Raw genomic sequence first — 57,671 nt, 5'->3', positions numbered from 1 at the left:
ATTCTGCTCAGCAGCTCTGACTGTCCTGTTGTTAAATTATCAATAAATTTTTTCTCTAATTTCTTTTCCATATCTATCACCTATCCTATTGTTCCTTCTAATTCAAGGTTAATTAAGTTGTTAAGTTCAACGGCATATTCTAAAGGCAGTTCTTTAGCAATCGGTTCAACAAATCCCCGCACAATCATTGCTTTAGCCTCTTCTTCACTTATTCCTCTGCTCATCAGATAAAATATCGATTCTTCACTTATCCTGCCCACCTTAGCCTCATGTCCAATGTCTATATCATCAGTATTGAGATCCATTATCGGCAGTGTATCAGAGTGTGATTTATTATCAAGCATAAGAGATTCACAGGAAACAGCTGCTTTTGAATGGTGGGCTTTTTCCGTAACTTTAAGCAGCCCTCTGTAGTAGGCATGACCCCCATCTTTGGCAATAGAACGTGAATTAACATTTGAAGTTGTATTTGGTGCAGCATGTATCACCTGTGCACCGGTATCTAAATACTGACCTTCTGCTGCAAATGTTATACCTGTAAATTCAGCTCTGGCTCTTTCTCCTTTAAGTATACTCATTGGATAAAGCATAGAAACTTTTGAACCAAATGAACCGGATACCCACTCAATAACTCCATCTTTTTCTACAACTGCTCTTTTGGTATTCAAATTGTACATATTCCTGGACCAGTTTTCTATAGTGCTGTACCTTAATTTTGCACCTTCCCCTACAAATAGTTCCACCGCACCTGCATGCAGGTTATTTACCGAATATTTTGGAGCAGAACATCCCTCAATGAAATGTGCCTCTGCACCTTCTTCGAGAATAATAAGTGTATGCTCAAATTGGCCGGCACCTGGAGCATTCAGCCTAAAATATGACTGCAGAGGAATCTCCACATTTACTCCGGCCGGTACATATACAAATGATCCTCCAGACCATACAGCACCATGCAGTGCAGAAAATTTGTGATCATCAGGAGTGATCAGCTTCATAAAATGTTCTTTAACAATATCTTCATGTTTTTTTACAGCATTTTCCATGTCCATGTAAATTACACCCTGATCTGTAAGCTCTTTCTTTAAATTATGGTAGACAACTTCTGAATCATACTGAGCTCCAACACCGGCCAGAGATTTTTTTCTGCCTCCGGTATTCCCAGAGAATCAAAAGTATTTTTAATATCTTCAGGTACCTGATCCCAGTCACTCTGGAGATCAGCCTCAGGACGAATATAGGTTATTATATTATCAATATCAAGATCAGAAATATCTGCTCCCCATTCAGGTATTTTTTTATCCTTATATATCTCTAGAGATTTTAATCTAAAATCAGTCATCCATTCTGGTTCATTTTTTTCACGAGAAATTTCTTTTATTACTTCAGGTGTTAAACCTTTCTGTGATTTAAACTTGTAGTTTACTTTATCTTTTTTATCAAAAATCTCTCTATTAACATCTTCTACATGAGTTTTTTTGCTCATTCTAAAACCCCTCCTAACAGCAGAGTTCTTCTTCTTTTAATTCTTTATAACCCTTTTCTTCGATTTCACGGGCCAGTTTAATATCACCAGTTTTTACTATCTTTCCATCTATAAGAACATGTACAAAATCTGGTTTCACATAATCTAATATCTGATTGTGATGGGTAATAATTATCACGGCATTATTATCAGATGACAGCGTTTTTATTCCTTCTGCTACAGTTTTTGTAGCATCAATATCAAGTCCAGAATCTGTTTCATCAAGTACTGCCAGTTTAGGTTCTAAAACAGCCATCTGCAGGATTTCATTTTTCTTTTTTTCTCCTCCAGAAAAACCTTTGTTTAAATACCTTTCCGCATATTCCTTATCTATATCAAGTAATTCCATTTTTTCTTCAAGCAGAAATTTAAATTCAAAAATACTCTGATTTTCACCGGTCACGGCCGATTTTGCAGTTCTGAGAAAATTCTCTACTGTTACACCTGGAATTTCCTGAGGGTATTGAAAAGACAAAAATATTCCTCTTTTAGCTCTTTTATCAACAGCAAGATCATTGATAACATCTCCTTCAAACTTAATTTTACCCTGAGTGATTTTATATTCAGGATGTCCCATCAATACATTTGCCAGTGTTGATTTCCCTGCACCATTAGGCCCCATTATTACATGGGTTTCCCCCTTATTTACCTCTAAATTAATTCCTTTTAAGATTTCCTGATCTTCAACTATAGCTTTCAAATTATTAATTTCGAGAAGTTTTTTATTCATAATATCGATTCCCCTTATTCATAGTTTTTTACTCAAGTTTATTACTGTGTATATCATACTATATTACTCGGGATTAGTCAAGTTTTTAGTTAACAAAAAAATAGCTATTTTGAAGTGAATGTACTCTCTCCAAAATAGCTTAATAAAACAGCGGAAAATAATGATTCCCTTCAACAAATTCAGTGTTTTCACTTTCAGCAATTTTATGCTCATTCCAAAAAACTTTGATCATTCTAAACCCTTCTTTCATTAAAATATAAACTATGGTTCTCCCACAAAAAAGGTATTTGCGTCTCTAACTCATTTTTCGATTAAACTATCATTTTATTATTTTATATTATTTATAAAAATACTTTATAAATTAACATCTTTATGTTATAATATAAATCGATGTGAAAACAATAACATAAGAGGTGATATTTGTGGAAAAAGAAAGAAAAGAAAAATTGCTTGCTGAAACAAGAAAAACAGCTGAAGATTATTTTAGGAGGGGAGATTATTTCTGTTCAGAATCAGTTATTACTACAATTAATGATGCTTTAGGACAGCCTTTTGACCCCTCAATTGTAAAAATGGCTTCAGGTTTTCCAATTGGAATTGGAAAGTCAAAATGTTTATGTGGAGCAGTAAGTGGAGGTGTTATGGCACTCGGACTTGCTTATGGCCGCGAAAACCCTGGTGATCCAATGCCAGATTCATTTCCAAATAGTGCTGATCTGCATGATTATATAATCGAAAACTATGGTTCAACCTGCTGCAGAGTTTTAACAAGAGAATTTGATGATTTTAATTCACAAGAAAGAGCCAATCACTGTATTCAAATAACCGGAGAAGTTGCTGCCTGGGTAATGAAAAATTTTATTGAAAATGAAATAATAAAATAAACGGGGTGTTTACAAAATGAAAAATATAATTAAGAATACACCTATCGCTATATCAGGATTAATGCTGGGACTTGCCGGATTGGGAAATTTAATTGCTCCTTATGGAAGTATTTATAAAACAGCTGCTGGTATTTTATCAGCAGCAATAGCTTTACTTCTCATAAGCAGATTTATTTTTTTCTATCCAGATTGTTTAAAAGACTTAGAAAACTCAATTATTGCAAGTGTTGCTTTAACTTTTCCGATGGGAATAATGATCTTATCTACATATATAAAAAATATTTCCCATCAGGCCGCACTATTCAGCTGGTATACAGCTGTAGTACTACATGCTCTATTAATTTTACTGTTTTCTTTTAAATTTATTATCAATTTTGATATCAAAAAAGTATTTCCAAGTTATTTTATAGTTTATGTGGGTATTGTAGTTGGAACTGTTACTGCTCCAGCTTTTAACAGGATTCAGCTGGGACAGATTCTTTTTTATTTTGGTTTTATATGCTATATGATTTTATTACCTGTTGTAAGTTACCGGGTTTTTAAAATAAAACAGATAGCAAAGCCAGCATTACCCACTCTAGCAATTTTCACTGCACCTGCCGGACTGTGCCTGGCTGGATATATGAGTTCTTTTTCTGAAAAAAATACATTTATTTTCAGTCTGCTTTTGGCTTTAACATTAATTTCTGCAGCAGCAGTTATATCTTATTTACCAAAAATGATTTCTATAGGATTTTATCCGAGTTTTTCTGCTTTTACATTTCCTTTTGTTATAACAGGAATAGGGCTAAAAATGAGCAGTATTTATTTGAAAGAAAAATTTAATTTCAGCTTTTTAAAATATCCAGCTTTAATTGTTGAATTGCTAGCAGTTATACTGGTTATTTATGTTTTTTTACATTATTTTAAATTTTTATTAAATAAAGCTAAATATTAATATATATTATTTCACCAGCACTGCAAAATATTTAGATACAAGCTATAATTCCATGCCAAAAAAACAAAATGTCCTTTTAACTTCTTTATTACAGCAAGGTTAAATTTTGTTGATGCCGGAAATTACGAATCCATAATTTTATCCACAATAAACAATCTGGTATAATTTCCTGATATTATATAATGTTGATAGATAAGAAAAAAGCTAAAAAATTTATGATATTATCATAAATGAATTGAAAAATAGAATTAATAATAAAAATTAACTAAAGCTTTACTGCCATATTTAATTTTCCGCAGTAGAGCTTTTTTGTTTAAATTCAATTACAATTCATCTTAAAATAATGTTATTTAACCTTGAATTTTTACAGTTCAGTTTCAGAATATTGTTTATACTTTAATAAAAGATTAAAATTAAATTAGAAAATAGACGAAAAAATTAAAGGTTGGAGGCAATTAATGTGAAAACTAAAAATTATTTTACAGCCTATGAATATCTCAATCAGCTCAAATTAATGTATAAATCCTATTTTGATTTAGAAGAAAATAAGGAAATTGCCAATAAAAAATTTGATCTATATGCATTTGCCCAGATAAAAAATGAAAAATATTTTGCCAGTAGAAAACTTAAAATTTGGGAATACACTCAATATGACCACTGTTTAATTGATATCAATAATAGAAATAAATTAATTCCAGATAAAAATTTTCTGAAAAATACCATTGAAAAAATTGTCGATCCCCATCGCAATCATATGCAGAGTTATATAACATTTGTAAATATAAGAGAAAACTCTTTTACTGAAAAAGAAATAAATGAAATCAATAACTTTTCCTATTCCAAAAGTTTTCTTTTAGGCTTTAAAGGCTGGTGTGATGTTTGCTTAATAGCAGTTGACCTTTCAAATAATAAAGTATATACAAATCAGAAAGGTAAAAAAGTAGCTGATAATTATCAGCCCGAAAGATTCATTAAAGCAAAATCTTCATAAATAACTTTATATTCCTTGAAGGGGGGTCTGAGAGTAGTTAAACTGGTTAAGTTAATAATATTCTAACATTTATACTCATAAAATATTATTAACTAAAAACAAAATTATTAAAGGGGGAAATGAAATTGAGTATTTCTATTATATTAATTTTAATTGCTCTAGTATTATTTATTTTAGCATTTTTTACTTATGGTAGTTTTCTCAAAAAAGAATGGGGATTAGATAATAGTAAGGATACTCCTGCTCATACTATGAATGATGGAGTAGATTATGTACCTGCTGAAGCTCCTGTATTATTGGGGCACCACTTTGCATCTATTGCTGGTGCAGCACCAATCATTGGACCAATAGCTGCTTCTGTATTTGGCTGGATGCCTGTACTTGCCTGGCTCGTTATTGGTGGTATCTTCTTCGGTGGAGTTCATGATATGGGTTCACTATTTACTTCAGTAAGAAATGGCGGACGTTCAATTGGAGAAGTTATAAACAAAAATATAGGTTCTACTGGCAAAAGATTATTCAGTATTTTTGCCTGGTTAACACTCATTCTTGTAATTAGTGCTTTTATGTCCATAGTTGCTGAAACTTTTACTTCTACACCTTCAGCTGCTACAGCCTCTATTCTTTTTATTGCATTAGCTATATTATTTGGTATAGTGAGAACTCGCTCCAACTTATCACTTGGTTCTTTAACATTAATTGGAGTTATCTTATTATTTATTGCTGTTGCAATTGGGCTTAATTTTCCAATTCAAATTGGCTATAATACCTGGTTAATTATCTTAAGCATTTATATATTTATTGCTTCAGTAACTCCAGTCTGGATTTTACTTCAGCCTAGAGATTATCTAAATTCATTCCTATTATATGCACTTTTAATTGGAGGATTTGTGGGAATTATAATTGGAGGTCCATCTTTTAAATTACAAGCATTTACATCTTTTCAAACTTCCAGTGGATATTTATTCCCGGTTTTATTTGTAACTGTTGCCTGTGGTGCTATTTCTGGATTCCACTCCTTAGTAGCTTCAGGTACAACTTCCAAACAGTTAAATAAGGAAACAGATTCACAAATGATTGGTTATGGTGGTATGTTAATTGAGTCCTTCCTGGCAGTTATTGCCCTTATTACCGCTGCTATGCTTACAAAAGGACAGTATTCTGAACTTCTTGCAAATGGTGGCCCGGTTAATGTATTTGCCAATGGTATTGGTAATTTAACTGCTAATTTTGGTATTCCTTTTAAAGTTGGTATGAACTTTGCTGCTCTGGGTGTATCAGCATTTGCTATGACTACTCTTGATACAGCCACAAGGTTAGCCCGCTTTATTTTTCAGGAATATTTTATAGAAGCTGAAAGTGTAGAAGAATCAGACAATCCATTAAGTAATATGTATGTTGCTACTTTAATTACAGTAGTTTTATCTGCAGCCCTTACATATTCTGGTGGCTGGTCAACAATCTGGCCAATCTTTGGCTCAGCCAACCAGCTATTAGCTGCACTGGCACTACTTTCACTATCTGTCTGGCTTGCCCAAAATGACAAGAAAAATTTCTACACAGTTATTCCAATGGTGTTTATGTTTGCTGTAACTTTAACTGCTCTTGTTTTCCTTGTTTATCAAAATCTTGCAGCTGGAAGTATGATTATAGCTGTACTTGGTGTGCTTCTTTTCGTACTTGCAATAGTACTGGTAAAACAGTCTTACAAACATCTTACAAAAGATACTGGGAAGTTGAATATTTAACCCAAAGTTAACTGGACTTTCCCCATTTTTTATATACTGCTGCAAAAAGGGGAGATGCAGGAATATTGAAATTTTTAGTCAATGAATCTTAACGAAATGAAGGAAGAAATAGGGTTGAACTGCAGGATGGAGTGAGCTAATCATGAGTCAGGAGGACTCATTGATTAGTGTGCCCTATTTCACACCCGAATTGAGTTTTAGCTAAATCTAAAAATTTCGTTGATGACTAAAGCCCCCTTTTTGCAGCTTGAAAATAAATTTTGGGGAAACTCCTAAAAGTTAAGAATTGCACCTTACAACTTGTATAATGTAAAAAGGCTGGTCTGATAATTTACTCAGATCAGCCTTTACTTTTTATTATTTTTAATATATTATTTATGAAATATTATTCTTCTATTTCTGTCAGATATTTTCTTTTAAAAATTAACCTCAATATTACATAAATAGGTACAGCAGTTAAAGCTCCAATAAAACCAAAAAGATATACTGCTGCCAGTACAACAAAAAGAACTACTAATGGATGTATTTCCAGCCGTTTCCCCTGAACAAATGGACGTATCAGATTTCCTTCTAGATATTGAGCTATTAAAAGTACAATACCTACACCAAAAATCATTACAAAACCTTTGGAAAGTGCTACAAAAAAAGCCGGTAAACTGCCTATAATTGGCCCTATAATCGGCACAAGAGAAGTTATCATTGCTATTAAAGCCAGTGTAATGGCATTAGGCAGACCAATTATTAAAAATCCAACCAACATTACAACTCCCAATAATAATGCAACAACCAGCTGTGAGCTTATAAAAGTGGATAATACCTGATCTATCTCTATTAATAAAGTTTTGGTGCTTTCTTTTTTCTCTTTAGGCATAATTCTCATTAAATTTTTATAAATTTTTTCATCATCTTTTAGAAGGTAAAAAAGGACAAATGGAATTAAAACAATTATCATTCCAACATTAGTTATAGAAGCAAATATACCCATATAATTATAAGTGGATATTTTTTGAATAATCCTGTTTGCATAATTAATTACTCTTTCCTGAAGATTTAGCTCCTGTAAGTAATCTGTTTCTGCAGTCAGAAAGCCGCGCAATTTTTCTAAATTGTTTAAAATAATTTCATAACTTGAAGAATAATATCTGCTCAGTTCTTTTACTTCATTATAAATAATACTGCCGCCAAAATAAAAAATGAGTATAAGAAGTAAAATAACCGCCAGCAGAGTTATAATAATAGATATTGCTTTGCTTTTTATCCATCTATTTAAAAATCGCACTGAAGGACGCAGAAGATAATATAAAAATCCACCAAATAATAGTGGCAGTAAAACAAAAGATAAAACCGATGTAAGCGGCTTCATCACATATGGTATCTGACCTGCTAAAAAAATAATTAAAAGCACCAGTATAACTGCATAAGCATTCCTAAAAAATTTGTTTTCTGTCATTAGAATTTCTCCTCAAAATTTTCTGTAATCTATTTTCTGCTGTCAGACAAATTTACTCTTTTGGATTATTATGATGGCAATCTTTGGCAACAACATTTATTGCCCTTGTTACAGTTGCCAGCAAATCTACAGAATTCTGCTGTTCTAATTCTGCTGTTTTTGTAAAAACCTCACCTTTTTTTGTTGCAACATATTTTGCCGGCAGCCGATTAAGAGCATAAGTTGCCATATCAATAAGACATTCCTCACAGGTACAAATATTCTGAAACTTTTCTCTTTTAAGAAGTTCAGACATGCTGTTTAAGACTATATCCTCTGTGTGATTATGCAGTTTCTTCCTTATATTTTCTATATACTTTTCTGCACTCATAAAATATATCCCTCTCCTTTTATATTTTAGTTATTGTTATTTTTATATTTCTTTATAAAACAGCAAATACCTGCTTTTAAAAAATACAGCTCCTATAATCCATTCTAACTATAATCTGCTAAAATTTATCAGAATTTATACGCTGAATTATAGTGAGATTTAGAGATTTATCATAAACTGCAGCAATTTTTAAATCAGCAAAAAAAAGAGGAGGGAAAACCCTCCTCTCATTATAAACCAGGATATTAAATTAACTGCCATATTTATTTTATATTATTTATACTATTTTATATAATCTTACAGCTGTTTAGCTTGATATTCTCCAAATTCATCTCTTAGAACATCACTTATTTCATTTAAGCTGGCATATGCTTTTACTGCTTCAATGATTGGATACATTAAATTTTCTCCATTTTGAGCTGCTTTTCTTACTTTTTCTAGGCTTTTTTCTACTGCTTTATTGTCGCGTTCTGCTTTTACTTTTTTGAGCCTTTCTAACTGTTCCTGTTCAACTTTGGGGTCAACTTTTAGTAGATCTACTTTTTCATTTTCTGTTTCGGTAAATTCGTTTACTCCTACCACAATTCTTCTTTTTTCGTCGATTTTTTTCTGTGTGTTATAGGCACTATCCTGAATTTCTTGCTGTACATAACCGGCTTCTATGGCTTTAGCCATTCCACCTAACTGATCAATTTTTTCAATATATTCTTTAGCTTCTTTAACAAATCTATCTGTCATATTTTCTATATAATATGAACCAGCAAGTGGATCAATTGTATCACTTACACCACTCTCATGTGCAATTATCTGCTGTGTTCTTAATGCCATTTTAACTGAATGTTCTGTCGGCAGACTTAAAGCTTCATCATATGAATTAGTATGCAGTGATTGTGTTCCTCCTAATGCTGCAGCAAGTGCCTGTAGAGTTACTCTTATAATATTATTCATAGGCTGCTGTGCTGTTAATGCAGCTCCTGCAGTTTGTGTATGAAATCTCAGCATTTTTGATTTATCCTTTTTGGCTTCAAAACGTTCTTCCATAATTTCAGCCCAAAGTCTTCTGGCTGCTCTAAATTTAGCAACCTCTTCCAGGATGTTCATCTGTGCATTAAAGAAGAACGATAATCTTGGTGCAAAATCATCGACATCCATTCCTATATCTACTGCAGCTTCCACATATTCTATTCCATCTGCAAGTGTAAATGCAAGCTCCTGTACTGCATCTGAACCAGCCTCGCGAATATGATATCCACTGATACTAATTGTATTCCAGCGCGGCATATTTTCAGAACAGTATTCGAAAATATCTGTAATTAATCTCAGTGAAGGTGCTGGGGGATAAATATATGTGCCTCGGGCAATATATTCTTTTAAGATATCATTCTGAATTGTTCCAGCCAGTTTTTCAGGACTTACACCCTGTTTCTCTGCAACTGCTATATACATTGCCAGCAAAACAGCAGCTGGGGCATTGATTGTCATAGAAGTACTTACTTTATCTAATGGAATTTCAGTAAACATTGTTTCCATATCTTCTAATGTATCTATTGCCACTCCAACTTTACCAACCTCTCCCTGTGCAAGAGAATTGTCAGAATCATAACCAATCTGTGTCGGCAGGTCAAAGGCAATACTTAAACCTGTCTGCCCCTGTTCTATAAGATAGTGAAACCTCTCATTTGTTTCCTTGGCAGTACCAAATCCGGAATACTGACGCATTGTCCAGAGTCTGCTTCTGTACATTGTTGGATAAACTCCACGTGTAAATGGATATTTACCCGGGAAGCCAATATCTTCTACTGGATCGATACCTCTGGTATCAAGTGGTGTATATAGTGGATCCAGCTCCACACCAGAATCAGACTTAAATTCTTCTTTTCTCTGTCCAAAACGATCTACTGTTTTTTGAAACTTTTCTTCACGCCACTTTTTATCTTCTGCTTTTAATTTTTTTTCATCCATAAATATTGACTCCTTTTTATTGTTTCAATTTTTGGCCCAGTTCAAAGGCCTTCATGTTCATTTCCACAGTCTTTTCTGGAACACGGTTTTTGATCGCTTCTTTTATATTTTTTGATGGAATTGTATTCCCAATAATTTCAGAAATTACTCCAAGTACAACAATGTTTGCTGTTAAAGTTAATCCGACATCTTCAGTTGCAGTTTTCATTATCGGCAGTGAAAGAATATTATCCTTCACTTCTTCTGCTGCTTCCGAGATATCTATTCTTTGATCTACGATCATTACTCCATCTTCTTTTAGTTCAGACCCGTATTTATCAAAGGCAGCCTGTGTCAGACATAGCAGGCAGTCTGGTGTAATTACCTTTGGATAATCAATAATCCCATTATTTAATACTACCTCTGCTCTGCTGGCACCACCTCGGGATTCTGGCCCATAAGACTGAGTTTGAGTTACATTTAAACCATCAACTTTTAATGCAGCTTCAGCCAGAATAATTCCAGCAAGGATCATACCCTGTCCACCAGCTCCACTTAATCTGATTTCATATCTGGACATTATTCATCCTCCTTTGCAAAACTGTCTATTATCTGCTGATAACGTGCAGTATATTCTGATTCAGGATCATCTTTGCGGTGAATAACACCCAGTGGAAAGATTCCTTCCTTTTCTTCTTCGGGCATTTTCTCCCATTTTGATGCAGGTACTGTATGTTCTTTCTGCCAGTCCAGCATTTCTGTCGGGCCACCAATATTATTTTTACGTCCATAATTTACAGGACACTGATCTAAAGTTTCAATAAAAGAAAATCCTTTATGTTCCAGACCTTCTTTGTACAATTTGGTCATCTGACGTGGATTATATGTTGCACCACGGGCAACAAAAGTTGCACCTGCTGATCTTGTTAAATCTACCAGATCAAAGTCCTGATCAATATTTCCATATGGTGAAGTTGTTGCAACTGCACCTGTAGGAGTCATCGGGGAATACTGACCACCTGTCATACCATAGATTTGATTGTTGAAAAGAATTACTGTCAAATCAATATTTCTCCGACAGCCGTGAATTAAATGATTACCACCTATAGCAGATCCATCGCCATCTCCGGTAAGTACAATTACATTCAGTTCAGGATTGGCAAGCTTAATACCTGTTGCAAAGGCAATTGCTCTACCGTGTGTTGTGTGTAAAGTATCAAATTTGAGATAACCTGGTGCTCTACCTGAACATCCAATTCCTGATACTACAACTGTTTTATCTGGATCTATGTCTGTCTGATCTATTGCTCTGACTAAACTGTTCAAAATAGTTCCATGACCACATCCTGGACACCAGATATGCGGCAGCTTGTCTTCTCTTAAATATTTATAGATATCTACAGCCATTATTTTACCCCCTCAATCTCGGCCAGTACGTGCTCTGGTTTAATTAATGTTCCATCATAGCGGTTAATACCGACAACTTCCGCCTGACCTTTAGCAGCTCTTTCTACTTCTCTTATAAGCTGGCCCTGATTTAATTCAGGTACAATAATTTTATTGGCTTTTTCAGCCAGTTTACTGACTTTTTCTTCAGCAAATGGCCAAATCGTTTTAAGTTTAATCCACCCGGCATTTAAACCGTTTTCTCTTGCCTCATTGACTGCACTAACTGCAGAACGAGCAGTTGAACCATAACTTAAAACCACAATATTGTCGTCTTCTCTAATATCTTCATCATAAAGAATAATTTCATCCAGATTATTTTCTATTTTTGCTGTCATACGGTCCATCAATTTTTTGGCATCTTCTGTAGTTCCTCTTGGGAATCCTGTTTTATCATGAAAAAGTCCTGTTGTATGATAGCGAAATCCTGTACCATAATCTGGCATAGGTGGAACTAAATCATCTGTCCACTCATAAGGATTGAAGTTTTCTTTATCTGCATCTGCAGGAGGTCTTTTTCTATCCCAAACCTCTATCTCATCAGCATCTGGTAGTATTACCTTTTCTCTCATATGTCCTACTATTTCGTCTAATAATAGAATAACCGGCTGACGATACTTTTCTGCAAAATTAAATGCTTTAACAGTCAAATCAAACGCTTCTTTTACCGAACTTGGAGAAAGTGCAATAATAGGGTGATCACCATGTGTACCCCACTTTGCCTGCATAACATCTCCCTGAGATGGAGAGGTTGGAAGTCCTGTTGAAGGACCGACTCTCTGAACATCTACAACTACAACCGGTGCTTCAATCATAATTCCAAGACCTAAATTTTCCTGTTTTAATGAAAATCCTGGCCCACTTGTTGCTGTAATAGATTTCTTTCCACTCAGCGACCCACCTATTGCACAGGCCATACCTGCCAGTTCATCTTCCATCTGTATAAATTTACCACCTACTTTAGGCAGTTCTCTTGCAAATCCTTCTGCTATTTCAGAGGCTGGTGTAATAGGATATCCTGCAAAAAATTCAGCACCTGCAGCCATTCCACCTTCAACTACTGCTAAATCTCCCTGAAGTAATACTGCTTCTTTTTTACTCATTAACCTTCACCACCTTTAATACAAAATCCGGACAGCTTAATTCACAATTTTCGCAGCCAATACATTTATCAATATCATCAATTTCCACTCTATCCTGACCCAGTTTTAGTACATCTGTCGGACACACATGTACACATATTCCACATCTTTTACACCAGCCAGAATTGGCAAGTGTTACTTTATCTCCCTTAGCCATCAACTCACTCCTTTTACTTAGTAAAGTTTTTTTAGATTAAATATTAATATTTTATATGTAACTTTTGGGTTATATCTGCAAATTAACTTTTTAGCTGATATTATTTTTTTAAACTTAATATCACTATATTTATTTTTTTAACCCAGTACAGAAATAAGTGTTCCTGCAGCTATTGCAGAACCAATTACTCCAGCAAAGTTAGGGCCCATTGCATGCATAAGTAAATAATTTGATGGATTTTCTTCCTTGCCCACCTTCTGAACAACTCTGGCCGCCATCGGTACAGCTGATACTCCGGCAGCTCCAATCAGCGGATTTACCTTACCTCCACTCAATTTATAAAACAGCTTACCTAAAAGAACACCTGCAGCTGTTCCAATACTAAAAGCTATCAGCCCTAAAACAAGTATTCCTATTGTCTGGGGATTTAAAAATGCTTCTGCACTTGCTGTAGCACCAACTGTTATACCTAGAAAAATAGTTACAATATTCATCAGTGAGTTCTGGGTTGTCTTTAAAAGCCTGTCAACAACTCCTACCTCACGCATTAAGTTTCCAAACATCAGACTTCCCAGCAGCGGCAGTGCGGACGGAACTAATAATCCTCCCAGAACTGTTACGCCAACTGGAAAGAAAATCTTTTCTTTTTTGCTCACCGGACGCAGCTGCTCCATTTTTACCATCCGCTCTTCTCTGGTGGTAAGCAGCCTCATTATAGGTGGCTGAATAATCGGCACCAGTGCCATATAAGAATAGGCTGCAACTGCTATCGGACCCAAAAGATGAGGTGCCAGCTGACTTGCTGAAAAAATTGCAGTAGGCCCATCGGCTCCACCTATGATTCCTATTGCACCTGATTCTGCCGGTGAAAAGCCGAGAAATAAAGCACCAAAAACTGTGGCAAATATACCAAACTGTGCTGCTGCTCCCAACAGTGCATTTTTTGGTTGAGCAATCAGTGGGCCAAAATCTGTCCAGGCACCAACCCCCATAAAGATAAGTGGTGGATATATTCCAAACTTTACTCCATAGTAGATATAATAAAGCAGACCACCTTCTTCCATCAGACCGCCTAACGGCAGATTAGCAAGCAGCATGCCAAAACTTATAGGAACCAGAAGAAGAGGTTCATATTTTTTGACAACAGCAAGATAAAGCAGAATCATGGAGATTATAACCATTATAATTTGTGCTAGAGATAAATTGTAATATCCTGTAGATTGGATGAACATCGTTATTTTATCTAACATCTTTGCTGCCCCCTACTCCAGTTTTAACAGTACTTGATCTGCTTCTACACTGTCACCTTTTTTAACAAGTATTTCTTTTACTGTTCCTGCTGATGATGCAGTAACATCGTTTTCCATCTTCATAGCTTCTAACACCATTACTGTCTGTCCTACTTCTATTTCGTCACCTTCAGCAACTAATACTTTAAATATATTGCCCGGCATCGGTGCTTCAATAACATTGGAGCCACCGCTACTGCTTTTCTTTTTTGGCTTTACAGCTGTTTTTTTCTTTGCTGCAGGTGCTGTTTTTCTAGCAGGAGCTGTATTCTGTACTGCTGGAGATGCTGCAGTAGAACTGTTTTCCTCTGCATCTAACTCTTCTACACTAACAATAAATTCTTCCCCATCTACCTCTATCTTAAATTTTCTCATTAATATACCCCCTATCTTTTCCAGGAACTATTCGCTTTTTTGATTGATATTATTCTGTATCTTTTCTCTTCATCCAGAAGCTGATAAACTGCTGCTGCAGCGGCGGCAATTTTTCTTTTTCTTGCAAGCCCGTTCTCCCCATCATCTATCTCTGATTCATCTATTTCTGCTTCAGCTGAATTGCCTATACTGCTGTCATCTTTTTTAAGAACTTTTTTATCACCAAAAAATTTACCTAGCAGGTACATAAATACTGATAAAAGATATAGTGATATAAAGACTGTCCCCATTCCTATTATCATCAGCTGAACTCCATAAACATATTTATTCATTTTTTATGTCACCCACTTTATAATGGAATATTTCCATGCCTTTTATCAGGATAATCTTCTCTTTTATTTATCAGCATTTCCAATCCATTTATTATTTTAGCTCTGGTCTCTTTCATTTCTATAACATCATTTATCATACCTCTACCTGCAGCTACATATGGATTAGCAAAATTGGAGCGGTATTCATTTATCTTATCCTGACGAACTTTTTCTGGATCATCTGCAGCAGCAATTTCTTTTCTGTAAATTATGTTTGCTGCTCCCTCTGGTCCCATTACAGCTATTTCTGCTATCGGCCATGCATATATCAAATCAGCTCTAACTGAACGGCTCCCCATGGCAATATAAGCTCCACCATATGCTTTCCTCATTATGAGAGTTATTTTTGGTACTGTTGCTTCTGAATATGCATAAAGAATTTTTGCTCCATGTCTTATTATTCCACCATATTCCTGTTCTGTTCCCGGTAAATATCCTGGTACATCAACTAGACTTATAATGGGAATATTGAAGCTGTCACAAAATCTGATAAATCTCGATATTTTATCCGAAGCATCGATATCCAGACATCCAGCCAGATGCTGAGGCTGGTTTGCAGCAATACCCACACTTCTTCCATTTAAACGTGCAAAGCCAATTACTGCATTTGGAGCATAATATGGCTGTACTTCAAAAAACGAACTTTTATCTACGATAATATCTATTACATTTCTTACATCATATGACTTTTTGTTATTATCTTTTACTAGCTCTTTCAGCTCTTCCACCGAACGTCCTGGGTCATCATCTGTCTCAAATACAGGCGGCTCTTCTTTGTAATTATCAGGTATATATGAAAGCAGCTTTCTTATTTTGGAAAGAACTTCTTCTTCAGAGTTTTCAATAAAATGTGCAACGCCACTTGTCTGGTTGTGGGTCATTGCTCCACCCAGGTCTTCAGCTGAAACTTCTTCCCCTGTAACAGATTTAATTACCCCCGGCCCAGTTATAAACATATGGCTTGTCTGGTCTACCATAAAGATAAAATCTGTGATGGCTGGAGAATATACTGCTCCACCTGCACATGGACCTAAAATAGCAGAAATCTGTGGAATACGTCCTGAAGCCTGTGTGTTGCGGTAAAACACCTCTCCATATCCGTCCAGGGCATCTACACCTTCATTGATTCTGGCTCCACCTGAATCATTTAATCCTATTACTGGTGCACCATTTTTCATGGCCAGGTCCATAACAGTCTGAATTTTTTTGGAATGAGCTTCACCCAGCGAACCACCCATTACAGTAAAATCCTGGGCAAAAACATAAACAAGGCGCTCATCGATTGTACCATATCCTACTACAACACCCTCACCTGGCACATCTTTTTCGTCCATTCCCAGGGAAGTACTTCTGTTTTCTATAAACATATCAAGCTCATTAAAACTGCCGTCATCAAGCAGATATTCTATTCTTTCTCTGGCGGTTTTTTTACCTTTTTTGTGCTGTTTTTCTATTCTTTTTTCACCACCACCAAGTTTTATTTTTTCTTTTTTCTGCCTCAGCTCTTTTTCTTTCTCATTAACTGACATTACTTGTCCTCCTCATCCAGTGGTTCACATAATTCAAGCAAAACTCCATTTGTTGTTTTGGGATGAACAAAAATGATTTTCATATTATCTGCACCTTTGGTAGGTTTATCACCAATAAATCTGGCCCCTTTTTCTTTCATATCTCCAATTTTAGCTTCAATATCTTCCACTAAAACGGCCATATGATGAATACCTTCACTTCTTTTATCAATGAATTTTGCAATTGGGCTTTCACTATTTAGAGGTTCAAGTAATTCTATTTTTGTTTCTCCCAGCTGAAAGAAAGCAATATTAACTCCCTGGTCTTCAACTGTTTCTACAGCCATTTTTTTAAGACCAAGTATATTTTCATAAAAATTCATTGTTTTTTCCAGATCTTTCACAGCAATACCAATGTGTTCTATTTTTTTGGTATTCAATTTAATACCTCCTTTTTATTCGGGAAGTCTATTTTTTAAAAGCTCTTCAGCCGCCGTATAAGGATCTTCAGACAGGTCTCTAATTGCCTTTAATTTTTCACTGAAGTGTTCGGAATTTTCGATAGGTTTAATGATCTTAGCCAGAACCCTCTCTTCCATTAAGTTGATCAATTGGCGCCTCATAACTTCATGACGATTTTCTTTTAACTGTCCATCATTTTGAAGATATTCTTTATGATCATTAATCTTTTCAACAAGTTCAGCTATCCCTTTATTTTCAGTAGCAGTTGTTTTTACAATTGGAATCGTCCATTTTTCTCCCTCTTTATGAGTTAATCTCACCATCTGTTCTAAAGTAAGCTCCATTTTTATGACAGAAGGGCGGTCAGATTTATTAAGCACAAAAATATCTCCTACTTCCATTAATCCGGCCTTAAATGTCTGAATATCATCTCCTGCTTCAGGAACTGTCACAACTAAAGTAGTATCTGCAAGATCAACAATATCTACCTCATTCTGACCTACCCCAACTGTTTCTATCAATATGTAATCATAACCTGCATAAGACAGAAGCAGTACTGTATCATATATAGCTGGATTTAATCCCCCAAGAGTTCCTCGTGTACCCATACTTCTTATAAAAACTCCTTTATCTGCAGCTACATTATCCATACGGATTCTGTCACCTAAAAGAGCTCCACCACTAAATTGGCTTGTAGGATCTATAGCTATAATGGCAACTTTTAATCCCTGTTTCCGCCAGTGTAAAACTATTTTATCTGTCAGTGTGCTCTTTCCAGAACCTGGAGGTCCGGTAATACCAACAAGATAGGAGATTTCTGCACTTCCATAAAGTTCCTTGAGAAGGGCAAAACCTTTATCTCTATCATTTTCTATAAGAGAGATGGCACGTGCAATATGTTTTTCTTCTCCAGCTTTTATACCTTCAATCATCTCCTGTAAAGACTGCATCATATTATCCTCCAATTATTTTGCTCTTTCTTCAATAAAGTCAACAATTTTCTGAATAGGGGTTCCTGGTGTAAAGATACCATCAATACCCAGTTCTGTAAGATATTCATGATCTTCTTCTGGAATAATGCCGCCAGCAATAACAAGTACATCTTCAAAATTTTCTTTTTTGAGAAGCTCCATTACACTCTTAAATAGATGGTTATGTGCTCCAGAGAGAATACTCATTCCAATTACATCCACATCTTCCTGAATCGCAGCTCTAACAATATCTTCAGGAGTGTTTCTGAGTCCGGTATAAACAACTTCCATACCAGCTTCAATCAGCCCCCGGGCAATTACTTTTGCACCTCTGTCATGTCCATCCAGACCTGGTTTTGCAATAAGTACTTTAATCTTTTCTTTAGCCATAATGATCCTCCTTTCCCTCTTTGAATAATTGTATACAATGATATTTATAAAAAAACACAGCTAAGGAGTAAAATCAGCTTCTGCCAAATTCACTCCCTTTAAACTATTTTATCCTGTAACTTCCTCAATCTTATTATAAGGAAAAAACTTCTGAAATGCAATAACTCCTGCAAAAATAGCAAATCCCAGTAAATCAGTTGGCCCACCTGGTTTAATAAGAAGCAGAGCAGAACCCAGCATAAATATCCTCTGGAGTATATTGCTTTTTCGCAAAAACCAGCCTTCATTTGCAGATGCAAGTGCAATAACTCCAACAAGTGCTGTTAAAGTAACAGTAATTATTCCCATTGGTGTGCTGTTTAATCCCAATAAAGCAGGACTTAAAACAAACATATATGGAATTAAAAAACCTGCTGAAGCCATTTTAAATGCCTGATAACCAGTTTTGTTAATATCTCCTCCGGAAATACCTGCCGCAGCAAAAGCAGCCAGTGCAACTGGAGGTGTAACATTAGCCATCATAGCGAAATAGAAAACAAAGAAGTGTGCAACCATTGGTTGAATCCCAAGTTCTCCCAGGGCTGGTGCAGCCATTGTAGCCGTGAGTATATATGCTGGAATTGAAGGCATACCAAGTCCAAGTATAATACAGGCAATCATTGTAAAGAAGAGAGTTAATAATAAGTTTCCACCTGACCAGCTAATTATAGCTCCAGCAAGTTTGGAACCAAAACCTGTTCTGGTAGAAACACCAACAATAATACCAACCACAGCTGTTGCGATAGCAACTCCAAGAGCATTTAAAACACCTATTTTTAATGCTTCCATAATTTTCATTGGTGTCATTCTGGTTTCTTTTTTAAACCAGCTTACTACTATAGTAGAAACAATAGCAAAGAAAGCTGAATAAGTAGGAGTATAGCCATTAACAAGAAAATAAACAAGTATAATTAAAGGAATAAATAAATAACTTTTTTCAACAAGCAATTTCTTTAGATTTGGAACCTCATCTGCATCCATCCCTCTTAAATTCTTTTTAGATGCTCTAAAATAAACCATTGTTACTGCAGCAATATAATAAAGCAGTGCCGGAATAATAGCAGCATAAACAATATTTATGTACTTTATCCCAAGTGTCTCTGCCATAATAAATGCAGCTGCACCCATAACCGGCGGCAAAAATTGCCCTCCACAGGAAGCTGCAGCTTCAACACCACCAGCAAATTCAGAAGAATATCCTATTCTCTTCATAAGTGGGATTGTAAAAGCTCCAGTAGTTACAACATTTGCAACTGCTGCTCCATTGATAGATCCCATAAGACCACTGGAAATAACAGCAACCTGAGCAGGACCCCCTTTACTCTTACCAGCAATCGCAATCGCAAGGTCATTAAAAAAGTCTCCCACACCAGACTTAAGCAAAAATGCTCCAAAGATAATAAATAAAATCAAATACTGTGCTGAAACACCAACAGCAATACCATAAATACCTTCAGTTGTAAGGTACATATACTCCATGATTTCACGGAAGGCAAAACCTCTATGTGCCAGTCTCCCTGTCAGCAAATTTCCATACATAGAATAAATCAAAAAAACCACGGCAATAGATGGCAGTACATTACCCATTACTCTTCTGGCACCTTCAATTACCAAAAGCAGTGTGATTGTTGCTACAACAATATCTGTGTCCGTCGGCATCCCGGCACGCCAGACAAGTTCCATATAATTACTAGAAATATAATATATTGAATAAAAACTAAGCCCTACTAAAACAATATCAATTATTTTTACATATAATTTTTTGCTTTTATTAAATGGATATAATATAAAAATCAAAATTAAAACTACACCAACATGAATTGCCCTGTGTTTTAAAGCCACAGGTGTTCCAAATCTTGAGGTGTATAGATGATAAAGAGCCAATCCAACAGCAATAACTGTAACTAAAATATTGGTATATTTATTTAAGTCTCTTTTTTTGGAATCTTTATCAATTTGTTTCTGTCTTTTATCTTTTTTAATATCAGACATATTTCCCCTCCTTAATTATCGCAAAACTTATTTACTTAATTCAAATTTTATTTTAGCCCAGTTTTCGCTTAGTTCAACTAAATTTATTTTTTCATCATTTATAATTAAATAATGAGGAGATATAGACGAAACTATATAATCTAATGTTTTATATTTAATATCTACACTATCATAGATAAAATAACCATCTTTTATCTCAAATTCCCAGTCATCTGGCAAAACTGATGGAACACCAGGGCCAGTTGATGGCACTCTTATTTCTCTCAAGATCATTTCCCCATCTTCACTTACTTCAAATAAGTCATCCCAGGGTTCTAATTCACTTGAATGTATAAAAGTAACAATAAATTCAGAACCTACTTTAACTGGTATATTCATTAAGACTTCCCCTGAACCTTCAGTTAATCTAAGATGATAATCTGACTCAGCAGAAATATTTAAGCTAAATAGTACTGTTATAATAATTGCTATAAAGATAATATTACGTTTTTTAAACATATTAATTTAAAGTGGGACGGCACTGCCATCCCACCTGTATCCTCCTTTTTATTCTAATAAACCTTTTTCTTTATAGAATTTCTCTACACCTGGGTGTAGGTCAAGGGTCATTCCTTCTAATGCACCTTCTAATGTAATCATTTTGGCAGCATTGTGATATCCATAAAGTTTATCCAGGTTATTGAACATAACAGATACTAAATCATATACAACATCTTTGTCAAGATCTTTATTAACTAACATATAGTTTTTAAGACCTAGAGTTTTTACATCTCTATTGACACCTTTATATGTTCCAGCAGGAATAGCTGTAGAAACATAAACAGGGAAACTCTCTCTCATCTTATTTACTGTTTCTTCACTAATTGTAACAATATCGATATCCTGAGTTGTTGCTAATTCTGTAATAGAAGCAATTGGAAGTCCACCAGTCAGGAATGCAGCATCGATATTTCTATTAGAAAGCTGTTCACATGATTCTGCATAACTTAAAAAGTCAGCTTTACCTAAATCATCATAATCCATACCCCGAGCAGCAAGAATTCTTCTTGCATTCAGTTCAGTACCACTACCAGGAGCACCAACTCCTACACGCTTACCTTTCAGATCAGCAATTGTTTTAATACCACTACCTTTTGTAGTAATTACCTGAACAAAGTTAGTATGTGCGGAAGCAAAACCTCTTACATTTTTAAGCGGCTGACCTTCAAACATAAGAAGACCTTCTTTACCATAGTAACAAACATCACTCATGGCAAAAGCCAATTCAGCTTTATTTTCGTTGACCATTCTATTATTAATTACTGAAGCACCTGTAGAAGCAACTGATACATTAATACCATCAATATTGCTGTTCCAGATTTCAGAAAGACCAGTAGCAATTGTGTGATATGGTCCACCTGTACCACCAGTAGCAATTGTTAACTGAAGATCCTGAGCCTGTGCTGTAAGAGCAAATAGCAAAATAAAAAGTGTCATTGAAAGTACGATAACTTTAAAATTAGTATTTTTAAACATTTTTTTCCTCCTTAGGATTATTGTATATTCATTTTGCCTTTTACGTTAAAAACCTCACCCCTCTCCTTGTTTTGTAATTTTAGTTTTTCAACTTCATTATAAAGATAATGAAAAGATTTTGTACAATGATATTATAACATCACAGCTATAAAATTGAAATAGCATTTGACACCGAGCAGCAAAACAAATATACTTCAAACAGTATATTTATTGGAAAATTAATACAATCTTAAATTTTTTAAATATTATAATAATTACACCCGTCAGTCAAATAAAAGTTTAAATTCATCATTCTAATTCAAAAAATCCTTTAAATTAGCTGTTATAATTTTTTCTGCGCGAATTTTGTGATTGAAAGCCAGTTCTGCCGCTTTTTCTGCCTCACGTTTTTTTATTAGATTAAATATATTCACATGTTCTTCAGAAGCATTTAAAAATCTATCTTTATCTTTAGAAAAAGATATATGAGCATATCTCAAATGCTTACCTTCAATATTTTGCAGTGTACGCAGAAAAAGAGTGTTCCCATAAAGTCTAACAATTTCCATATGAAATTCAACATTAAGTTCATTATAGCGGTACAGATACTGTTCTGATATGTAGTCATCTCTGCTTCTCTTTTCGCGCTCCAGTCCACTCCTTATTTCACTTACAATTTGCTCCATCCTGCTCAGCTGACCCTTTTTCCATTTTTTTGCAACATCTATAATCGCTTTTGCTTCTAAAACTCTTTCTATTTCGTAAATATCCTTTAATTCACTTATAGAAAGTTCGCTCACCTTTACTCCACCACTCATATTTCTAGTAACAAACCCCTCAAATTCAAGCATTTTTATTGCTTCTCTCAGAGGTGTTCGACTCACCTGAAGTTTTTCCGAAATATCCTGTTCTATTAACCTTTCACCAGGCGGCAGATCCATCTTTATAATCGCATACTTTAAAGTCTCATAAACAATATCTGTAGTTGATCTTCTCTTTTGCTGAATAGGTTCCATCATAAGCCGCCACCTCTCACTATTTTTCTTGTTTTAAAAATATAGGATGATTGAATTCTTGTATTGTTGTATACAATTAAATGCTATCACAAATATTTTTAATTGTCAAATAACTTACAGATTTTACTGCTAATTTAAGAAAAATTTCTACTTAATAAAATTGATGTAATATATTTTCTAAAAATTTTATAAAAATTTATGATTTTCAATATAGGTTATCTATTTATATCTATTTTTTCTATTTCACCAGTTAAAACATTGATTAACAGCAGTTTATTTATTAATATATCTGGTTTTTCAAGTACAATTTTTACGGCCTCAACAACCTGATAATTTGCAGTAATAGATACTGCCGGAGATATTACTGCAGGTTTTTTATCATTTTCAGCACCTGCAAATACATCTTTTAAAAGTGCAGTTTTACCTGGAATAATGTTCATCACCTGGCCAAACCAGCCTTCTATGCCGCCGTGGATCATCGGAATATTGTTTTCTACTGCAAGCTCTTCTAATATGAAACGGGAAGTAAAATTATCAAACGCATCCATTATTATATCAATATCCTGTAATAAATCCAAATTTTTTTTAATTTTTTTCCGGCAGGGTATAATTTCTGTGTCAAGCTCAAAATTATTTAAGAACTCTGCAGCCACATCTACCTTGTATCTGCCAATATCATTTCTACCATAACAAATCTGACGGTTAAGATTGGAAAGTTCTACCTGGTCATAGTCATATAAATATATTTTATTGATACCCAAACGCTGAAACTGAACTGCCTGATTGGTACCAAGTCCACCTGCTCCTGCAATCATTATATTTAAATTTTCAAGCCTTTTTTCTTCTGTTTCTGATAGAATATCTTTCTGTCTTGCTAGATAATTTTTCATTTAACCACCTGCTGCTGGAGGAAATAATGTAACTATATCTCCATCGTTAATTTTAGAATTGAGTTTATCAATATGAAAAATATTCTGCCCATTGATTAAGATTATGGAGCCGGGAGTAATAGTTCCTCCCTCCAGCAATTTTTCACTAAAATACCCATCAAAATCCTCGTCGAGCTTCTTAAGAAGATCTGACACTGTAATGGACGAATTTATTTCATACTCTATTCCAGATGTTTTTAAGTTTAATTTAAATAAAGAGTAAAACTTAACTTTTACAGACATTTTATTTCAGTCCTAACTCCTTTTATTTTTATCAGTTATATAGTTAACTTTTCTCCAAACACATATTTTTAATATTTAAACCTTCTATATAAGTATTTCTCTAATTTACCACCAAATCCTTCTCAATATCCCATTTTTTTATATAATAATCTTTTACTTTAAATGTACTAAAATTATGTGCAGGTTTATTTTCTGATTTTTAATCTTTTAAATATCAGTTTTTAAAATTTCATTACAGCACTCTACCAGTACTGTGAATTATTAATTAAAAATTTCAAAATATCCTCTCCTCTCCACTGTATATATTCATCCTCTGTCCTCTACAAAATCCCACCAGAGTTAAATTTCTGTCTTCTGCCATCTCAACAGCCGATAAAGTTGGTGCAGAGCGCGAAATAAGAAAGGATATTCTGCTCCTTAAAATTTTCAAAACCATTTCTGAAGATATCCGGCCACTTGTAAATACTAATTTATTGCTCAAATCAATTTTATTTTTAAATGCTCTGCCAATAATTTTATCAAGAGTATTATGTCTGCCAATATCTTCTGCTGTAAAAACGATTTTCCCATGATCTGCCAGTGCGGATATATGAGTTCCTCCTGTTTTAGAAAAATAATCTGCTTTTTTATGCATATCTGCCATTAGAGCAGCAATTTTTTCTGCTTTAACTCTAAAATCATTATTTATTTTTTCAGCTTCTGCACAATCTTTTAAACTGCTGAAAGTTGCTCCACCCCCACAGCCAGATGTTAGGGTTCTTTTTTTAAATAAATTAAAGTTAACTTCTTTTTTCAGCCTAACCTGTGCAGCTGTTCTATTCATCTTAAACGAAATATCTTCTATTTCATCAGCATTATTAATTAATGATTCTGATATTAAAAATCCAATAATCAGCTCTTCTAAATTTTCCGGAAGGCACATCAGTGTTAAAAGTTCATAATTATTGACAAAAATTGTTAGTGGTCTTTCCATTATAATATCGTCTTCTATTTTTTCGAATTTTTCTGACTTATATTTTAAAATTTTTTTCTTTTTCATCAAATTAAAATGAAGGGGTTTACTGTTCATAAAATCTCTCCTAAATATCATATTTCATTTGACATTATCAATTTATTTATTTTAAAATTATCGTAAACTAATTTTTCTGGTTTATTATTTATTCTATAAAAATACACAAATCCCTCCTACACCGGTTTGAGAAATAGAAGGGATAAAATTAAATATTATAAATCAAATATAATTTTTTAAACTTAGTTTTCTTCTCTTAATATACTGATTAATTTACTTTATTTATTATATTACCTTTCAGCCAGCTGTCTATATTATTAAATACTATTTCAGCTCTATTTAAAAATGCTTCTTCGGTTGCAAAGGCGACATGTGGTGTTAAAAGTGTATTTTTAGCATTTTGCAGTGGATGTTCTAATGGTATAGGAGGCTCCATTTCAAAGACATCTATCCCAGCTCCAGCAATTCTTCCTTCGTTTAAAGCATCTGCCAGTGCCTTACTATCAATTATAGGACCTCTGGCTGTATTTATAAAATAGGCACTTTCTTTCATTAAGTCAATTAATTTTTTATCTATTAAACCTTCAGTTTCACTGGTATGAGGTATATGTATAGAAATAATATCGCTTTTTTTAAATAATTCTTCCAGCTCAGTATATTTAAGACCCAATTTTTTAGCCTCTTCCTTCTCACTTCTATTATATCCCAGCAGATTCATACCCAGAACCTCTGCAATTTCAGCTACTCTGAGCCCTATACTTCCTGTTCCCACTATCCCCAGTGTCTTACCCTTTAATTCATTACCGATAAGCCCTTCTCTTGTCTCAGCTGCTTTAACAGCACTGTGGCACTGGTTCATCTTTCGACTTAAATTTATCATCATCCCCAGGGCCAGCTCTGCCACTGAATCAGTCGAATAACCAGGAGCATTGGAAACAGCAACCCCATTTTCTGCACAGGCATCAAGATCCACATGATCAACACCGGTAAAAGCTACTGATATATACTTTAACTCAGGCAGAGAATTGATTACTTCTGCAGGAAAAGGCAAATTTGTTATTATAACAGCATCTGCCCCTTCAGCTCTTTCAATGATCTTCTCTTTATCTTCAACCCGGCTGTCATATTTTACAAATTTATGACCTTCAGCTTCAAGCTTTTTCCTGTATTCAGCAAGCACTTCATCTCCAACAGCCAGCGGTTCTAATAAAACTATCTTCATAATATTATTCACCTCTGATAATTGATTTTAATTTTTCAAATAATATACTGTACTCATTACTAATATCAATATTAGAAACTGCAGTATTATCAGTATTAATAGTTATCGGAATATTATTATTAAAACATTCAACAGAATGTTTTTCCAGGTCTTTTTTCTACATATTATTTTCAAAACATACGAGTTATTACAACTCCAATAAGACCGGGGCCAGCATGAACAATCATAGCCGGACTTATTTCTCCCAGTATGCTTTCTTTTACATTCGACAGTTCAGCAAACTTATTATACAATTTTTCAGCTTCCTTTTCAGCCGCTGCATGCATTACATCAACAAAATAACTGCCTTCTTTTAACCGGTTTTTAGCTATTTCGAACATTTTCTTTAGAGCCCGTTTTTTTCTTCTAACTTTATCAAAGTTAAAATATTCTCCATCTTCATCAATTGAAATTATAGGTTTTATATTAAACAGCTCCGCCAGTGTACCCTGTACTTTGCCAATACGTCCACCCTCTTTGAGATACTTAAGTGTATCAACAATAAAGAAAAGATCTATTTCCTCTTTTTTAGCTTCGACCATTTCAACAATTTCAGCAAAACTTTTTTCACCTTCAGAAATCAGCTTCTGTGCATAAAGAACAAGTCTCCCCAGTCCCATAGAAAGCATTTTAGAATCAATAACCGCAATTTCCATATCTTTCATCTGCTCTGCAACCATTCTACAGTTGCTGTAAGTTGCACTAAGTCCACTGGAAATATGAATAGAAATTATTTTTTTATAACCTTCAGCCTTCAGCTTCCTGTAAAGTTCTTCTATTTCTCCAGGGCTGGGCATTGAAGTAGTTGGAATCTCTTCATCCATTTTTCGGCAGACTTCCTCTGGTTCAATATCTATTCTATCCTGATACTGTTCTTCTTTATATATAATTTTCAGTGGAAGAAACTTAATATTTAGTTCATCCAGCATTTCCCGGGAAAGATCGGCAGTGCTGTCAGTTACCAAAGCAATTTTTTTCTCCATTATTTTCTCCTTTTTAGTTAGATTTTATAAATTCTATTATGCAGCTGTCCAACAGCAGATTTAGCAGATATTTTTAAGACACAAACTCAATTATTCATCTGCAAGATTATCGAAATATCCAGATATAAGTATAATCGGTGTTCCCTTATCTCCACTTCCGCTCACAAGATCACATAAACTCCCCAGTAAATCTGTCAGCCTCCTGGGAGTTGTACCCTGAGATTTAATGTTTGCCCTTAAATCATCTTCTTTGCCTTTTATTTCCTCTTTCATCGCTTCCAAAAGTTTTTCCCCTTCAAGATCTTTTAAATCATTATCTGCCAGATATTTTAATTTCACTTCAGATGGAGTTCCTTCCAGACCTTCTGTATAAGCCGGAGAAACAACCGGATCAGCCAGCTCCCATATCTTAGCAGCTGGATCTTTAAAAGCTCCATCCCCATAAATCATAACTTCCACATCTTTACCGGTAATATCTTTCAATCTTGCCTGTACATCATCCACAAATTTCTGCCCCTCACGAGGAAATAATTTCAGTTCAACATCTGATGCTTTGTTTGATCCTAAAAGCCCATATTCTTCATTATAACCTTTTCCTTTATCTTCAGTACAGATGTCATCAAGGCCAAGTACAGTTTCTGCTCCCTTTTTTTTCAAAATTTCTTTTGTTCTCTTTCTTGTATGTATATCAGCTGCCAGAACATCTTTAGTATAATCCAGTATTTTTTCTGCTCTATTTGACAGAATTATTTCTATTTCTGTCTCAGATGCTATTTCTTTATATAAATCTATATAATTAACACCTGTAAAGGGGTGTTCATAATCTGAAAAGTATTTATAAAATTCGTCTTCAGTAATTGTATCAGAATAAGGATTAATCCCTCTCCTGTAAATTTCATTTTTATCAACAAGCGGATTTCCAACTTCATCATTTGGGTAGCTCAACTGAAGATATATCTTTTTATGACTTCCTGCAATCCCCTTTAAAATCATTGAAAATCTGTTGCGGCTTAAGATGGGAAAGACAACGCCAATACTGTCAGAAGAAAAATGTTCGTTTATTTCTGCAGCAATATCATCAATATTAATATAGTTACCCTGAGCCCTTGCAACTAAAGACTCTGTAATACCAACAACATCTTTATCTTTAATTTTATAACCCTCTTCCTGCCATGATTTCTGCAGAGATGAAACAACTATCTCTGCCAAATTATCACCTGATTTAATTATCGGTGCTCTTATACCTCTAACCTGTGTACCAATAGTTCTCATTTAATTTTCACCTCTTAAATTTTTGCATTTTATTAAAGATGGTACGGATTTATTATAGCAAACTTTAGGCCGAGAGGCAATTATATAGAAAAAGGAGTTCCCCAAAAATTATTTTTAAAGTTGCAAAAAAGTGATTTCGTCATAAACAAAATTTTCCTAAATCTTCCTTTTTTACAATTTAATTTAAAAATGAGGAAACTCCTTTAAAATTAATTATTACGCAGTGTTCTCAAAATTTCTTCTAATTCTTCTCTGCTTATTTCTCCATCTGCATATCTTTCTCTGGCTATTTCTTCAGCTCTATCATTTTTTCTAGGCTCAATATATTTATCTTCTCTATACTGCTGACTTCTATAGTCGTCACGTTTATCATCATAGCCATTACGATTATCTTTGCTATTTTGAACCAGAAAATATACTACAGCTCCAATAAGCACAACCCATATTATCATCATAAAACTTCCTCCCCACGGCATATAGCCCATATGACCAAATCTATACATAATAATCACAACCCTTTAAATTTAATTTGAGTATTTTACTGTGCTTTTATTATAATAGGAAATTGTGAAGAAAATATGAATTTTAGGAATTTATTTATCTCAATTGATTTTTTGTAACTATTTGATTTGTGCAAATTATATTTCCATTATTTTTTTAAGGTTTTCTGTGTTAAACTCTTTAATTACAATATCTGCTGAATCCAGATTCTGAAAACTGCTGTTTCTCTGGCTAAATGCCACACACTTCATTCCAGCACTTCTGGCTGCTTTAACTCCATGTTCAGAATCTTCTATAACAAGGCAGTTTTCCGGTTCAACTCCGAGTCTATCGGCTGCTTTTAAAAATATATCAGGTGCTGGCTTACCATTTTTAACCGCATTTCCGTCTATATAATCTTTAATATATTTGTCTAAAGCAAATTTTTTATATACAAGCTCTATTATTTTTGCATGTGAGGAAGATGCAATTATCATTTTAAAATCATTTTTTTTAAAAAACTCAAACCAGTCTTTTACACCAGACATTAATTCCAGGTCACTTTCTTTTAAGCCTTTATAAAACATCTCTACATGGTTTTCCATAATTTCTTCTATTTTATGTTCTTCATGTAGGTCATATTTTTCCATAAGATCAGTCCACATTTCAAAAAGTGGAACACCAACATAATTTTCGATTTCAGATTCACTTAAATAAATATCATATTCCGCAAAGACTTTTTTGTCCATTTCTTTATAAAGTGGTTCTGAATCAATAATTACTCCATCCATATCAAAAATAACTGCTCTTGTCATTTTTTATCACCTTAAAATTTATTTATTTCTATCTCTTTGATGAGATTTTTTAGATTTTCTAAATTTATTCTTGCTGTATCTTTTTCTAAAGCATTTGCAACACCACAGGCATTTGCAAATTTAAGCATTTCTCTAATATCTAAATTTCTTATAATTGAAGATGCAAAACCAGCTACAACACTATCACCTGAACCTGTAGCATTTTCAACTTTAATCCTAGGAACTTTAATCTGAAAATTACCTTCTTTAGAAAAATAATACATACCTGCCTTACCCAGAGAAATTGCTACATTATTTGCTCCCATCTGACGCAATTTATCTACTGCTTTTAATATATCATCTCTATCTATCAATTTTATTTTAGTAATGTTTTCTATTTCTTCCTGATTTGGTTTTATTAAATAAGGACCTGCATTTATAGCTTCTATAAATGCATCACCGCTTGTATCGAGTATTACTTTTTTATCTGCTTTATTAGCTATTTTTATTAATCTGGCATAAAAATCCGACTCTATACCTGATGGCAGACTGCCTGAAATAGTTATTAAGTTAAATTTATTTAACTCTGATTTGAAATTATCGAGAAAAAGTTTTTTCTCTTCTTGAGAAATAACCGGGCCAGCTTCCAGAATCTCCATAGTATTATTTTTTTGATCTATAATATTAAGACAGGTTCTTGTTGCCCCTTTAATTTTAGTACATTTATTATTTATATGCAAGGACTTCAGCCTTTCGGAAATAAAGTTTCCTTCTGCACCTCCCAGAAATCCAAATGCTTTTACTGATTCACCAAGAATTTTGAGTACTCTGGATACATTTATTCCTTTCCCACCTGCAGTTACTCCATAATTTGAGCTTCTTTTTACTGAATTTATAGATATTATATCGATATTATATCTCCTATCTACAGCTGGATTTAAAGTAACTGTAGCAATCATTTCAATACTTCCGCCTTATTCTTGCTGCCACATAAAATTATTTTTTCTTTAACTAATTCTTTCATTTTCTCTTTACCTGGTTTAAGATATCTGCGGGGATCATTTGCATCTGGTTTTTTTGCAAAATAAGTTTTTACCCCTTCCGAAAAAGCAATTTTTAGTTCTGTAGCTATATTAACTTTTGTAATTCCTCTGGCGATAGATTTTTTTACATCTCTATCTGGCAGATCTGAAGCTCCATGTAGAACAAGAGGAATATCTATATTTTTTCTTATTTTTTCTAAGCGGGAATAATCAATTTTAGGTTCTTTTTTATAAAGGCCATGTGCAGTACCGATTGCAACTGCAAGTGAATCAATACCTGTTCTTTCTACAAAATCAACTGCCAGATTCGGATCTGTAAGCTGTGATTCTCCTTTTTCAATGATCAGGTCATCTTCCTGACCGACCAGTTTACCCAGTTCCGCTTCAACACTCACATCATAGCGTCTGGCAAATTTAACTACTTCTTTAACTTTTTTAACATTTTCTTCATAGGGAAGTTTAGAAGCATCAATCATAACTGATCTACAGCCCAATAAGATGGATTTTTTAATATCATCTATATTTTCATGATGATCAAGATGATAAACAAGTGGTATATCTACTTCTCTGGCAGCTGTTTTCATTATATTTGTTAAAAAGTTGGCCCCAGAAAACTTTATTGTAGCTGGTGTTGCCGCCAGAATTATCGGCGATCTCAATTCATCAGCAGCTTCAATAACAACCTTGGTTGTCTCCAGGTTATGGATATTAAAAGCTGGTACTGCATAATTATTTTTCTGTGCATCTAATAGTAAATTTCTATTTGATAAAATAAACATTTTATTCCCCCTTATATAAATTTTTTGCTTATATATCTGAATTATAAACGATTTGACCATCAACAACAGTCAAATAAATATTTAAGTTATCATCAATAACTGTTAAGTCAGCATTTTTTCCTTCACTTATACTACCTATATTATTTTGAAGTCCAATTGCTTTTGCTGGAACCAAAGTTGCAAACTTAACAGCTTCAAACAGATCTATTTCTGCTGCATCTTTGATATTTAAAACAGCATCTTTCATTTTTAAAGTGCTACCGGCAAGAGATCCACTTTCTGTCCTGGTAATTCCTTCTTCAACTTTTACACTTAATTCTCCCAGCTTATACTGTCCATCTTCAAGTCCTCCTGCACGCATACAATCACTCACAAGATAGAGTTTTTCTTTACCTTTTAGTTTATACAAAATTCTTATAACTGCAGGACTGACGTGTATTTTATCTGCAATTAATTCAGCAAATATTTTATCTGAATCCATAACAGCACCTGCAGTACCTGCTTCACGGTGATGCATTCCTCTCATCCCATTAAATGTATGAGTAGAAATCACAGCACCTTTTTCGATGGCTGCTTTAGTCTCTTCATAACTGGCATCTGTATGAGCAATTGCTGTTTTAATACCTTTTTCTTTAAGATACTCTACTGCAGCTAATGCATTTTCTTTTTCTGGTGCTAGAGCGATAACTTTTATCAATTCACCATATTTTTTAAGCAGTTTGTCTATTTCTTCAATTTTTATTTCTCGCATAAATTCTACTGGATGTGCACCTTTGTGTTCTTCTGTAAGATATGGTCCTTCTAAATAAACACCCAAAATTTTTGCACCCTCTAATCCATTTTTTTTCGCTAATTCAACTGTCTTTACAGCATTCTCTATTTTTTCCAGTGGGGCCGTCAAAGTTGTTGCCAAAAAAGAAGTTACCCCATTTTCGCAGAGATAATTAGATATCTCTTTAAGTGAATCATAATCACCATCCATTACATCATAACCTGCTGCACCATGAATATGAAGATCAATCAAACCTGGAATAATAATTTTATTTCCCAGGTCTTTTACCTTAATATCACTTTTCATATCTTCTTTTCTGACTATTTTTTTTATTTTTTCTGATTTTATTAGAAGAGCATAATTTTCTAATATTTCTGATTCTGCCAATATTTTTTTAGCTGTTAAATAATAGCACATCATTTTGACCCTCCCTGATTAAACTCAAAATACTTAATAGCAGACTTTAATTTTTATCAACTTTAAATTCCATCTTCATTATTAACTTCAGCACTGGATTCTTTTTTCTTCATCGTAAAAGTTTTAATCTGATTTTTACCAGTCTTAACCGCCTCATCTTTGAGTTCTTTTAGGCTTAAGTCATTTCTCTTAAACAATATTTCCATTAACATCGGAACATTTGTACCGGCAATTACCTCAGCATTTTTTTCTTTAAGTGATATTTCTACAGATTTTTTAAAAGGAGATGCTCCTGCAATATCAGTAAAAATTAAATAATCATCACATTCTAACTCTCTCATTTTCTGTCTTATATTTTCTGCCAGGTTTTCGGTAGATTCTTCTTCTAAAAAGTTTACAACAGCAAGTTTATCTTGTTTCCCTGCAATTAGTTCAATTACAGAATTAATACCTTCAGCAAATTTTCCATGTCCTATTATCATTATACCTGTCATTTTTTACCTCCATCTGATTAATATATGGGGAGCTGCAGCCCCCCATATCCATTAATCCTATAATATTCCTAGATATTTTCCACCAACACCAATTATAACTGTGATTCCGATCAATTTTAGCGGGGACCATCCCTTTTTAAGCAGCCAGTACATTAAAAGGGCATAACCTAAAGGAAGCATTTTAGGCATTGTTTTATCAAGAACATCTGTCTGTAATGCTACACTTGCTTCTCCTGCATTAATAACTAGAGTAGTTTTTAAATTAATATATGATGCAATAAGAGCTCCAACAACAGAAAGTCCAACAATACTTGCTGCCTTAGAAACTTTTTTGGTGTTTTCTTTTAATTTTGCAATAGATTTAACACCTGTCTTATATCCATAATGCATAAGTCCGAATCTTAAAACAAAATAAACTATATTAAACATAATCAAAAATACTATTGGACCTGCAATACTACCTTCAATAGCAAGTGAAGCACCTATACCTGCACTGATAGGTAATAGTGTCAGCCAAAATAAAGCATCACCGATTCCACCTAAAGGACCCATTGTAGCTACTTTAATACCACGAATAGTTTCAATATCATTTTTCTTCTCTTCCATAGCAGCAATGATACCCATAATAAATGTTACCAAAAATGGATGTGTGTTAAAAAATTCCATATGCATTTTCAATGATTTAACAAGATCTTCTTTTTTCTTATGTATTTTTTCTAAAGCAGGTGCCATACTAAAAAGCCAGCCAGCTGCCTGCATCCTTTCATAATTAAAAGATGCCTGTAAGAAAAGAGAGCGCCAGGCCATGCGGTTAAGGTCACTTTTACTAAGACTTACATCTGTACTCTGATCACTATATTTTGTATCTTTTTCTTTGTTATTAGATGCCATCAGTTATTACCTCCTTATTACCTGGGGGAGTCTGATCATTACTTTTATTTATAAAATAATCATAAAGAGCAATAGATGTTCCCAGCAGAGCTACCGCAAGTATGGGTAATTCTAAATATGCTACAAGTACAAAACCTAAAATCAAAAATCCAGCATACTCTTTTTTGAGCATTATTTTTAGCAGTAAAGCAAAACCTATAGCAGGCATCATACCTCCAGCTAACGAAAGTCCATCAATAAATGTCTGGGGAAGCATGCCAACCATTGCTTCAGCAGCATCTGCTCCAAAATATACAGGTAAAAAAGCAACAATAAAATAAGATACAAATAAAATAGAGATTCCGAAATAATTAATTTTTGCTATTCCTTTTAAATTACCTTCTTCTGCAAATTCGTCTGCCTTATGCATAACAGGAGAAAATGCTGTAAATAGTAATGTTATTCCTGCTTGTGCAGCAACAGCAAAAGGTACTGCCACCCCCACTGCAACACTTGGGTCCTGATTTGTCAGAATTGCAAAAGCGGCTCCAATAATACCACCAATAACAACATTAGGTGGTTGTGCTCCCGCAAGTGGTGCCATACCCATCCAGACAAGTTCTAGCATACCGCCAGTAACAAGTCCTTTCTGAACATCTCCTAAAATTATACCAACTACAAGACCTGTTACTACTGGTCGATGAATATGAGTCAGACCATTAAAAAGATCAATTCCAGCAATTCCGGCCCATAAAGCTATTAATAGCGCTTCTGTTAACATAAATCCTGCCTCCTTTTAAATTTATTTATATAAAATACAGCAAGTGGATTATTTGTTACTAAAGTAAATCTAAAATATTCTGCCCTTTTTCATCTGGTACTCTTCTTAAATCAAGCTTAACTCCTAATTTATTTAATTCTTTAAAAACTTTTTTGTCATCTTCTGTTACTGAAACTGTAGTTGAGATCTGTTCTTTTCCTTCCTCATAATGCATATTACCAATATTCACTTCCTTAATTGGAACTCCACCCTTAACAAGAGTAAGTACATCTTGAGGTGTTTCTACAACCAGAAATATCTTCTGCCTATCTGCAGCATTATGAATTACATCAATTGTTCTCTGCAGAGTAAAAAATCTGGTTTCAGTTGATTCTGGCAGAACCATATCCATCAAATTCTGTCTTACTTCATCTTCTGCCACTTCATCATTAGCAACAAGTACTAAATTAGCTCCAAGGTGATTTAACCAGGTTACACCAACCTGACCATGAATAAGTCGATTATCAATTCTTGTTAACAAAATATTTGGCATAATTATTCCTCCTTTTAAGGAGTTTCCCCAAAATTTATTTTCAAGCTACAAAAAGGGGGCTTTAATCATCAACGAAATTTTTAGATTTATCTAAAACTCAATTCGGGTGTGAAATAGGGCACACTAATCAATGAGTCCTCCTGACTCATGATTAGCTCACTCCATCCTGCAGTTCAACCCTATTTCTTCCTTCATTTCGTTAAGATTCATTGACTAAAAATTTCAATATTCCTGCATCTCCCCTTTTTGCAGCAGTATATAAAAAATGGGGAAAGTCTATCTCCTTTTAAATTGATTTTTTAATATATGGGTGAATTTTAACACCCTTTACCACTCTATTGACACTTCCATCTGGACTGGGATTATCAGGGCAAATTCCGTGTTTTAGCGATTCCAGCAGAGCAAGAACCTGTGCATATAAAATATAATTTAGTGAATTAAACGATTCATCAATTTTATTGTTGTCAAGTTCTATAAAAACAGAATAATCACTTATTTTTTCAATTTCCGTATCTTTTTTTCCTGAGATAACAAATGTTTTATAGCCATCTTTTTCTACAGCCAGCTCTCTAAGTAAATCCATTTCATATTTTCTGGCATGTTTATTACTGGGAAGAAAGAAAACAATTAATGTATTTTTATCAATAATTGATTTAGGACCATGACGAAAACCAAGTGGTGTATCATATCTGGTGATTATTTTCCCGGCACTTAACTCCAGAATTTTTAAAGCTGCTTCTTTTGCCAGACCATGGAAAGAATAACTTCCAAGATAAATAATCTTTTGAAAGTCTGATGCAGATAACTCTTCTATAATCTCTGTGTTAGTTAATATATTTTTTGCATTTTTGATTATTGTTTCTATCTCATCTAATTTTTCATCCACATTTTCCAGATTAAAGAGCAGTAATGTGCTTAAAAGCATTGAAGTAAAACTGCTTGTCATTGCAAAACCTTTATCATGTGATTCTTCAGGTAATAAAATCAATTTAGTTTTTTCACTACCAGCATTCTGGGCCAGCTTACCATTCTGGTTACAGGTAATGATAATTTGATAAAGATTATCCACAAGATCTTCTGCCAATTCAACAGCAGCAACACTTTCCGGGCTGTTTCCAGAACGGGCAAAAGAAAAAAGAAGTGTTGGAGTGTCTTTATCAAGATATATTTCTGGATAACTTACAATATCAGTTGTATGAACTGATTCTACTTTTACACCTTTCAATACTTTTTTAAGATAAGGTATTAAAGTATCTCCAATATAACCAGAAGTTCCAGCTCCTGCAAAAATAATCTTTAATTTTTCTTCCTTCATAACTACTTTTAAAAAACTACTGAGTTCATCTTTTTTATCTATAATTATAGAGAGAGTTTCCTTCCAGACAGTTGGCTGCTGAAATATCTCTTCTGCAGTGGTTAATCCTCCTCTATTTTTAAGTTCTTCCTTTGTTAATCCAAAAAAGCTCTCCATATCCTTCATCCTTTCTTATAATTATATCATGTTATCATTACCAGTTAAATAAAAACCATTAATCCAATACAACTCTAAATTCAAATCTATCTCCCCTTGCAATACCAACCGTATATTCTATTATATTTTTATCTTCATATGTTAATCTCTCAATCATCATACTAGGTATATTCTGATCAACACCCAGTATTTCTGCCTCACTAGCTCTCGTGTTTACAGGTTTAAAACATTCTACTGCTTTACTAAATTTAACTTTATATTTATTTCTAAAAATGTCATACATCGCATTCTGGTCAAGTTCATCTTTATTTAGATCTTTAAATCTAGCAACAGGCAAATAAGTTGTCTCAAGCATCATTGCTTCATCATCAGCCAGCCTCAACCTGGTAAACTTATATAACTTAATATCAATATCTGTTTTCAGTTTTCTGGCCAATTTTTTGCTGGCAGATATTATTTCAAAATTTATTACTTCTGAACTGGGCTTTCTGCCAATTTTTTTCATTTCTTCTGTGAAACTATAAAAATGAAGCAGATCCTGTTTAAATGCTTTGGGAGAAATAAAAATTCCCTTACCCTGTTCCTTATATATATATCCATTTTTTTCTAACTCTGTCATGGTTCTTCTCACAGTAGCACGACTGATATCGTATTCATCACAAAGTTCTCTTTCTGAAGGCAATTTATCATGTTCTTTATATTCTCCAGCCTCAATTTTATTGATTATTATGTCATATAATTGGTAGTATAGTGGTAATCTATTATCTCTTCTTATTATTTCTGTCAAATTTCTTACCCCCCTTATAATGTGGTCCGTACCAGTTTGAATTTAGTTTATAATTTTTTGTTTGATTTGTCAAGTAATTTTCTAAACAGGAGTTTCCCCAAAATTTATTTTCAAGCTGCAAAAAGGGGGCTTTAGTCATCAACGAAATTTTTAGATTTATCTAAGACTCAATTCGGGTGTGAAATAGGGCACACTAATCAATGAGTCCTCCTGACTCATGATTAGCTCACTCCATCCTGCAGTTCAACCCTATTTCTTCCTTCATTTCGTTAAGATTCATTGACTAAAAATTTCAATATTCCTGCATCTCCCCTTTTTGCAGCAGTATATAAAAAATGGGGAAAGTCCAGATTTTCTAAAAAAGCTTTCTTCTTTATTTCTTTTTTTCTTAATAAAAATCGACTTTTCGCACTACAATCATTTACATTGAATGTTAATATGATAGTTATTTTAGATACACCATCCCCTAGGCGATTTTTTATTAACTCTATTTGTTAAGCTGTTTTAACAAGACTCCTCATCTTATCTACCTTTTTTCTTTTATTCGTCCTACTGTTTAAAATATTCTGAAATTTATTTTTATGTTAAAAATCCCCTGTGTTAAGTCTCAAACTGCTTAAAACTTAATACAGGGGTGTAATTTATCATATATTTTAAATTGTATTCTTATTTCCAACTTTTAAAATATATTTAACAATTTTTACCTTATTTAAATACTTTTACTCTTTTTTCAATTGGTTCAAATTCTTTTTCTCCAGGCCCTTCAATTATATTACCAAACGGCATCTGAGCAACCATTCTCCAGCTTTCGGGGAGATCCCACTCCTCTTTTACTTCATCTACAATAAGCTCATTATAATGCTGAAGTGAGACACCTAAACCTTCTTTTTCCAGAGCTGTCCAAATCACATATTGAAGCATTCCACTTGATTGGTCAGACCAGACAGGAAAATTATCGGCATAGGTGGGGAACTGCTCCTGAAGTGATTCCACAATTTCCATTTCTTCAAAAAACAGAACTGTACCATAACCACTGCGAAATCCGTCTATTTTCTCTTCAGTAGAAGCAAATTTATCTTCTGGAACTATTTTTCTCAAAGAATCTTCACAGATATCCCAGAGTTTATTATGTTCTTCCCCAAAAAGCAGTATAACCCTGCCTGACTGTGAATTAAAAGCAGATGGTACATGTTTTACTGCATATTTCACAATTTCTTCTATATTTTCCTGAGACACAATTTCTTCATCACCAATACCATATATACTCCTTCTATTCTTTATTGCTTCATAAAATTCATCATTTCTCACAACAACAACCTCCCTTTATTTGAAAAGTCATAACATATTAAAAAACTATTTTTCCTGTAGTAATACCAAAAATCTAATGACTTTACCTGTTTTCCCTATATTTTTATTTTCTGGAGTTCCCCAAAAATTACATAATGCTAATCCCGATCAAATTACTATTATTTCTTAATATTAATGATAACACTAACTCCAGAATATTACTGTATAATAGATTACAAAGTACTGCAGGATCTAAAATTAATCTTTATATGCTGAGAAAATAATTGATCTTTTTTTAATTATCTCTTTTTTTATATACTATCAGTATTACCAGACTGCTATATGACCATCTGTGCGTTTTTCTGTTCCACCGGAAAGAACACCTGTCTCAGGATTTCTAATTATAACCTGGCCGCGTCCAAAACTTCCTTTATTTAAAGCAACCTTTATATCATGACCTTTTCTGGCCAGCGCCTGTGCAATATGGTTTGGAAAATCATCTTCCACCATTATTTCTTTTTCTTTCATCCACTGCCATCTTGGTGCATCAAGAGCTGCCTGAGGGTTTAAATTGAAATCTATTAAATTCATTGCAACCTGGAGATGACCCTGTGGCTGCATATATCCTCCCATAACACCAAATGGGCCAACAGCATAATCATCTTTTGTAATAAAGCCCGGTATAATAGTATGATAGGGCCGCTTTCTTGGTTCTAAGAAATTATAATCTTCTTCTTTAAGTGAGAAGCTGTGGCCCCTGTTCTGAAGTGCAATTCCGGTTCCGGGTACTACAAGACCAGATCCAAAACCCATGTAATTGCTCTGAATATATGAAACCATATTACCTTCTCCATCTGCTGCTGCAAGATAGACTGTTCCTCCTTTAGGAGGTGTTCCTGGCTCAGGCATAAGAGCTTTATCTTTAATTAATTTTCTTCTTTCTTCCGCATATTTTTCCGAAAGTAGTTCTTCTACTGTAACATCCATTTTTTCCGGATCAGTTATATATTTTTTCCCATCTATAAAAGCAAGTTTCAATGCTTCCAGCTGTTTATGATAGGTATCGATTGTATCTTTAGCTTCAAATTTAAATCCTTTGATAATATTTAAAGCCATTAAAGCTACTAAACCCTGTCCATTTGGTGGAATTTCCCAGATATCATAACCGCGGTAATTTACATTTATAGGGTCAACCCACTCAGGATAATAAGCTGCCAGATCTTCCTTCCTTATAAATCCATCATATTTTCTGGAGAAAGCATCTATCTTCTCTGCCAGTTTACCTCTATAAAAAGATTCTGCTCCACTTTCAGCTATAGAGCGCAGTGTATCAGCATGTTCTTTTGAAGACCATATTTCACCAATTTCCGGAGGCCTTCCATCTGGAGCAAAAGTTTTAAACCAGTTTTCAAACTCTTCTCCAGTCAGCATTTCAATATATTTTTCGTACGCCTTCTTCCAAAAGTATCCAAGAGCTGGTGAAACCGGATACCCTTCTTCTGCATGTCTGACTGCAGGTTCCAAAACTTCTGTTAGAGAAAGTCTGCCAAATTTTTTATTCAGTGCTGCCCAGGCTGATGGTGCTCCTGGTACTGTTACAGGTATAAATCCTGTTTTGGGCATCTTCTCTACTCCTCTTTCCTTTACTGCTTCCATCGAAATTCCTGCTGGAGAAAATCCACTTGCATTTAAACCATGTAATTCATCTTTATACCACACTATTGCAAATGCATCTGCACCGATTCCATTAGAAGTAGGTTCTACAACTGTAAGACATGCTGCAGCTGCAACAGCTGCATCAACTGCATTACCTCCCTTTTTTAATATTTCTAGCCCGGCTTGTGCAGCAAGAGGCTGTGAGGCAGCTACCATACCGTTTTTTCCATAAGTAGTAGTTCTTCTTGACGAATAAGGATAATTCAAATTATTATACTCCATACTATCAACTCCATTTTTTGTTTGTACTTTCTTATTCATTTTTCTTTTTACATTGTCAAAATCCTGCTTAACTGCTGTTTTAATTTGCTAAAAGATTAATTTAAAGCTGTTTTTCAAAAATTAGTACGTATATTTTGAAATATTATTTAAAGGTTTTTTAAATATTATAGAGAATTATTTGAGTAATATGATACATTAACTTTTACAGGAGGGATATTTATGCACAGCAGTGAGTATATCGATACTTTTGACGGGAAAAAATTATTTACGCGAAAAGATATTGTCGATGACGCAAAGGCAGTTGTTGTTTTTGTGCATGGACTTGATGAACACCAGGGTAGATATGATTATCATGCAGGAAGATTTAATGGTGAAGGTTTTTCTGTTTACAGATTTGACAACAGAGGACACGGCCGTTCTGATGGAAAACAGACCTATATAGATGATTTTAATACCTATTTAAAAGATGCAGATACTGTAGTTGATATCGCAAAAAAAGAAAATCCTGACCTTCCAATCTTTATGCTCGGCCACAGTATGGGCGGATTTATTACTGCTGCTTATGGAATAAAACATCCTAATAAGCTGAATGGTCAGATATTAAGCGGTAGTTGGACAAATACCACAGATGCTTTTGCAGAAATACAGCAGCTGAACCTTGAAGAAAATCCTGACATGAAATTACCCAATGAACTTGGAAACCTCATTTCCAGATCAGAATATGTCATTGATGATTATGAAAAAGATCCCTATGTATCTGAGTTTACTACTTTAAAATTAATGAAAGAAATGCTCGATAATGCTATACCATGGCTGGTTGATAATCTTAAAAAATATAAATATCCTGTTTTAGTTCTTCATGGAGGCTCAGATCCAATTATAGATCCCAGCTGTTCAGAAAAACTGTATGATATGATATCTTCAAAAGACAGAGAACTAAAAATATATCCAGAACTTTATCATGAAATATTGAATGAACCAGAAAAAGAAGAAGTCATAAAAGATATTCTCCTCTGGCTCGAATATAGATGCTGAATTTTGCTGTTTAATTAAATCTTAAAATTGTTTTCGCTTTATTTCAAATCCTTAAAAATAAAATATAATACCAGCACTTAATATTTGCCTGTTTTTCAGAGCATAATTATTATACAGTGCTGGTACTTTTTATTTAAATATTTGATGTGTCCACAAAAAGGGTATTTGCAGAACATTAGGCATTTTTTGTTAACCAATCTTAATGTGTTAGAAAGAGAAATAAGACCTCAACACATGATGTGCTGAGCTAATCCTGAGTCAGGACGTCTCATTTGATTAGGAGGTCTTTATTTATGAGGAAAAAATTATACCTGATAAAATTGAAGTTCTAAAATTTAAAACTATAATTATTGATGGCCGGGAAATTTAAAGATTCTATTGTTCTTTTAGGTGAAAAAAAAAGATTCAAAAATACTAGAAAATAAGGTGAATTAATGATGAAAGAATTTTTATTTACAAAAGAAGATTACGCAGGATTTTGTGAGAATAAAGAAAGCCTGGTTCAGCAGTGGGCCTATAAGCAGCTTATTAAGTTTTATCCGGATTCTGAAATTACATATAAGTACACCAAAAAATTTATTCAGCCAAAAATGCTCAAAAAAATTGAGCGGATGAAATATGCTATCATGACTTACCTGCGAGAAAGCTGGGAGCTAATCGATGCTGATTTCTTATTTGGACTGGTGGAAGGCAAAACTGAAATTAGCTTTGAAATGCAGGCTCATGTTCTCAAGGCACTGGCACAAAAAGGATCCAAAAAGAGTAAAATTGTCAATCTCCTTCTGCGGATAGATGGACAGCAGACTGATATTAACACTTTTTTAGTAATAATAGAAGCTCTGGAAATTCTGCAGACAGATGAGGCATATGCCATGTTGAGATATTTTGATAAAGATTTCAGCTCCGATTTTCCCTTTATGGAAACCTATATGAACGTCCTCATTTCCTATAAAGATGAAAAAGATATTAAACTCAATTTTAGAAACCCTTACTAAAAAACCTGAAAAATTTGATCAGGAAAAAGTAATAGCTAAATTCAACACCTTATTTAAAGCAGAAGAGTTCAGCAATTTGTTTAGGAATTTCTGGCAGCGGCAGGCGCTGGAAGATTCGCTGGAAACTTTAAAGCATTACTATCCTCAGAATAAGGGAGTAAAAAGACTGAATTCATTTTTAGGAGCAGAACTCTGCAATTTACATCAGGATAAGCAATATTTTGATTTTATTTACCGCCTGTCAGAAAAAATTATGGCAGAGTTAAATCAGCGCTATAATTTTTCAGAAAAACTGGAACTGGATAATTTTAACTTGGAATTTTTAAATAACGAAAAAGAAAAGCTGCGGGATGAAGATTACTGGCTGCTTTATCATTTAAACTTTATCCTGGATAACAAAAAAACAATTCAGCAGCATTTTTCAGTCAGATTTTTTAGTTTAGAACTGGTGGTAATGTTATTAGTAGTTTTAGAGGATAATAATTATCAAGAAATGCTGAAAAAATCAAAAGAAGCAAGGGAGATATTATCTGTGGGGATGCAGTCAAAGCCTTAGAAAAGATTGATGGCTATTCTTTTGAAACTTTAATAGAAGGATTGGAAGCCGGTGACTCAACTACCCATATTTTTGTCAGCAGTGGTTTAGAGCAGTTTGCTACCGATCAGGCAGCGGAAAAAACAATAGAATACTGGGAAAATGGAATTCTTGATTTTCATGAAATGTTTGTTTTGACTCTGCAGGAAATTGGCAGTAAGATTGGCTATGATTATCTGGCAGGTGAAAAGATTCAAAATATGCCTGAATATTTATTAGAGACTCTAATTATTCTGGGTACAATCCATGGTGAAAAAAGAGAAAGGCTTAAAATTTATCAGGATAATCTAAAAAAACAAAAAGATGCCAGAAAGAATAACATCTTTTCCGATCTTTTTAATCAGTCTGCAGGAGAAAACTTTAAAACTGCAGATGAAACTGACGAATATTTCCGCAACAGTGATGGGACAATTATCAGAGCCGAGGAAAAAGTGGGGCGTAATGATCCCTGCCCCTGCGGCAGTGGTAAAAAATATAAAAAATGCTGTGGAAGATAAAGCAGAAAACAGGTGAGAGCATAAGCAAAAATATCGCTTCTCTGCTATTTTGTTTAAATTTATTTGTTTGAATTGATTTTAATACAATTATTATATTTTAGTACATCAAAATTGAGAGGTAGGGAAATAATTAGTTTATTTCCCTACCTCTCACATCACCACACAGCATACCGTTCAGTACTGGGCAGTTCATTTCTGTAATAGTCTGCTTTAATTTCTAAAAGCGGCAGCAGAAGATCACAGAATTTAATATTTTTCCAGAAATTCCAGCACAAAATTAAAATAAAGACCTGTCCCTATTTTAAGACTTTCCTCATTAATATTAAACCTGGCATTATGATGAGGATAATTTTTTTCTTCATCTTCAAAACCTGCCCCAACAAAAGCTATAACACCAGGAACTTCTCTTAAATAATATGCCATATCTTCACTGCCGGTCGTTTTATCCATATCAACTAATTCTGCTTCTGAAACAACTTTTTTGGCAGCCGAACGGCCAATTTCAGTACATTTCCTATCATTTATTGTTGGTGGGGTTCCTTTTTCTATGTTAACATCAGCCTGCCCCCTATAACTTCTGGCTGTTTTTTCTGCATATCTTCTAATTGCTTCACCGGCCTGTTTTCTTGTCTCTTCTCTAAAACACCTCAAAGTACCTTCTACTGATGCTTTTTCGGGAATTACATTAAATCTGCTGCCAGATTTCATTTTGCCAAGAGTAAATACTACCGGGTCTAAAGGATTGATTTCTCTACTCAAAATTGCCTGTGAGTCCAAAATAAATGAGGAAGCAATAACTATTGGATCAATTCCCTGGTGGGGCATCGATCCATGACCACCTTTCCCGATAAAATCTATATATACATAATCTCCGGATGCCATTCTGGGACCTGCCTGAATATTAATAGTTCCTGTAGGAAGATTGGCCCAGAGGTGAATACCCATAATTCCATCCACATCTTTTAAAACTCCTTCTTCAACCATTTTAGCAGCTCCCTGCACCATCTCTTCAGCAGGCTGAAAAATAAGTTTTACATTTCCCGTTAATTCTTCTTTTATTTCTGACAGAGCTCTTGCTGCACCAAGAAGCATTGCAGTATGACCATCATGACCACATGCATGCATTATGCCTTCATTTTTTGATTTATATTCCACATCATTTTCTTCCTTTATTTCTAAAGCATCCATATCTGCACGCAGGGCAACTGTTTTCCCACTTTTGCCGCCTGCAATAAAAGCAGCAACTCCCGTTTCAGCATATTCTTCATATTCAATACCCATTTTTTCTAATTCTTCTTTTATTCTTCTGGAAGTTTTTTCTTCTTCCCAGCTCTTTTCTGGATACATATGGAACTCTCTTCTCAAATTAAGAACATAATCCTCCTGTTTTTCTAATATTTCTTTGTATTTAACCATTATTCTGCCCCCCATTATTTAAAAAATCCAAAGCAAATTGTGCATATAATCCAGCAGCTATTTTTAGAGAATCTTCATCTATATTAAATTCTGGGTGATGATGTGGAGAGCTAATTCCCTTTTCCTCATTTCTGGATCCTACAAAAGCAAAAGCTGCAGGAACTTCAGCTGCAAAAAATGAAAAATCTTCTCCACCAGTTGTTTTATCCAATTTTACAGCTGAATCTTTTCCTAAAATTTTTACAGCCGCTTTTTCTCCTATTTCTGACATTTTCTCATCATTAATTGTAGGTAAAGTTAATTTTCTGTATTCAAGTTCTGCACTGGCGCGGTAACTTTCTGCAGTTTCTTTAACAACTCTTCTTATTATATCTTCAAATTTCTGATTAATCTCTTTGCTGAAGCATCTGGTTGTTCCTTCCAGATATGATTTTTCGGGAAGAATATTACCTTTTGAACCGGAATTAAAAATATCTACACTGAGTACAGAGGGCTCCATAGGGCTTAGTTCACGGCTGACAATAGTCTGTAAATTCATGACTGCTGCTGCACCTGCCATTATAGGGTCAACACCCTGATGCGGCATTGAACCATGACCACCTTTTCCTTTTATGCGAATAATAAACTGATTAACAGACGCCATCCTTGGGCCAGCTTCCACCGATATTTTTCCACTTTCTAGATCATTCCAGATATGCAGACCAAATATACCATCTACATCCCTGACAGCACCTTCTTTTACCATTTTCTTTGCCCCGGCAGCTATTTCCTCACCTGGCTGGAAAATTAATTTTACAGTTCCTGTAAATTCTTCTTTAAGGTCATTCAAAATTTTTGCCGCAGTCAAAAGGCTGGCTGAATGTCCATCATGACCACATCCATGCATTAAGCCTTCATTCTGAGATTTATATTCTATGTCATTTGCTTCCTCAAGTTCTAATGCATCCATATCTGCTCTCAAAGCAACTTTTTTACCCTGCCCTGTACCTTTATTACCTTTTATTTCACATATTACTCCTGTTCCTGCCATTTTTTTCGCTTCTAATCCGATTTTTTTTAACTCTTCAATAATCCTCTGACAGGTTCTTTCTTCTTTCATGCTCGGTTCTGGATGCATATGGAATTCTCTTCTCATCGAAACATTATATTGATGATATTTTTCTGCAAGACTTTTTACATTACTCATTTTTTATCTCCCACCTTCAGAACCGTATGATAAATAAGTTCTATACCTTTTTGTAAATCTTCATAATCTGTCCACTCTTCAGGACAGTGACTTCTTCCATCTTTACTGGGAACAAATACCAGGCCAACATCTGTCAGACCGGCCATAATCATAGCATCATGCCCTGCTCCACTGATCATTTCTTTATATGCAAGACCTTTATCTTCAGATACTTCTTTAAAAATATCTAATATTTCTTTTGAAAGTTCAACTGGTTCAACCATAAGCATATCTTCAACATAATATTCTACACCATATTTTCTTTTGATTTCTGAAAGTGCACTATCAATTTTAGCACGAACTTCTTTTATACAGTCCAGTTTTTTGGACCTTATATCAACTGAAAACAAAGCTTCTTCGGGAACTATATTTGCTGCACCTGGTTTTATATTTAATGTTCCAACTGTAGCAACTGTACCACTGCCTGCTTTAACTGCAAAATCTTTGATCTGAGCAATCACCTCTGAGGCAGAAGAAAGAGCATCTTTACGCATATCCATAGGAGTTGTTCCTGCATGATCAGGTCTTCCTTTTACCTTAACTCGAATCTGATTGATTCCCACAATGAAACTTACCAGTCCAACATCTTTTCCTTCTTTTTCTAAAACCGGCCCCTGTTCTATATGTAGTTCAATAAAGGCTTTAAGTTTTTCGGGATCTCTTTTTGCTTTTTCTATCTCTTCTGGATTAAATCCAAATTCTTCAAATGCCTCAGCCATTGTTATTCCATCAGCATCTTTATTATTTAGCAGGTCTTCATAACTTACTCTGCCGGCCATAGCCCGACTTCCAAAAACTCCTGAACCAAATCTGCCTCCTTCTTCTTCTATCATAGCTATAAATTCTACAGGGTGTTTTGTTTTTACATTATTCTCTTCAAGAACCCTCATAATTTCAAGTGCCATTACCACACCAGCTGGGCCATCAAAATTACCACCATTTTTTACCGAATCAAAGTGAGAACCTATCATAACTACAGGTGCTTCTTTGTCTGTCCCTTCTCGTCTGCCGACAATACTGCCAGCAGGATCTTCATACACTTTTAAGCCAATTTTTTTCAGCTCACCTTTTAAATAATCTCTAGCTCCTCGGTCAGCTTTTGTTAAAGAAAATCGGGTGAGCCCTTTTCCAGGAGTAGAATTAAACTGACTGAGTGTCTCAATATCATTTATAATTCTTTCCAGATTTGTTAACATTTATGCTTTTTCTCCTTTCTTAAAACAATTATTTACTCAAACTGTTATATATCAACACTTTAAACTTATAATTACTTTTATTAAATTAATACATCAGAAATTTACAGCAGTTTGACAAAGAAACCAGCAATAATTACAGATGCAATTGTAACTGTGGTAAATCCGCCAACCAGCATCTTGGGAAGCATCTCATCTACTGCATACTGATATTCCTCATCATTTTCTGTAGCTGCTCTGGATGATTCTACTGTTAAAATATAGTTTGGTGGAAAACCATATAAGGCTGTCATTGCAATAGAAATAGCCATTTCTTTTGTATAACCAAAAGCTTTACCAATTATCATTGACATCAGAGCCATACCGGAAATACCCAATATTATTATTCCAAATAGGGGAACTGAAATTTCTGTCAGCATTGAAGGTGTCGCATCAGAAAGACCGGCAAATATAAAGGCCATCAATACAGTCATTAAAAACCCAAAAGAACCAGCTTTGACTAAAGCCTGCTCTTCTAAAAATCCAATCTCTCTTCCAATAACTCCAAATAACATGCAGACAACAAATTCATTAAGGTGAAGAACTGGGGCTGCTGCTACTGCCAGAGCGGCCACAATACCAAGTTTAACTAAAATAATATATGTAGTCTGATATTTTTCTGGAAGAGGAGGGATAATTCTAAATTTGCTCTTTTCTTCCTTCAATGATTCCTTGTTTTCCTCTTCAACTTCAACCTCTCCCCTTCTTACTTTATCTGCAAGTCGATTTGCTTCTTTTTTGAGCAGATAAGCTGTAATGGGATAACCAAAAAATCCCTGCATAACATACATTGCCGTTGCTAAAACAGCAGTTGAAGTAAGACCTTTTTCTGCTGCCGCTGTAGACATCAAAATAGAGGCAACCACACCTCCGGTAAGTGGTGGAGTTGCTGCAACAACTTTTTCCCAGCCAAATAGAAAATTACCTATAGTTAAAGTAAGGGCAATAATTCCTGCTATACCACCTAGGGCTATTACAACTGTCTTCCACTGGGCCAGAAGTTCTTTTAAACTCATTAGAGTACCCATATGAGTTAAAAGAAGATACATTGATAAATAAACAACCGGCTGTGCAAATGAACTCTGTGCCACCACATCACCAGGCAAAATTGTCCAGAAACCAATTAAAAATAATACTGCTGAGACAAAAACAGAGGGAATCATTGCTTTTGTCTTCATTGACACAAACTCTCCAACTGCCAGAATCAACAAAACAATACTAAATGCTTGAATTACATTAAAATTCATCTTATTCCTCCTACCTACTAAATTTTAGTTTTGTTTTTTATTATAACAAAAGATTTATCTACTTACAATTGTTATAAATTAACAGGAGTTTCCCCAAAATTTATTTTCAAGCTGCAAAAAGGGGCTTTAGTCATCAACGAAATTTTTAGATTTATCTAAAACTCAATTCGGGTGTGAAATAGGGCACACTAATCAATGAGTCCTCCTGACTCATGATTAGCTCACTCCATCCTGCAGTTCAACCCTATTTCTTCCTTCATTTCGTTAAGATTCATTGACTAAAAATTTCAATATTCCTGCATCTCCCCTTTTTGCAGCAGTATATAAAAAATGGGGAAAGTCCAGTTATAAATTAATAATTTGTTTGCTGTTATTATCAAAAACAATTTAATATAATTTTCCTGTTTTAACTATTTTTTACCCATTTTTTAATAAATTAAGCAAGCAAAAAATCCTGCGGAATTAATCCAGCAGAATTTTAAATAATTTCAAATTAAGATTTTGATTCTTTTAAATCATAATATACTTTTGTCAGAAGATAAAAAGAAAGCGGAAAAGTAATAATATATCCAAGCATATAAGTTTTAGCTGCAAAATAATTTATTATAAAAATAGCGATAATTATTCCAGCATAATCTACTATTTTCCCTTCTGTAAGTTTATAGCTTTTTCGGAAAGAACTGCTGGTATTTTTGTTCTGATCCAGCACCAAAAGCAACGAAAAAACAAAACGGCTGTTGAAATAAAAAAATGCTGCTGCCAGTAAAATCATCAAAATTAAAGGTGTTACAGTTCCTGGAATGGTCAATAATACCAGCATAAATGCTGCAAACAAAAATGCACTTATCAGATAAAATATAAAGTATGTTTTTGCATAATTCTGCAGATTTGAAAACAAACCATATTTTTTCAATAAAAAATCCTTAAAACTCATCCTTTCTTTTAAAAAAATTTGCATATTGAGCTTCAGATGAAAAAAAGATATTACAAATAAAGAAACACCTGCTGATATATAAAAGAAACTATATCTGCTGATCAGAAAAACAAAAAAATTAGATCTATAGATGGTACCATTATCTGCCAGAATATAAGCAGAACCAATTACAAAAAATAGTATTATAAAAGAAATTATGCCTGTAATTAAGTATCCCACTTTTTTGGGAAATTTTAATCTATCAGATTTTACACGTTTGTATCTTTCTTCATCTATATTATTAGATACTACTGTTTTATTAATACTGTTTGTTTCAGTTTGATTTCCTTCTTCATCAACTGGCTGACCACATCTTCCACAAAAAATATCATCACTGTTTAATGTATTGCCACAATTGGTACAAAAATTTTTATCTGCCATCATTTTCCACCTCTAACAATTTCACTACCACATTTAGTACAAAATTTCATATCTTTATTAATTCTGCTCCCACATTTGGTGCAGAAATTAAGCTGATCATTATCTCCTTCTAAATAAAGCGGCTCTTCAAAGGGTGTTCCTCCTGATTCTATTTTTCTGACCAATATGTCACCATATCTTCCATAATTATACCAGTTCTCTATTTCTGCTGCCCTCATTACTGTCCACGGATGTGTTGCAAACATTACACTAAAAATCTTAGCAAATTTATCAAAATTATCTTCATCAAAACCTTCAAATTCTCTTGCCTGCTGGAGAAAAGCATTATGATCAAGTCGATCAAAAACTTCTGGAGGAGCTCCACCCATTTTCATCAGTGATGTTATAACACTGGTAAAATTCTGACAGCAGAGCAAGCCGGCCCTATCAGATGTGAACTCAGACTTTCTCTTCCAGTTTAAAAGTGCCAGCTCTAAACTTGTTGAAATTAGACTGCCTAGTCCTAATGTGGCAGATCCGATTATATTACCAATATAGGGCAAATATGAAGCCATCTGATGATATAGCACATGCTCACTTTTTACATGTCCAAGCTCATGACCGAGTATAAATATTAATTCATCTCTATCGAGTAAATCATAGGCTCCACTTGTTATTACTACTATTGGTTCTTCCACACCTGCCGCAAATGCATTAATTTTAGGTTCCTGAATAATATATAAATCAGGATGATAATCCATATCAAGACGCTGACATGACTCCTGGAATAATTTATAAAGTTCAGGAAACATTTTTTCGGTAATTCTTACATTACTGCCTGTGTGGCTCACCTTCAGAATTTTATCCATACTGTATTTATTAAATTTGCGGACAAGTGTTTCCAGTCCCGGTGTGTTTTTTAGTTTCTCAAGAGCTTTTCTATCCAGCGGATGTTCGTATTCTTCAGCTCTTAACCCTTTAATGTCTTTTTTGATAGTTATCATTCCTTTTTATATAAAAAATTAAAACATCATTATTATAAATTAAAAAAAATCACATAATAACTTATACTCATTAGTTATATTTTTTAGCAAGGTGTTTTTCCAGATCATCATTCCCCTTAAAACCACAATAAAGCCAGACTGCAAGTGCTCCAATTCCTGGAATTACATAAGCTGTAACACTGCCGATTATAAAAATCAAAACTGCCTTCTTGACCATACCTTTATATAAATACCAGAATGGCCCAAATAAAAAAGCCGGCCAATTCCAGTTAGATGAACTGCTTTTCGGTGAATACTTATCTTGATTTAACCTGTTTGCTTCTTCATCAACCTTTGTACTAACTGTCAGCTGATGTTCATCTTCCACTAATTTGTGACCACAGCTTCCACAGAACTTATGATTTTCCCCTATCTCTTCTCCACATTCAGGACAAAACATAACTATCCCCTCCCAATAAAGTTATTGATAGTAAATAATATTCTTCAATCAGATGCTAAACTCCTCCTTCTTTAGTAAAAAAATACAAAAATCCTGCAATTTCTCGACAGGATTTATATAAAGATTCACATCATATTTATCCGATAATCTTTCCAGCTTATGTAATTGGATAGGGAAAAAACCAAGTTCTGAACCTACAATAGATTCGTCCATGTCAAACATTACCTTTTTTAGGAGTTTCCCCAAAATTTATTTTCAAGCTGCAAAAAGGGGGCTTTAGTCATCAACGAAATTTTTAGTTACATTATAAAACCGACTGTTAAATAAAGTATAAGGGCTAATACACCATTTAAAAGAGCATACGGAAGCTGAGTATTAACATGGTCAATATGGTCTGAAGCAGAAGCCATAGAAGCCATAATTGTTGTATCAGAAATAGGCGAGCAGTGGTCTCCCATAATTCCTCCAGATATAACTGCCCCAATAGTTGGATACAAAGGAGCCCCCATTGCAACTGCCATTTGAATACCAATTGGAATCATAATACCAAATGTTCCCCAGCTTGTACCAGTAGAAAAAGCCATAAGTGCAGAAAGTATAAATAATATTGCAGGACCAAAGCCGCCACTAATTCTGCCTTCAACTAAACTTGCCATATACTGACCTGTCTCCAGTTGGCCTATTACATTTCCTATTGCAAAAGCCGAAATAAGCAAAATAGCAACAGGAACAATAGCGCCTATTCCCTGATAAACATAATCTATATATTCTTTTAAATTCATAATACCTTTAACAATGTATAAAAATCCAGCAAAACTAATCGAAGCAAGTACTGCCCAAAAAACAGAGGTAGAGCCAGATCCCTTAAGAATATTTCCATTACCTGTAATATAAAGACTGATCGGCATCATAACAATTAAAACAATCATAGGCAAAATCATATTCCACATATTGTTTTCTGCACCTTTTTTAGGAGGAGTAGATGTTGCTTCTTCAGAAACCATAGGTGTTGCTCCATCACGAAGAACTTTTCCGGTCTCTCTAGCTCTATTTTCTGCCACAGCCATTGGACCCCAATCTTTTTCTGTAAATATGTAATAAGCAACTGCCAGAATAGCAAAAAAACTATAAAACTGAAATGGAATTGACTTTACTAAAATACCAGCAGGATTTCCTTCTATAAAACCTTTAGAAACCTGTACACCAATAACTCCCATCAGCATAGCTCCCCAGCCATTAAGTGGTATAAGGGCACAAACAGGAGCAGAAGTTGAATCACAAACATAGGCAAGCTTTTCTCTCGAGACATTAAACCTATCTGTCAGCGGTCTGGCTACAGTACCAGAAACCAGAATGGTAATAGAAGACTCTATAAAAATCACAAGTCCTATCACATAAGCCAAAAGAAGGGCCCCTTTTTTATTTTTAACCAAATTTTTCTTTTCAGTAAGATATTCAATAAAACCTCTAACTCCACCAGAAGCAGATATTACAGTTATTAAGCCGCCAACCAGAAATGAAAAAATAATTGTTTTAGTTATCCATTCTTCAGCAAAAACACCTACAATCTCATTTAAAGAAGCATTAAGTGATATAAAAAACTGCCATTCGTGAATAATCATCTCTCCTGAAAAAATACCCAAAAACAGTGAAATAAATACCTGTTTCGTTGCCACAGCAAGAATAATTGCAATTAGTGGGGGTAAAATGCTCCAGATTCCATAGTCCATTCTTATCTCTCCTAAGTTAGTTTATTTTTGAGAATCATTTTTATCTTTATTTATTTTTAGTTCCTCATATATTTTTAGTAATATTATTAACTTCTATTGCTTTTATTATAATTAAATCACAATCTAGCAACAGCAGGTGAATTTATAATCTCTTCTTTTTGCATAGTAAAACTTGAACATCAACTCTTCTCCTCCCAAAAGAAATAGTACTTGACTTTAATGATACAGTCTGTATCATTTTGGGTAATCGAGAAATAAAAAGAGCTTTAAAAATTATATAAATAAAATTTGGGCCAAGAAAATTCTCAGCCCAGGGCTCTCAAAGTTTATTAAAATATAATCTAACTTGTAAAAATAGTTTTTTAAGTTTATTTAATTTAGAAATTAATCTTTCATTATTTAAAATTATACTATTCTAAACCGATTATATCAATAGTTTAAACAAAATTCGACAAAACTTTGTTTTATGCTGTAAACTCATTCACAGACAGGATTGTGACTTTTAGACGGTTTATACTTCTCAGACCAAATCTTTGCTTCCAATTTCTTTTAGTAGTTTGACACTTAATACAGGAGTTTTTTAACATAAAATTAACTTTAAGAATATTTTAAGCTGTTGCTGTCGTGATATAATAAAGATATATTAATAAGGTAAATTACATGCAAATAATTTTAAAATAGTAATCTAAGGAGATGAAAAAATGGAAAAAGAAGTAGTTATTATCGGTGGTAGTGATCTGGGAATTAGTACTGCTTTAAGAATTAGAGAACTCAATAAAAACATAAAGCCACTTGTCATAACAAACAATAATTTCCCCAATTTTAGCATTTGCGGAATACCCTTTTATATTAGTGGAGAAGTTAAATGCTGGCAGAATCTGGCACATAGGAAAGAGGACGATATAAGAAATAAAGGAATTGAACTTTTGCTGAATACAGAAGTTACAAATATTAACCACCAGGAAAAATATATTTTAATAAAAGAAAAAGATAAAAAAGATAATAGAAAGAAAATATTTTATAATAAACTTGTTTTAGGTACTGGTGGTAAAAATATAATTCCAAAGATTGAAGGCCTGGGTCTTCCGGGGGTCTTTTTTATGAGGTGGATGGAAGATGCTATTAATTTTAATAGATATCTGGAATCTAATAAAGTAAAAGATGCTTTAATAATTGGTGGTGGTTATGTTGGACTTGAGATGGCAGAAGCTTTGGTTAAAAGAGGATTAAATGTAACTATTGTTGAATTTTTTGATAATGTACTTACAACAGTTAATAGAAATTTTAGAGATATGGTTAAAAATGAGTTAGAAAAAAATGGTGTAAAAGTTATTACATCTACAGCTGTTAAAAAAATAGAAAAAGAAGGGGACAAATTAATTGTCACTGGAAATAACAGCCTGAAAGAAAAGGTTGATACCATTGCTGCTTCAGTTGGAACAGAGGCAAATACTAAGCTGGGAAAAGATATAGGATTAAAAAGAGGAATTAAAGGAGCTTACAAAGTTAACAGAAAAATGCAGACCAGTATTGAAGATATTTATGCTGGAGGAGATTGTGCAGAAACTTTAAACAATATTACAGATAAATATACTTATTATGCACTTGGAACAGTAGCACATAAACATGGAAGGATTATTGGAGACAATATTTGCGGTCTGGATAAAGAATTTGCAGGTGTTATTGGTACCCAATCAATCAAGTTATTTGATCTTGTAATAGCAAGAACAGGTTTAAGTGAGGAAGAAGCAGTAAAAAATGGATTTAATGTAAAAACTAAATTACTAGAAAGCTGGGATCATAAAGTTTATTATCCACCTGTATATAAAATGTATACTGAAGTTATCATTGATTCTGATAGCAGAAGGATATTGGGTGCACAGATAATGGGAAATAAAAATGCAGAAATTGCAAAAAGGATTGATATTTTTGCAGCAGCTATCTTCAATAAAATGAAAACAAATGATTTTAATCAATTAGATTTAAGTTATACCCCACCTCTTAGCAGTCCATGGGATCCTGTACAGATGGCTGTACAGGAAATAGAAAAGTAAAAATTTATTATTATATATAAATATCCAGTTTGAATCTTTATACCCTCTTAATAAGAGGGCTTTTCTTTTTTTATACTTTTTTCTACTTCCGACATATAAAAACATAACTCTAAAATCAATCTGGATAGAACTGCTGTTAATGTTAAGGAGTTTCCCCAAAATTTATTTTCAAGCTGCAAAAAGGGGGCTTTAGTCATCAACGAAATTTTTAGATTTATCTAAAACTCAATTCGGGTGTGAAATAGGGCACACTAATCAATGAGTCCTCCTGACTCATGATTAGCTCACTCCATCCTGCAGTTCAACCCTATTTCTTCCTTCATTTCGTTAAGATTCATTGACTAAAAATTTCAATATTCCTGCATCTCCCCTTTTTGCAGCAGTATATAAAAAATGGGGAAAGTCTATTTAATTGACAAAGAAAATCTCTGACTATATAATAAATGAAAATGATTGCTGACAAAAAACTTTCTTAAATAATATATTTTACTGCTTCAGGAAGGTAATGATATCTATGTCAAAAGAACATAAAAGCTATTTATACATATTATCAGCAGCTATTTTATGGGGAACAACCGGCACTGTCCTTTATTTTGCACCACTTGACACTTCACCCTTTTCTGTCGGTATAATGCGCATTACAGCTGGAACTTTCTTTTTTATAATAATAAATTTTTTAAATAAAAACAGCAGCAATTTTACAGTTCTTTCATCCAGGAAAAATATCCTTCTGGCTGGTCTATCTCTTGCCTTCTATCAGCCTTTTTTCTTTTTTGCTGTAAAAAAATCCGGAGTGGCTGTAGGCACAGCTGTCAGCATAACAAGTGCACCTGTATTTGCAGGGCTTATTAAACTAATATTTGTTAAAAAAACTCCAGAAAAAAAATGGTTTGCTGCTACACTGCTTTCAATTATTGGCTGTCTGCTTCTTTTTTCAAATAGTGAAATTAATATTAATCTCAGTGGAATTTTACTCGCTCTAGGAGCAGGTTTATCATATTCACTGTTTTCACTTTTTAATAAAAAACAGTCAGGCAATAATAGCCCTTTAACATCTATCAGCTATATTTTTCTGACTGCTTCACTGCTTTACCTGCCCCTATTTTTTATATTTGACTTCAGCTGGGCTTACAGCAGCAGTGGTCTGCCAATCGTTTTATTCCTTGGATTAATAACAGCATCTCTGCCTTTTTTCCTTTATACAAAAGGACTGGAATATTCTTCTGCAGAAACAAGTGTTACTTTAACAATTGCAGAGCCTCTTACAGCAACTCTGCTGGGAGTGTTTCTTCTCAAAGAAAAATTAAACCTGCTGACAGGACTGGGGCTTTTCCTGCTGTTATTGGGTTTTATGATTATTTTTATTAATAAAGATAGTTTGAAGAGATATTTTCATATTTAATTATAGATTGTAACACAAAAACATTAAGCATATTCAATCTAAACTAAGCTTTTAAATCTAAAAATTAGTTCTCAACAACAAAAAAATTGAATATCACAGA

General features: G+C 33.9%; 57 protein-coding genes and 1 pseudogene (1 of these 58 running past the window's edge). 10 read left to right on the top strand and 48 right to left on the bottom strand.

Features of this window, described 5'->3' with window-relative positions:
* The 3 genes and pseudogenes from sufD to sufC form a co-directional block, all read right to left on the bottom strand.
* On the bottom strand, nt 1-71 hold the start of the coding sequence (gene sufD / locus DER71_RS04450; protein WP_114474348.1) for a Fe-S cluster assembly protein SufD. It extends 1,120 nt beyond the left edge of the window; the window shows 71 of its 1,191 coding nt (coding positions 1-71); its start codon is at nt 69-71; its stop codon lies beyond the left edge, outside the window.
* Between the two features lie 9 nt (nt 72-80).
* Nucleotides 81-1,483, bottom strand: a pseudogene (gene sufB, locus DER71_RS04445) (Fe-S cluster assembly protein SufB).
* Nucleotides 1,484-1,496: 13 nt separating this feature from the next.
* Nucleotides 1,497-2,252 (bottom strand): Fe-S cluster assembly ATPase SufC, encoded by a 756-nt coding sequence (sufC, locus tag DER71_RS04440; protein ID WP_114457828.1) that lies wholly within the window; start codon nt 2,250-2,252, stop codon nt 1,497-1,499.
* 422 nt (nt 2,253-2,674) lie between these two features.
* Between sufC and DER71_RS04435 the strand changes: the two genes are divergently transcribed.
* From DER71_RS04435 to DER71_RS04420, 4 genes are all read left to right on the top strand, one after another.
* Entirely contained in the window at nt 2,675-3,136 is a 462-nt protein-coding gene (locus tag DER71_RS04435; RefSeq protein WP_114457829.1) for a C-GCAxxG-C-C family protein, read from the top strand.
* Nucleotides 3,137-3,152: 16 nt separating this feature from the next.
* Nucleotides 3,153-4,073, top strand: a complete 921-nt coding sequence (locus DER71_RS04430) for a TDT family transporter (protein ID WP_114457830.1) — start codon at nt 3,153-3,155, stop codon at nt 4,071-4,073.
* 460 nt (nt 4,074-4,533) lie between these two features.
* Entirely contained in the window at nt 4,534-5,064 is a 531-nt protein-coding gene (locus DER71_RS04425) for a hypothetical protein (protein ID WP_114457831.1), read from the top strand.
* A gap of 119 nt (nt 5,065-5,183) precedes the next feature.
* Nucleotides 5,184-6,812, top strand: coding sequence for a carbon starvation protein A (locus DER71_RS04420; protein ID WP_114457832.1), 1,629 nt, complete (start codon nt 5,184-5,186; stop codon nt 6,810-6,812).
* 385 nt (nt 6,813-7,197) lie between these two features.
* On the opposite strand, the gene DER71_RS04415 is transcribed toward DER71_RS04420, so the two are convergent.
* The 37 genes from DER71_RS04415 to ggt all read right to left on the bottom strand — a co-directional run bounded on the left by DER71_RS04415 (nt 7,198) and on the right by ggt (nt 41,367).
* Nucleotides 7,198-8,262, bottom strand: coding sequence for an AI-2E family transporter (locus tag DER71_RS04415; protein WP_114457833.1), 1,065 nt, complete (start codon nt 8,260-8,262; stop codon nt 7,198-7,200).
* A 52-nt stretch (nt 8,263-8,314) separates the two neighbouring features.
* Nucleotides 8,315-8,632, bottom strand: a complete 318-nt coding sequence (locus DER71_RS04410) for a late competence development ComFB family protein (protein ID WP_114457834.1) — start codon at nt 8,630-8,632, stop codon at nt 8,315-8,317.
* Between the two features lie 297 nt (nt 8,633-8,929).
* Nucleotides 8,930-10,594 (bottom strand): methylmalonyl-CoA mutase, encoded by a 1,665-nt coding sequence (locus tag DER71_RS04405; RefSeq protein WP_199505640.1) that lies wholly within the window; start codon nt 10,592-10,594, stop codon nt 8,930-8,932.
* 16 nt (nt 10,595-10,610) lie between these two features.
* Nucleotides 10,611-11,153 carry a 2-oxoacid:acceptor oxidoreductase family protein gene (locus DER71_RS04400; protein ID WP_114457836.1) on the bottom strand — a complete coding sequence of 181 codons (543 nt, stop codon included), beginning with the start codon at nt 11,151-11,153 and terminating at the stop codon, nt 10,611-10,613.
* Nucleotides 11,153-11,980 carry a 2-oxoacid:ferredoxin oxidoreductase subunit beta gene (locus DER71_RS04395; RefSeq protein ID WP_114457837.1) on the bottom strand — a complete coding sequence of 276 codons (828 nt, stop codon included), beginning with the start codon at nt 11,978-11,980 and terminating at the stop codon, nt 11,153-11,155. Before DER71_RS04395 ends, DER71_RS04400 begins: the two co-directional genes overlap by 1 nt.
* Nucleotides 11,980-13,122 (bottom strand): 2-oxoacid:acceptor oxidoreductase subunit alpha, encoded by a 1,143-nt coding sequence (locus DER71_RS04390; protein WP_114457838.1) that lies wholly within the window; start codon nt 13,120-13,122, stop codon nt 11,980-11,982. The genes DER71_RS04395 and DER71_RS04390 overlap by 1 nt, the downstream gene beginning before the upstream one ends.
* Entirely contained in the window at nt 13,115-13,318 is a 204-nt protein-coding gene (locus DER71_RS04385) for a 4Fe-4S binding protein (RefSeq protein WP_114457839.1), read from the bottom strand. The genes DER71_RS04390 and DER71_RS04385 overlap by 8 nt, the downstream gene beginning before the upstream one ends.
* 137 nt (nt 13,319-13,455) lie before the next feature.
* Nucleotides 13,456-14,568, bottom strand: a complete 1,113-nt coding sequence (locus DER71_RS04380; protein ID WP_114457840.1) for a sodium ion-translocating decarboxylase subunit beta — start codon at nt 14,566-14,568, stop codon at nt 13,456-13,458.
* A 12-nt stretch (nt 14,569-14,580) separates the two neighbouring features.
* On the bottom strand, nt 14,581-14,982 hold the full coding sequence (locus tag DER71_RS04375; protein ID WP_114457841.1) for a biotin/lipoyl-containing protein: 402 nt from the start codon (nt 14,980-14,982) through the stop codon (nt 14,581-14,583).
* Nucleotides 14,983-14,993: 11 nt separating this feature from the next.
* Nucleotides 14,994-15,314 carry an OadG family protein gene (locus DER71_RS04370; protein ID WP_114457842.1) on the bottom strand — a complete coding sequence of 107 codons (321 nt, stop codon included), beginning with the start codon at nt 15,312-15,314 and terminating at the stop codon, nt 14,994-14,996.
* Between the two features lie 17 nt (nt 15,315-15,331).
* Entirely contained in the window at nt 15,332-16,882 is a 1,551-nt protein-coding gene (locus DER71_RS04365) for an acyl-CoA carboxylase subunit beta (RefSeq protein WP_114457843.1), read from the bottom strand.
* Nucleotides 16,882-17,301: a methylmalonyl-CoA epimerase gene (gene mce / locus DER71_RS04360; RefSeq protein ID WP_114457844.1), complete on the bottom strand. Its 420-nt coding sequence runs from the start codon at nt 17,299-17,301 to the stop codon at nt 16,882-16,884. The genes DER71_RS04365 and mce overlap by 1 nt, the downstream gene beginning before the upstream one ends.
* 15 nt (nt 17,302-17,316) lie before the next feature.
* Nucleotides 17,317-18,273 carry a methylmalonyl Co-A mutase-associated GTPase MeaB gene (gene meaB / locus DER71_RS04355; RefSeq protein ID WP_158531717.1) on the bottom strand — a complete coding sequence of 319 codons (957 nt, stop codon included), beginning with the start codon at nt 18,271-18,273 and terminating at the stop codon, nt 17,317-17,319.
* A 15-nt stretch (nt 18,274-18,288) separates the two neighbouring features.
* Nucleotides 18,289-18,684 (bottom strand): cobalamin B12-binding domain-containing protein, encoded by a 396-nt coding sequence (locus DER71_RS04350; protein WP_199505562.1) that lies wholly within the window; start codon nt 18,682-18,684, stop codon nt 18,289-18,291.
* Between the two features lie 108 nt (nt 18,685-18,792).
* On the bottom strand, nt 18,793-20,715 hold the full coding sequence (locus tag DER71_RS04345) for a TRAP transporter permease (protein ID WP_114457847.1): 1,923 nt from the start codon (nt 20,713-20,715) through the stop codon (nt 18,793-18,795).
* Nucleotides 20,716-20,742: 27 nt separating this feature from the next.
* Nucleotides 20,743-21,093 (bottom strand): DUF1850 domain-containing protein, encoded by a 351-nt coding sequence (locus DER71_RS04340; RefSeq protein ID WP_158531718.1) that lies wholly within the window; start codon nt 21,091-21,093, stop codon nt 20,743-20,745.
* Nucleotides 21,094-21,261: 168 nt separating this feature from the next.
* Nucleotides 21,262-22,230 (bottom strand): TAXI family TRAP transporter solute-binding subunit, encoded by a 969-nt coding sequence (locus DER71_RS04335; RefSeq protein WP_114457849.1) that lies wholly within the window; start codon nt 22,228-22,230, stop codon nt 21,262-21,264.
* A 293-nt stretch (nt 22,231-22,523) separates the two neighbouring features.
* Entirely contained in the window at nt 22,524-23,228 is a 705-nt protein-coding gene (locus DER71_RS04330; protein ID WP_114474345.1) for a GntR family transcriptional regulator, read from the bottom strand.
* A gap of 212 nt (nt 23,229-23,440) precedes the next feature.
* The gene (locus tag DER71_RS04325) at nt 23,441-24,115 is read right to left on the bottom strand and encodes a HesA/MoeB/ThiF family protein (RefSeq protein ID WP_114457851.1); all 675 of its coding nucleotides are present in this window, start codon (nt 24,113-24,115) and stop codon (nt 23,441-23,443) included.
* Nucleotides 24,116-24,397, bottom strand: coding sequence for a MoaD family protein (locus DER71_RS04320; RefSeq protein WP_114457852.1), 282 nt, complete (start codon nt 24,395-24,397; stop codon nt 24,116-24,118).
* 274 nt (nt 24,398-24,671) lie between these two features.
* Nucleotides 24,672-25,466, bottom strand: a complete 795-nt coding sequence (gene fdhD / locus DER71_RS04315; RefSeq protein WP_114457853.1) for a formate dehydrogenase accessory sulfurtransferase FdhD — start codon at nt 25,464-25,466, stop codon at nt 24,672-24,674.
* A gap of 208 nt (nt 25,467-25,674) precedes the next feature.
* Nucleotides 25,675-26,628 (bottom strand): 2-hydroxyacid dehydrogenase, encoded by a 954-nt coding sequence (locus tag DER71_RS04310; protein ID WP_114457854.1) that lies wholly within the window; start codon nt 26,626-26,628, stop codon nt 25,675-25,677.
* A 170-nt stretch (nt 26,629-26,798) separates the two neighbouring features.
* Nucleotides 26,799-27,650, bottom strand: coding sequence for a DegV family protein (locus tag DER71_RS04305; protein ID WP_114474344.1), 852 nt, complete (start codon nt 27,648-27,650; stop codon nt 26,799-26,801).
* A gap of 90 nt (nt 27,651-27,740) precedes the next feature.
* On the bottom strand, nt 27,741-28,922 hold the full coding sequence (locus tag DER71_RS04300) for a coenzyme F420-0:L-glutamate ligase (RefSeq protein WP_114457856.1): 1,182 nt from the start codon (nt 28,920-28,922) through the stop codon (nt 27,741-27,743).
* A 209-nt stretch (nt 28,923-29,131) separates the two neighbouring features.
* Nucleotides 29,132-29,377: an SHOCT domain-containing protein gene (locus tag DER71_RS04295; RefSeq protein ID WP_233486990.1), complete on the bottom strand. Its 246-nt coding sequence runs from the start codon at nt 29,375-29,377 to the stop codon at nt 29,132-29,134.
* 183 nt (nt 29,378-29,560) lie between these two features.
* Nucleotides 29,561-30,217, bottom strand: a complete 657-nt coding sequence (locus DER71_RS04290; RefSeq protein WP_114457858.1) for an HAD family phosphatase — start codon at nt 30,215-30,217, stop codon at nt 29,561-29,563.
* Nucleotides 30,218-30,228: 11 nt separating this feature from the next.
* On the bottom strand, nt 30,229-31,155 hold the full coding sequence (pfkB, locus tag DER71_RS04285; RefSeq protein WP_114457859.1) for a 1-phosphofructokinase: 927 nt from the start codon (nt 31,153-31,155) through the stop codon (nt 30,229-30,231).
* The gene (gatY, locus tag DER71_RS04280; protein WP_114457860.1) at nt 31,152-32,018 is read right to left on the bottom strand and encodes a tagatose-bisphosphate aldolase subunit GatY; all 867 of its coding nucleotides are present in this window, start codon (nt 32,016-32,018) and stop codon (nt 31,152-31,154) included. The genes pfkB and gatY overlap by 4 nt, the downstream gene beginning before the upstream one ends.
* Nucleotides 32,019-32,046: 28 nt before the next feature.
* Nucleotides 32,047-33,207 carry an N-acetylglucosamine-6-phosphate deacetylase gene (nagA, locus tag DER71_RS04275; RefSeq protein WP_114474343.1) on the bottom strand — a complete coding sequence of 387 codons (1,161 nt, stop codon included), beginning with the start codon at nt 33,205-33,207 and terminating at the stop codon, nt 32,047-32,049.
* A gap of 62 nt (nt 33,208-33,269) precedes the next feature.
* A complete protein-coding gene (agaF, locus tag DER71_RS04270) occupies nt 33,270-33,701 on the bottom strand; it encodes a PTS galactosamine/N-acetylgalactosamine transporter subunit IIA (protein ID WP_114457862.1) in 432 nt (143 codons plus the stop codon).
* 57 nt (nt 33,702-33,758) lie between these two features.
* Nucleotides 33,759-34,592 (bottom strand): PTS system mannose/fructose/sorbose family transporter subunit IID, encoded by an 834-nt coding sequence (locus DER71_RS04265; RefSeq protein WP_114474342.1) that lies wholly within the window; start codon nt 34,590-34,592, stop codon nt 33,759-33,761.
* Complete coding sequence (gene agaW / locus DER71_RS04260) at nt 34,582-35,352, bottom strand: PTS N-acetylgalactosamine transporter subunit IIC (RefSeq protein ID WP_114457864.1); 771 nt, start codon at nt 35,350-35,352, stop codon at nt 34,582-34,584. Before agaW ends, DER71_RS04265 begins: the two co-directional genes overlap by 11 nt.
* A 58-nt stretch (nt 35,353-35,410) precedes the next feature.
* Nucleotides 35,411-35,884 (bottom strand): PTS N-acetylgalactosamine transporter subunit IIB, encoded by a 474-nt coding sequence (gene agaV / locus DER71_RS04255; protein ID WP_114457865.1) that lies wholly within the window; start codon nt 35,882-35,884, stop codon nt 35,411-35,413.
* Nucleotides 35,885-36,170: 286 nt separating this feature from the next.
* Entirely contained in the window at nt 36,171-37,355 is a 1,185-nt protein-coding gene (locus DER71_RS04250; RefSeq protein WP_114474341.1) for an SIS domain-containing protein, read from the bottom strand.
* A gap of 58 nt (nt 37,356-37,413) precedes the next feature.
* Nucleotides 37,414-38,133: a GntR family transcriptional regulator gene (locus tag DER71_RS04245; protein ID WP_114457876.1), complete on the bottom strand. Its 720-nt coding sequence runs from the start codon at nt 38,131-38,133 to the stop codon at nt 37,414-37,416.
* Between the two features lie 714 nt (nt 38,134-38,847).
* Complete coding sequence (locus tag DER71_RS04240) at nt 38,848-39,450, bottom strand: nitroreductase family protein (protein ID WP_114457867.1); 603 nt, start codon at nt 39,448-39,450, stop codon at nt 38,848-38,850.
* Nucleotides 39,451-39,756: 306 nt separating this feature from the next.
* Nucleotides 39,757-41,367 carry a gamma-glutamyltransferase gene (gene ggt / locus DER71_RS04235; RefSeq protein ID WP_114457868.1) on the bottom strand — a complete coding sequence of 537 codons (1,611 nt, stop codon included), beginning with the start codon at nt 41,365-41,367 and terminating at the stop codon, nt 39,757-39,759.
* Nucleotides 41,368-41,586: 219 nt separating this feature from the next.
* On the opposite strand from ggt, the gene DER71_RS04230 reads away from it, so the two are divergent.
* The 4 genes from DER71_RS04230 (at nt 41,587) to DER71_RS12425 (ending at nt 44,489) form a co-directional block, all read left to right on the top strand.
* Entirely contained in the window at nt 41,587-42,402 is an 816-nt protein-coding gene (locus tag DER71_RS04230; protein WP_114457869.1) for an alpha/beta hydrolase, read from the top strand.
* Between the two features lie 437 nt (nt 42,403-42,839).
* Nucleotides 42,840-43,397, top strand: coding sequence for a hypothetical protein (locus DER71_RS04225; protein ID WP_114474340.1), 558 nt, complete (start codon nt 42,840-42,842; stop codon nt 43,395-43,397).
* Entirely contained in the window at nt 43,357-43,953 is a 597-nt protein-coding gene (locus tag DER71_RS04220; RefSeq protein ID WP_114474339.1) for a hypothetical protein, read from the top strand. Before DER71_RS04225 ends, DER71_RS04220 begins: the two co-directional genes overlap by 41 nt.
* A 41-nt stretch (nt 43,954-43,994) precedes the next feature.
* On the top strand, nt 43,995-44,489 hold the full coding sequence (locus DER71_RS12425) for a YecA family protein (protein WP_305037637.1): 495 nt from the start codon (nt 43,995-43,997) through the stop codon (nt 44,487-44,489).
* 246 nt (nt 44,490-44,735) lie between these two features.
* Here the strand turns inward: DER71_RS12425 and DER71_RS04210 are convergent, their stop codons facing one another.
* From DER71_RS04210 to DER71_RS04170, 8 genes are all read right to left on the bottom strand, one after another.
* Nucleotides 44,736-45,905 (bottom strand): M20 family metallopeptidase, encoded by a 1,170-nt coding sequence (locus DER71_RS04210; protein WP_114458507.1) that lies wholly within the window; start codon nt 45,903-45,905, stop codon nt 44,736-44,738.
* A complete protein-coding gene (locus tag DER71_RS04205; RefSeq protein ID WP_114458506.1) occupies nt 45,898-47,091 on the bottom strand; it encodes a M20 family metallopeptidase in 1,194 nt (397 codons plus the stop codon). The genes DER71_RS04210 and DER71_RS04205 overlap by 8 nt, the downstream gene beginning before the upstream one ends.
* Entirely contained in the window at nt 47,088-48,326 is a 1,239-nt protein-coding gene (locus DER71_RS04200; protein ID WP_114458505.1) for a M20 family metallo-hydrolase, read from the bottom strand. The genes DER71_RS04205 and DER71_RS04200 overlap by 4 nt, the downstream gene beginning before the upstream one ends.
* 101 nt (nt 48,327-48,427) lie before the next feature.
* Nucleotides 48,428-49,609, bottom strand: coding sequence for a hypothetical protein (locus DER71_RS04195; RefSeq protein ID WP_114458504.1), 1,182 nt, complete (start codon nt 49,607-49,609; stop codon nt 48,428-48,430).
* A gap of 493 nt (nt 49,610-50,102) precedes the next feature.
* A complete protein-coding gene (locus DER71_RS04190; RefSeq protein ID WP_158531749.1) occupies nt 50,103-50,963 on the bottom strand; it encodes a zinc-ribbon domain-containing protein in 861 nt (286 codons plus the stop codon).
* Nucleotides 50,963-51,946, bottom strand: a complete 984-nt coding sequence (locus DER71_RS04185) for a M48 family metallopeptidase (RefSeq protein ID WP_114458502.1) — start codon at nt 51,944-51,946, stop codon at nt 50,963-50,965. The genes DER71_RS04190 and DER71_RS04185 overlap by 1 nt, the downstream gene beginning before the upstream one ends.
* 70 nt (nt 51,947-52,016) lie before the next feature.
* On the bottom strand, nt 52,017-52,385 hold the full coding sequence (locus DER71_RS04180; RefSeq protein ID WP_114458509.1) for a zinc-ribbon domain-containing protein: 369 nt from the start codon (nt 52,383-52,385) through the stop codon (nt 52,017-52,019).
* A 299-nt stretch (nt 52,386-52,684) separates the two neighbouring features.
* Nucleotides 52,685-54,115 (bottom strand): Na+/H+ antiporter NhaC family protein, encoded by a 1,431-nt coding sequence (locus DER71_RS04170; protein ID WP_114458500.1) that lies wholly within the window; start codon nt 54,113-54,115, stop codon nt 52,685-52,687.
* Nucleotides 54,116-54,816: 701 nt separating this feature from the next.
* Between DER71_RS04170 and DER71_RS04165 the strand changes: the two genes are divergently transcribed.
* Nucleotides 54,817-56,169, top strand: a complete 1,353-nt coding sequence (locus tag DER71_RS04165) for an FAD-dependent oxidoreductase (RefSeq protein WP_114458499.1) — start codon at nt 54,817-54,819, stop codon at nt 56,167-56,169.
* A 514-nt stretch (nt 56,170-56,683) separates the two neighbouring features.
* Nucleotides 56,684-57,571 (top strand): DMT family transporter, encoded by an 888-nt coding sequence (locus DER71_RS04160; protein WP_158531748.1) that lies wholly within the window; start codon nt 56,684-56,686, stop codon nt 57,569-57,571.
* The last annotated feature ends 100 nt before the right edge of the window (nt 57,572-57,671 follow it).

The organism is Halanaerobium sp. DL-01 (assembly GCF_003338615.1).
Lineage (GTDB): Bacteria > Bacillota > Halanaerobiia > Halanaerobiales > Halanaerobiaceae > QPJE01.
The sequence above is the reverse complement of the archived record's forward strand: the minus strand, read 5'-3'. Positions and strand labels throughout refer to the sequence as shown.

Excerpts from the sequence above, each read along its gene's own strand:
- sufC (WP_114457828.1), bottom strand. The coding sequence starts at position 2,252 with ATGAATAAAAAACTTCTCGAAATTAATAATTTGAAAGCTATAGTTGAA.
- DER71_RS04430 (WP_114457830.1), top strand. The coding sequence starts at position 3,153 with ATGAAAAATATAATTAAGAATACACCTATCGCTATATCAGGATTAATG.
- DER71_RS04420 (WP_114457832.1), top strand. The coding sequence starts at position 5,184 with ATGAAATTGAGTATTTCTATTATATTAATTTTAATTGCTCTAGTATTA.
- DER71_RS04415 (WP_114457833.1), bottom strand. The coding sequence starts at position 8,262 with ATGACAGAAAACAAATTTTTTAGGAATGCTTATGCAGTTATACTGGTG.
- DER71_RS04410 (WP_114457834.1), bottom strand. The coding sequence starts at position 8,632 with ATGAGTGCAGAAAAGTATATAGAAAATATAAGGAAGAAACTGCATAAT.
- DER71_RS04405 (WP_199505640.1), bottom strand. The coding sequence starts at position 10,594 with ATGGATGAAAAAAAATTAAAAGCAGAAGATAAAAAGTGGCGTGAAGAA.
- DER71_RS04400 (WP_114457836.1), bottom strand. The coding sequence starts at position 11,153 with ATGTCCAGATATGAAATCAGATTAAGTGGAGCTGGTGGACAGGGTATG.
- DER71_RS04395 (WP_114457837.1), bottom strand. The coding sequence starts at position 11,980 with ATGGCTGTAGATATCTATAAATATTTAAGAGAAGACAAGCTGCCGCAT.
- DER71_RS04390 (WP_114457838.1), bottom strand. The coding sequence starts at position 13,122 with ATGAGTAAAAAAGAAGCAGTATTACTTCAGGGAGATTTAGCAGTAGTT.
- DER71_RS04385 (WP_114457839.1), bottom strand. The coding sequence starts at position 13,318 with ATGGCTAAGGGAGATAAAGTAACACTTGCCAATTCTGGCTGGTGTAAA.
- DER71_RS04380 (WP_114457840.1), bottom strand. The coding sequence starts at position 14,568 with ATGTTAGATAAAATAACGATGTTCATCCAATCTACAGGATATTACAAT.
- DER71_RS04375 (WP_114457841.1), bottom strand. The coding sequence starts at position 14,982 with ATGAGAAAATTTAAGATAGAGGTAGATGGGGAAGAATTTATTGTTAGT.
- DER71_RS04370 (WP_114457842.1), bottom strand. The coding sequence starts at position 15,314 with ATGAATAAATATGTTTATGGAGTTCAGCTGATGATAATAGGAATGGGG.
- DER71_RS04365 (WP_114457843.1), bottom strand. The coding sequence starts at position 16,882 with ATGTCAGTTAATGAGAAAGAAAAAGAGCTGAGGCAGAAAAAAGAAAAA.
- meaB (WP_158531717.1), bottom strand. The coding sequence starts at position 18,273 with ATGCAGTCTTTACAGGAGATGATTGAAGGTATAAAAGCTGGAGAAGAA.
- DER71_RS04350 (WP_199505562.1), bottom strand. The coding sequence starts at position 18,684 with ATGGCTAAAGAAAAGATTAAAGTACTTATTGCAAAACCAGGTCTGGAT.
- DER71_RS04345 (WP_114457847.1), bottom strand. The coding sequence starts at position 20,715 with ATGTCTGATATTAAAAAAGATAAAAGACAGAAACAAATTGATAAAGAT.
- DER71_RS04340 (WP_158531718.1), bottom strand. The coding sequence starts at position 21,093 with ATGAATATACCAGTTAAAGTAGGTTCTGAATTTATTGTTACTTTTATA.
- DER71_RS04335 (WP_114457849.1), bottom strand. The coding sequence starts at position 22,230 with ATGTTTAAAAATACTAATTTTAAAGTTATCGTACTTTCAATGACACTT.
- DER71_RS04330 (WP_114474345.1), bottom strand. The coding sequence starts at position 23,228 with ATGATGGAACCTATTCAGCAAAAGAGAAGATCAACTACAGATATTGTT.
- DER71_RS04325 (WP_114457851.1), bottom strand. The coding sequence starts at position 24,115 with ATGAAAAATTATCTAGCAAGACAGAAAGATATTCTATCAGAAACAGAA.
- DER71_RS04320 (WP_114457852.1), bottom strand. The coding sequence starts at position 24,397 with ATGTCTGTAAAAGTTAAGTTTTACTCTTTATTTAAATTAAACTTAAAA.
- fdhD (WP_114457853.1), bottom strand. The coding sequence starts at position 25,466 with ATGAACAGTAAACCCCTTCATTTTAATTTGATGAAAAAGAAAAAAATT.
- DER71_RS04310 (WP_114457854.1), bottom strand. The coding sequence starts at position 26,628 with ATGAAGATAGTTTTATTAGAACCGCTGGCTGTTGGAGATGAAGTGCTT.
- DER71_RS04305 (WP_114474344.1), bottom strand. The coding sequence starts at position 27,650 with ATGGAGAAAAAAATTGCTTTGGTAACTGACAGCACTGCCGATCTTTCC.
- DER71_RS04300 (WP_114457856.1), bottom strand. The coding sequence starts at position 28,922 with ATGAGAACTATTGGTACACAGGTTAGAGGTATAAGAGCACCGATAATT.
- DER71_RS04295 (WP_233486990.1), bottom strand. The coding sequence starts at position 29,377 with ATGATGATAATATGGGTTGTGCTTATTGGAGCTGTAGTATATTTTCTG.
- DER71_RS04290 (WP_114457858.1), bottom strand. The coding sequence starts at position 30,217 with ATGACAAGAGCAGTTATTTTTGATATGGATGGAGTAATTATTGATTCA.
- pfkB (WP_114457859.1), bottom strand. The coding sequence starts at position 31,155 with ATGATTGCTACAGTTACTTTAAATCCAGCTGTAGATAGGAGATATAAT.
- gatY (WP_114457860.1), bottom strand. The coding sequence starts at position 32,018 with ATGTTTATTTTATCAAATAGAAATTTACTATTAGATGCACAGAAAAAT.
- nagA (WP_114474343.1), bottom strand. The coding sequence starts at position 33,207 with ATGTGCTATTATTTAACAGCTAAAAAAATATTGGCAGAATCAGAAATA.
- agaF (WP_114457862.1), bottom strand. The coding sequence starts at position 33,701 with ATGACAGGTATAATGATAATAGGACATGGAAAATTTGCTGAAGGTATT.
- DER71_RS04265 (WP_114474342.1), bottom strand. The coding sequence starts at position 34,592 with ATGGCATCTAATAACAAAGAAAAAGATACAAAATATAGTGATCAGAGT.
- agaW (WP_114457864.1), bottom strand. The coding sequence starts at position 35,352 with ATGTTAACAGAAGCGCTATTAATAGCTTTATGGGCCGGAATTGCTGGA.
- agaV (WP_114457865.1), bottom strand. The coding sequence starts at position 35,884 with ATGCCAAATATTTTGTTAACAAGAATTGATAATCGACTTATTCATGGT.
- DER71_RS04250 (WP_114474341.1), bottom strand. The coding sequence starts at position 37,355 with ATGGAGAGCTTTTTTGGATTAACAAAGGAAGAACTTAAAAATAGAGGA.
- ggt (WP_114457868.1), bottom strand. The coding sequence starts at position 41,367 with ATGGAGTATAATAATTTGAATTATCCTTATTCGTCAAGAAGAACTACT.
- DER71_RS04230 (WP_114457869.1), top strand. The coding sequence starts at position 41,587 with ATGCACAGCAGTGAGTATATCGATACTTTTGACGGGAAAAAATTATTT.
- DER71_RS04225 (WP_114474340.1), top strand. The coding sequence starts at position 42,840 with ATGAAAGAATTTTTATTTACAAAAGAAGATTACGCAGGATTTTGTGAG.
- DER71_RS04220 (WP_114474339.1), top strand. The coding sequence starts at position 43,357 with ATGAAAAAGATATTAAACTCAATTTTAGAAACCCTTACTAAAAAACCT.
- DER71_RS04210 (WP_114458507.1), bottom strand. The coding sequence starts at position 45,905 with ATGGTTAAATACAAAGAAATATTAGAAAAACAGGAGGATTATGTTCTT.
- DER71_RS04205 (WP_114458506.1), bottom strand. The coding sequence starts at position 47,091 with ATGAGTAATGTAAAAAGTCTTGCAGAAAAATATCATCAATATAATGTT.
- DER71_RS04200 (WP_114458505.1), bottom strand. The coding sequence starts at position 48,326 with ATGTTAACAAATCTGGAAAGAATTATAAATGATATTGAGACACTCAGT.
- DER71_RS04195 (WP_114458504.1), bottom strand. The coding sequence starts at position 49,609 with ATGAATTTTAATGTAATTCAAGCATTTAGTATTGTTTTGTTGATTCTG.
- DER71_RS04190 (WP_158531749.1), bottom strand. The coding sequence starts at position 50,963 with ATGGCAGATAAAAATTTTTGTACCAATTGTGGCAATACATTAAACAGT.
- DER71_RS04185 (WP_114458502.1), bottom strand. The coding sequence starts at position 51,946 with ATGATAACTATCAAAAAAGACATTAAAGGGTTAAGAGCTGAAGAATAC.
- DER71_RS04180 (WP_114458509.1), bottom strand. The coding sequence starts at position 52,385 with ATGTTTTGTCCTGAATGTGGAGAAGAGATAGGGGAAAATCATAAGTTC.
- DER71_RS04170 (WP_114458500.1), bottom strand. The coding sequence starts at position 54,115 with ATGGACTATGGAATCTGGAGCATTTTACCCCCACTAATTGCAATTATT.
- DER71_RS04165 (WP_114458499.1), top strand. The coding sequence starts at position 54,817 with ATGGAAAAAGAAGTAGTTATTATCGGTGGTAGTGATCTGGGAATTAGT.
- DER71_RS04160 (WP_158531748.1), top strand. The coding sequence starts at position 56,684 with ATGTCAAAAGAACATAAAAGCTATTTATACATATTATCAGCAGCTATT.